The sequence below is a fragment of the uncultured Brachyspira sp. genome (genome assembly GCF_910578695.1).
Taxonomy (GTDB): domain Bacteria; phylum Spirochaetota; class Brachyspiria; order Brachyspirales; family Brachyspiraceae; genus Brachyspira.
This window is the reverse complement of record NZ_CAJTQJ010000003.1, coordinates 57,672-115,342: the sequence shown is the minus strand read 5'-3', so window position 1 is coordinate 115,342 and position 57,671 is coordinate 57,672. Positions and strand designations below refer to the sequence as shown.

At 27.0% G+C, this 57,671-nt stretch carries 69 protein-coding genes (1 of these 69 only partly in view); 18 read left to right on the top strand and 51 right to left on the bottom strand.

Annotated features, from left to right (window positions below; translation table 11 throughout):
* Positions 1-643: 643 nt before the first annotated feature.
* The 24 genes from QZ288_RS01885 to QZ288_RS01770 all read right to left on the bottom strand — a co-directional run bounded on the left by QZ288_RS01885 (position 644) and on the right by QZ288_RS01770 (position 19,792).
* Positions 644-853 carry a hypothetical protein gene (locus tag QZ288_RS01885; RefSeq protein ID WP_295154376.1) on the bottom strand — a complete coding sequence of 70 codons (210 nt, stop codon included), beginning with the start codon at positions 851-853 and terminating at the stop codon, positions 644-646.
* 18 nt (positions 854-871) lie between these two features.
* Positions 872-1,540, bottom strand: coding sequence for a hypothetical protein (locus tag QZ288_RS01880; RefSeq protein WP_295154374.1), 669 nt, complete (start codon positions 1,538-1,540; stop codon positions 872-874).
* A 32-nt stretch (positions 1,541-1,572) separates the two neighbouring features.
* A complete protein-coding gene (locus QZ288_RS01875; protein WP_295154372.1) occupies positions 1,573-2,121 on the bottom strand; it encodes a hypothetical protein in 549 nt (182 codons plus the stop codon).
* Positions 2,122-2,132: 11 nt separating this feature from the next.
* Positions 2,133-2,396, bottom strand: a complete 264-nt coding sequence (locus tag QZ288_RS01870; RefSeq protein ID WP_020063762.1) for a hypothetical protein — start codon at positions 2,394-2,396, stop codon at positions 2,133-2,135.
* Entirely contained in the window at positions 2,397-3,224 is an 828-nt protein-coding gene (locus tag QZ288_RS01865; RefSeq protein WP_295154362.1) for a hypothetical protein, read from the bottom strand.
* On the bottom strand, positions 3,217-3,819 hold the full coding sequence (locus QZ288_RS01860) for a glycoside hydrolase family 19 protein (RefSeq protein ID WP_295154360.1): 603 nt from the start codon (positions 3,817-3,819) through the stop codon (positions 3,217-3,219). Before QZ288_RS01860 ends, QZ288_RS01865 begins: the two co-directional genes overlap by 8 nt.
* Positions 3,820-3,915: 96 nt before the next feature.
* Positions 3,916-4,254: a hypothetical protein gene (locus QZ288_RS01855; RefSeq protein WP_295154358.1), complete on the bottom strand. Its 339-nt coding sequence runs from the start codon at positions 4,252-4,254 to the stop codon at positions 3,916-3,918.
* A gap of 73 nt (positions 4,255-4,327) precedes the next feature.
* Positions 4,328-4,717: an ArsR family transcriptional regulator gene (locus QZ288_RS01850; protein WP_295154356.1), complete on the bottom strand. Its 390-nt coding sequence runs from the start codon at positions 4,715-4,717 to the stop codon at positions 4,328-4,330.
* A 3-nt stretch (positions 4,718-4,720) separates the two neighbouring features.
* Entirely contained in the window at positions 4,721-4,915 is a 195-nt protein-coding gene (locus tag QZ288_RS01845) for a hypothetical protein (protein ID WP_020063767.1), read from the bottom strand.
* 15 nt (positions 4,916-4,930) lie between these two features.
* Complete coding sequence (locus QZ288_RS01840; protein WP_295154350.1) at positions 4,931-6,874, bottom strand: hypothetical protein; 1,944 nt, start codon at positions 6,872-6,874, stop codon at positions 4,931-4,933.
* 12 nt (positions 6,875-6,886) lie between these two features.
* On the bottom strand, positions 6,887-7,996 hold the full coding sequence (locus QZ288_RS01835) for a hypothetical protein (protein ID WP_295154348.1): 1,110 nt from the start codon (positions 7,994-7,996) through the stop codon (positions 6,887-6,889).
* A 111-nt stretch (positions 7,997-8,107) separates the two neighbouring features.
* Positions 8,108-8,566: a hypothetical protein gene (locus QZ288_RS01830; RefSeq protein ID WP_295154346.1), complete on the bottom strand. Its 459-nt coding sequence runs from the start codon at positions 8,564-8,566 to the stop codon at positions 8,108-8,110.
* An 81-nt stretch (positions 8,567-8,647) separates the two neighbouring features.
* Positions 8,648-9,556, bottom strand: coding sequence for a hypothetical protein (locus QZ288_RS01825; RefSeq protein WP_295154344.1), 909 nt, complete (start codon positions 9,554-9,556; stop codon positions 8,648-8,650).
* The gene (locus QZ288_RS01820; RefSeq protein ID WP_295154343.1) at positions 9,553-13,008 is read right to left on the bottom strand and encodes a phage tail tape measure protein; all 3,456 of its coding nucleotides are present in this window, start codon (positions 13,006-13,008) and stop codon (positions 9,553-9,555) included. The genes QZ288_RS01825 and QZ288_RS01820 overlap by 4 nt, the downstream gene beginning before the upstream one ends.
* Before the next feature lie 161 nt (positions 13,009-13,169).
* Positions 13,170-13,400, bottom strand: coding sequence for a hypothetical protein (locus QZ288_RS01815; RefSeq protein ID WP_295154341.1), 231 nt, complete (start codon positions 13,398-13,400; stop codon positions 13,170-13,172).
* A gap of 23 nt (positions 13,401-13,423) precedes the next feature.
* Positions 13,424-13,768, bottom strand: a complete 345-nt coding sequence (locus QZ288_RS01810) for a hypothetical protein (protein ID WP_295154339.1) — start codon at positions 13,766-13,768, stop codon at positions 13,424-13,426.
* A 99-nt stretch (positions 13,769-13,867) separates the two neighbouring features.
* Positions 13,868-14,962, bottom strand: coding sequence for a hypothetical protein (locus QZ288_RS01805; RefSeq protein WP_295154337.1), 1,095 nt, complete (start codon positions 14,960-14,962; stop codon positions 13,868-13,870).
* 32 nt (positions 14,963-14,994) lie between these two features.
* Positions 14,995-15,366, bottom strand: coding sequence for a hypothetical protein (locus tag QZ288_RS01800; RefSeq protein WP_295154335.1), 372 nt, complete (start codon positions 15,364-15,366; stop codon positions 14,995-14,997).
* A 10-nt stretch (positions 15,367-15,376) separates the two neighbouring features.
* Positions 15,377-15,835, bottom strand: coding sequence for a hypothetical protein (locus tag QZ288_RS01795; RefSeq protein WP_295154333.1), 459 nt, complete (start codon positions 15,833-15,835; stop codon positions 15,377-15,379).
* Position 15,836: 1 nt separating this feature from the next.
* Complete coding sequence (locus QZ288_RS01790; RefSeq protein WP_295154331.1) at positions 15,837-16,184, bottom strand: head-tail adaptor protein; 348 nt, start codon at positions 16,182-16,184, stop codon at positions 15,837-15,839.
* Positions 16,181-16,567, bottom strand: a complete 387-nt coding sequence (locus tag QZ288_RS01785; RefSeq protein ID WP_295154330.1) for a head-tail connector protein — start codon at positions 16,565-16,567, stop codon at positions 16,181-16,183. Before QZ288_RS01785 ends, QZ288_RS01790 begins: the two co-directional genes overlap by 4 nt.
* 11 nt (positions 16,568-16,578) lie before the next feature.
* Positions 16,579-17,862, bottom strand: a complete 1,284-nt coding sequence (locus tag QZ288_RS01780) for a phage major capsid protein (protein ID WP_295154328.1) — start codon at positions 17,860-17,862, stop codon at positions 16,579-16,581.
* A 33-nt stretch (positions 17,863-17,895) separates the two neighbouring features.
* On the bottom strand, positions 17,896-18,531 hold the full coding sequence (locus QZ288_RS01775) for an HK97 family phage prohead protease (protein ID WP_295154326.1): 636 nt from the start codon (positions 18,529-18,531) through the stop codon (positions 17,896-17,898).
* Positions 18,515-19,792, bottom strand: a complete 1,278-nt coding sequence (locus tag QZ288_RS01770) for a phage portal protein (RefSeq protein WP_295154324.1) — start codon at positions 19,790-19,792, stop codon at positions 18,515-18,517. The genes QZ288_RS01775 and QZ288_RS01770 overlap by 17 nt, the downstream gene beginning before the upstream one ends.
* A 202-nt stretch (positions 19,793-19,994) precedes the next feature.
* Here QZ288_RS01770 and QZ288_RS01765 point away from each other — a divergent pair, with 202 nt between their 5' ends.
* The 10 genes from QZ288_RS01765 to QZ288_RS01720 all read left to right on the top strand — a co-directional run bounded on the left by QZ288_RS01765 (position 19,995) and on the right by QZ288_RS01720 (position 28,716).
* Complete coding sequence (locus tag QZ288_RS01765) at positions 19,995-20,951, top strand: hypothetical protein (protein ID WP_295154322.1); 957 nt, start codon at positions 19,995-19,997, stop codon at positions 20,949-20,951.
* A complete protein-coding gene (locus tag QZ288_RS01760) occupies positions 20,944-21,474 on the top strand; it encodes a hypothetical protein (RefSeq protein WP_295154320.1) in 531 nt (176 codons plus the stop codon). The genes QZ288_RS01765 and QZ288_RS01760 overlap by 8 nt, the downstream gene beginning before the upstream one ends.
* A 145-nt stretch (positions 21,475-21,619) precedes the next feature.
* Entirely contained in the window at positions 21,620-22,129 is a 510-nt protein-coding gene (locus QZ288_RS01755; protein WP_295154318.1) for a P27 family phage terminase small subunit, read from the top strand.
* Positions 22,130-22,134: 5 nt separating this feature from the next.
* Entirely contained in the window at positions 22,135-23,988 is a 1,854-nt protein-coding gene (locus tag QZ288_RS01750; protein WP_295154316.1) for a terminase large subunit, read from the top strand.
* A gap of 208 nt (positions 23,989-24,196) precedes the next feature.
* The gene (locus QZ288_RS01745) at positions 24,197-24,466 is read left to right on the top strand and encodes a hypothetical protein (RefSeq protein WP_295154314.1); all 270 of its coding nucleotides are present in this window, start codon (positions 24,197-24,199) and stop codon (positions 24,464-24,466) included.
* 441 nt (positions 24,467-24,907) lie between these two features.
* Entirely contained in the window at positions 24,908-25,108 is a 201-nt protein-coding gene (locus QZ288_RS01740; protein ID WP_295154312.1) for a hypothetical protein, read from the top strand.
* A gap of 466 nt (positions 25,109-25,574) precedes the next feature.
* Entirely contained in the window at positions 25,575-25,796 is a 222-nt protein-coding gene (locus QZ288_RS01735; RefSeq protein ID WP_008727272.1) for a DUF6290 family protein, read from the top strand.
* Positions 25,797-25,913: 117 nt separating this feature from the next.
* Positions 25,914-27,251, top strand: a complete 1,338-nt coding sequence (locus tag QZ288_RS01730; protein WP_295154308.1) for an HNH endonuclease — start codon at positions 25,914-25,916, stop codon at positions 27,249-27,251.
* Positions 27,252-27,352: 101 nt separating this feature from the next.
* Positions 27,353-28,237 (top strand): hypothetical protein, encoded by an 885-nt coding sequence (locus QZ288_RS01725; protein ID WP_295154306.1) that lies wholly within the window; start codon positions 27,353-27,355, stop codon positions 28,235-28,237.
* Between the two features lie 2 nt (positions 28,238-28,239).
* On the top strand, positions 28,240-28,716 hold the full coding sequence (locus QZ288_RS01720; protein WP_295154304.1) for a hypothetical protein: 477 nt from the start codon (positions 28,240-28,242) through the stop codon (positions 28,714-28,716).
* A gap of 35 nt (positions 28,717-28,751) precedes the next feature.
* On the opposite strand, the gene QZ288_RS01715 is transcribed toward QZ288_RS01720, so the two are convergent.
* The 18 genes from QZ288_RS01715 to QZ288_RS01630 all read right to left on the bottom strand — a co-directional run bounded on the left by QZ288_RS01715 (position 28,752) and on the right by QZ288_RS01630 (position 40,296).
* On the bottom strand, positions 28,752-29,702 hold the full coding sequence (locus QZ288_RS01715) for a site-specific integrase (protein WP_295154302.1): 951 nt from the start codon (positions 29,700-29,702) through the stop codon (positions 28,752-28,754).
* A gap of 70 nt (positions 29,703-29,772) precedes the next feature.
* Complete coding sequence (locus QZ288_RS01710) at positions 29,773-29,940, bottom strand: hypothetical protein (RefSeq protein WP_047107870.1); 168 nt, start codon at positions 29,938-29,940, stop codon at positions 29,773-29,775.
* The gene (locus QZ288_RS01705) at positions 29,937-30,176 is read right to left on the bottom strand and encodes a hypothetical protein (protein ID WP_047107871.1); all 240 of its coding nucleotides are present in this window, start codon (positions 30,174-30,176) and stop codon (positions 29,937-29,939) included. Before QZ288_RS01705 ends, QZ288_RS01710 begins: the two co-directional genes overlap by 4 nt.
* Positions 30,173-30,406 (bottom strand): hypothetical protein, encoded by a 234-nt coding sequence (locus tag QZ288_RS01700; RefSeq protein ID WP_295154296.1) that lies wholly within the window; start codon positions 30,404-30,406, stop codon positions 30,173-30,175. Before QZ288_RS01700 ends, QZ288_RS01705 begins: the two co-directional genes overlap by 4 nt.
* Positions 30,399-30,611 carry a hypothetical protein gene (locus tag QZ288_RS01695; protein ID WP_295154294.1) on the bottom strand — a complete coding sequence of 71 codons (213 nt, stop codon included), beginning with the start codon at positions 30,609-30,611 and terminating at the stop codon, positions 30,399-30,401. The genes QZ288_RS01700 and QZ288_RS01695 overlap by 8 nt, the downstream gene beginning before the upstream one ends.
* Positions 30,612-30,614: 3 nt before the next feature.
* A complete protein-coding gene (locus tag QZ288_RS01690) occupies positions 30,615-30,803 on the bottom strand; it encodes a hypothetical protein (protein WP_295154292.1) in 189 nt (62 codons plus the stop codon).
* Between the two features lie 10 nt (positions 30,804-30,813).
* Positions 30,814-31,551, bottom strand: a complete 738-nt coding sequence (locus tag QZ288_RS01685; RefSeq protein WP_295154290.1) for an SAM-dependent DNA methyltransferase — start codon at positions 31,549-31,551, stop codon at positions 30,814-30,816.
* Positions 31,552-31,707: 156 nt separating this feature from the next.
* The gene (locus QZ288_RS01680; protein ID WP_295154288.1) at positions 31,708-32,640 is read right to left on the bottom strand and encodes a hypothetical protein; all 933 of its coding nucleotides are present in this window, start codon (positions 32,638-32,640) and stop codon (positions 31,708-31,710) included.
* On the bottom strand, positions 32,637-32,867 hold the full coding sequence (locus QZ288_RS01675) for a hypothetical protein (protein ID WP_295154286.1): 231 nt from the start codon (positions 32,865-32,867) through the stop codon (positions 32,637-32,639). The genes QZ288_RS01680 and QZ288_RS01675 overlap by 4 nt, the downstream gene beginning before the upstream one ends.
* A gap of 11 nt (positions 32,868-32,878) precedes the next feature.
* The gene (locus QZ288_RS01670; RefSeq protein WP_295154284.1) at positions 32,879-33,148 is read right to left on the bottom strand and encodes an HNH endonuclease signature motif containing protein; all 270 of its coding nucleotides are present in this window, start codon (positions 33,146-33,148) and stop codon (positions 32,879-32,881) included.
* A gap of 41 nt (positions 33,149-33,189) precedes the next feature.
* Positions 33,190-33,516, bottom strand: a complete 327-nt coding sequence (locus tag QZ288_RS01665; protein WP_295154282.1) for a nucleotide modification associated domain-containing protein — start codon at positions 33,514-33,516, stop codon at positions 33,190-33,192.
* Positions 33,513-33,917 carry a DUF4406 domain-containing protein gene (locus QZ288_RS01660; RefSeq protein ID WP_295154280.1) on the bottom strand — a complete coding sequence of 135 codons (405 nt, stop codon included), beginning with the start codon at positions 33,915-33,917 and terminating at the stop codon, positions 33,513-33,515. Before QZ288_RS01660 ends, QZ288_RS01665 begins: the two co-directional genes overlap by 4 nt.
* A gap of 14 nt (positions 33,918-33,931) precedes the next feature.
* Entirely contained in the window at positions 33,932-34,186 is a 255-nt protein-coding gene (locus QZ288_RS01655; RefSeq protein WP_295154278.1) for a hypothetical protein, read from the bottom strand.
* A 49-nt stretch (positions 34,187-34,235) separates the two neighbouring features.
* Entirely contained in the window at positions 34,236-34,562 is a 327-nt protein-coding gene (locus QZ288_RS01650) for a hypothetical protein (protein ID WP_295154276.1), read from the bottom strand.
* Between the two features lie 46 nt (positions 34,563-34,608).
* Entirely contained in the window at positions 34,609-35,466 is an 858-nt protein-coding gene (locus QZ288_RS01645; protein WP_295154274.1) for a DnaA/Hda family protein, read from the bottom strand.
* Positions 35,432-36,376 carry a hypothetical protein gene (locus tag QZ288_RS01640; RefSeq protein WP_299245660.1) on the bottom strand — a complete coding sequence of 315 codons (945 nt, stop codon included), beginning with the start codon at positions 36,374-36,376 and terminating at the stop codon, positions 35,432-35,434. Before QZ288_RS01640 ends, QZ288_RS01645 begins: the two co-directional genes overlap by 35 nt.
* Positions 36,377-37,327: 951 nt before the next feature.
* Positions 37,328-38,602 carry a substrate-binding domain-containing protein gene (locus tag QZ288_RS01635; protein ID WP_295154270.1) on the bottom strand — a complete coding sequence of 425 codons (1,275 nt, stop codon included), beginning with the start codon at positions 38,600-38,602 and terminating at the stop codon, positions 37,328-37,330.
* Positions 38,603-39,114: 512 nt separating this feature from the next.
* A complete protein-coding gene (locus QZ288_RS01630) occupies positions 39,115-40,296 on the bottom strand; it encodes a cation:dicarboxylase symporter family transporter (protein WP_295154268.1) in 1,182 nt (393 codons plus the stop codon).
* 252 nt (positions 40,297-40,548) lie between these two features.
* On the opposite strand from QZ288_RS01630, the gene ispF reads away from it, so the two are divergent.
* The 5 genes from ispF to rsmG all read left to right on the top strand — a co-directional run bounded on the left by ispF (position 40,549) and on the right by rsmG (position 45,448).
* Entirely contained in the window at positions 40,549-41,019 is a 471-nt protein-coding gene (gene ispF / locus QZ288_RS01625) for a 2-C-methyl-D-erythritol 2,4-cyclodiphosphate synthase (protein WP_295154266.1), read from the top strand.
* A gap of 18 nt (positions 41,020-41,037) precedes the next feature.
* Positions 41,038-42,018, top strand: coding sequence for a squalene/phytoene synthase family protein (locus QZ288_RS01620; RefSeq protein ID WP_295154264.1), 981 nt, complete (start codon positions 41,038-41,040; stop codon positions 42,016-42,018).
* Between the two features lie 99 nt (positions 42,019-42,117).
* On the top strand, positions 42,118-44,052 hold the full coding sequence (locus tag QZ288_RS01615) for a tetratricopeptide repeat protein (protein WP_295154262.1): 1,935 nt from the start codon (positions 42,118-42,120) through the stop codon (positions 44,050-44,052).
* 48 nt (positions 44,053-44,100) lie between these two features.
* On the top strand, positions 44,101-44,817 hold the full coding sequence (locus QZ288_RS01610) for a hypothetical protein (RefSeq protein WP_295154260.1): 717 nt from the start codon (positions 44,101-44,103) through the stop codon (positions 44,815-44,817).
* Positions 44,818-44,821: 4 nt separating this feature from the next.
* A complete protein-coding gene (gene rsmG, locus QZ288_RS01605) occupies positions 44,822-45,448 on the top strand; it encodes a 16S rRNA (guanine(527)-N(7))-methyltransferase RsmG (protein ID WP_295154258.1) in 627 nt (208 codons plus the stop codon).
* Here rsmG and QZ288_RS01600 read toward each other — a convergent pair.
* From QZ288_RS01600 to QZ288_RS01580, 5 genes are all read right to left on the bottom strand, one after another.
* Positions 45,438-46,469 carry a lysylphosphatidylglycerol synthase transmembrane domain-containing protein gene (locus QZ288_RS01600; protein WP_295154256.1) on the bottom strand — a complete coding sequence of 344 codons (1,032 nt, stop codon included), beginning with the start codon at positions 46,467-46,469 and terminating at the stop codon, positions 45,438-45,440. The two genes, rsmG and QZ288_RS01600, sit on opposite strands and share 11 nt — an antisense overlap.
* Before the next feature lie 29 nt (positions 46,470-46,498).
* A complete protein-coding gene (locus QZ288_RS01595) occupies positions 46,499-48,016 on the bottom strand; it encodes a DUF5312 family protein (protein ID WP_295154254.1) in 1,518 nt (505 codons plus the stop codon).
* Positions 48,017-48,116: 100 nt separating this feature from the next.
* The gene (locus tag QZ288_RS01590; RefSeq protein ID WP_295154252.1) at positions 48,117-48,938 is read right to left on the bottom strand and encodes a tetratricopeptide repeat protein; all 822 of its coding nucleotides are present in this window, start codon (positions 48,936-48,938) and stop codon (positions 48,117-48,119) included.
* Positions 48,939-49,006: 68 nt separating this feature from the next.
* Entirely contained in the window at positions 49,007-50,125 is a 1,119-nt protein-coding gene (gene tgt, locus QZ288_RS01585; protein WP_295154250.1) for a tRNA guanosine(34) transglycosylase Tgt, read from the bottom strand.
* Between the two features lie 263 nt (positions 50,126-50,388).
* Positions 50,389-52,230: a methyl-accepting chemotaxis protein gene (locus QZ288_RS01580; RefSeq protein ID WP_295154248.1), complete on the bottom strand. Its 1,842-nt coding sequence runs from the start codon at positions 52,228-52,230 to the stop codon at positions 50,389-50,391.
* Between the two features lie 586 nt (positions 52,231-52,816).
* Between QZ288_RS01580 and QZ288_RS01575 the strand changes: the two genes are divergently transcribed.
* From QZ288_RS01575 to QZ288_RS01565, 3 genes are all read left to right on the top strand, one after another.
* Positions 52,817-53,656: a DUF4349 domain-containing protein gene (locus QZ288_RS01575; RefSeq protein ID WP_295154246.1), complete on the top strand. Its 840-nt coding sequence runs from the start codon at positions 52,817-52,819 to the stop codon at positions 53,654-53,656.
* A gap of 140 nt (positions 53,657-53,796) precedes the next feature.
* A complete protein-coding gene (locus QZ288_RS01570; protein WP_295154244.1) occupies positions 53,797-54,306 on the top strand; it encodes a periplasmic heavy metal sensor in 510 nt (169 codons plus the stop codon).
* Between the two features lie 115 nt (positions 54,307-54,421).
* On the top strand, positions 54,422-54,889 hold the full coding sequence (locus tag QZ288_RS01565; protein ID WP_295154242.1) for a hypothetical protein: 468 nt from the start codon (positions 54,422-54,424) through the stop codon (positions 54,887-54,889).
* Between the two features lie 45 nt (positions 54,890-54,934).
* Here the strand turns inward: QZ288_RS01565 and QZ288_RS01560 are convergent, their stop codons facing one another.
* The 4 genes from QZ288_RS01560 to QZ288_RS01545 form a co-directional block, all read right to left on the bottom strand.
* On the bottom strand, positions 54,935-55,513 hold the full coding sequence (locus QZ288_RS01560) for a hypothetical protein (RefSeq protein WP_295154240.1): 579 nt from the start codon (positions 55,511-55,513) through the stop codon (positions 54,935-54,937).
* A 257-nt stretch (positions 55,514-55,770) separates the two neighbouring features.
* Positions 55,771-55,947, bottom strand: a complete 177-nt coding sequence (locus tag QZ288_RS01555; protein WP_295154238.1) for a hypothetical protein — start codon at positions 55,945-55,947, stop codon at positions 55,771-55,773.
* Between the two features lie 53 nt (positions 55,948-56,000).
* A complete protein-coding gene (locus QZ288_RS01550) occupies positions 56,001-57,071 on the bottom strand; it encodes a DUF3810 domain-containing protein (RefSeq protein ID WP_295154236.1) in 1,071 nt (356 codons plus the stop codon).
* 46 nt (positions 57,072-57,117) lie between these two features.
* Positions 57,118-57,671: the 3' portion of a hypothetical protein gene (locus QZ288_RS01545; RefSeq protein ID WP_295154234.1), read on the bottom strand. Its footprint extends 250 nt past the window's final position; the window shows 554 of its 804 coding nt (coding positions 251-804); the start codon falls outside the window, past its right edge — the gene reads right to left on this strand; the stop codon is at positions 57,118-57,120.

Here is a 57,671-nt window from a genome sequence, read left to right as displayed (position 1 = left end):
TTAAATATTTTATTGCTTATTTTTATAAAAAAGTTTAAAATTCATTTATATTAATTTCTAAAAACTCATAAATTATATTTCAATTTTTCAAGGGCAGGAGTTTAAGCTCCGCCCTTATTTTTTATATTTCATTTTATCCCTCCATATAAAAAAGTAGGTGAATTATGACTTTTAATTTAGAAAAAGCTATTAGAGCAATATTTGTTATAGCCAATACCGTAATTGCTCTAATAGACATATTTAAAGAATGAACAATATAAAACTTTGTTCTCTATCAGGCATACACTGCAAGTATGCCTGATGCAAAAATTATAATATTAAAATAAATAATATCAAGGAGTTGTATATGACTAATGAATTAGAAAAAAAAGAAGAGTTAAAAAAAAGCACCAAAAAAACTGCACTGGGCTTTTACAGCTTCAGAAGAGTGTATTAATGAAATGAAAGACTATGCAAGAAAGTACAATATGTCTTTAGGCGAATATATAGAGGCTATTCATAAAAGATATTTAGAAAGCATACAAAAAAAATAATTTTATAAAAAATAGGGCGGAACTTTTTAAGCTCCGCCTTAAAACATTTTATTGTTAGTAGAAAATGGCAGATTAGAAGTAATATTGGATTAGCAATTTCAAACTTTGATTTATGAAATAATAGCTATAAAAAACATCAAGCATCCATAAGCTAATTTAATAAAATAATATACTGATGTTTTTTCTTTAATAAGAGCTTTTAATCTATCTCTAAATGTTCCTTCAACCTCATTCATAAACTTGTTATAGTATTTTACTATTCCAATAAAAGTAAAAAACACCATAGCACCTATTAAAAAAATTAATATTAATTTAAACATATTTACTCCTTATAATTTTTAATATACTGTTAAAGAATTATTAACTTCTACATTATCAAATCCGTCTTGATATATAAACTTTATATAACATGATGCAGATACATCGCTAAAATCTTTTTGAGATATATCTATATCTGTAGTTCCGCATAGATTTACAAAAGGATCATTGCTTATATTAAATACACTAAAAAATAAACTATCAATTATATAGCTTCTGTCACTAGATAAATTTTTATTAAAAAATGGTATTGCTGTTATTCCATTATATAAAGCATTTACTTGTATTTTAGGCAAATAAAAAAAACTTGCTAAATCTTTTGGAAATGTAACAAAAGATAAAGTATTGTTGTTTATCTTTTGAATAGGTAAATAAGTAAATAGTTCATAAACAGCTAAAATCATTTCCTGTTCGCTAATGTTTATATTTATTTCAGATATTTTTTTAATTTTATTGAATAATATCGACTTTGATGATGAACTTCCTTCATTTCCTAAACCATCAATTCTTTCTTTTAACTCATTTATACTAGAATGTAAATCTTTGATATTAGAAACAGGAGCTTCATTAGCCTGACCGCCTTTTAATTTTTCTACATTTGTTATTATTTGATTAATATCTTCAGCATATACAGTTTCTTCATTCTGCTGTGCAGATACTTCTTGATATTCTGTAGTTTTTTCAAGCATAATAAAACTCCTATTGTTTTTGTTATTTATTTTTATATAAGTAATAATTTGTGGCTACTTGTGCATTGTACCAAATCTGCCATTCTCCTATTTTTATAATACTTTCCTGATACCTTCTCATTAAATCCTGCCGATTTGTTGCTGACTTTATAATAAATATTTCTGGCGGTGTAGAAAGCGGTACTTTGACATATTTTATTTTTGTACTGCATGAAGTTAATACTATTAAAATACTTATAAAAATTATTAGATATACTATTAAATGTTTCATATTCTGTCCTTGTCAGCTTTTCTTGGTCTATGCTTTTAATCATAGTATCAGAATTACTAAAACTATTTTGGAACTTTTCATTTTCTTTAATAAACAGTATCTCATTTTGAAGTGTTTGAGTTTGAAGCTCTAAACCTTTAATATTCTCCTGATATTGTGCAATCTCTTTTTCCTTTTGCCTTATAGTATTATTTTTATATGCTATAACTGAAAAGCATACAAAAACTACTAAAGCAATAATAACAGCAGCTATTATTCGCTTGCCTAACTTAGTTCTAAAAAAACTAAAAAACATTGTCGATGTAATCATTCTTACTCCTTTTATTCTTTATTATTATTTTTTTTATCATCATCATTATGATTATTGTTTTTTAATATCTTTAGAAAGCCTCTTAAATCGCTTCCCATACTGACACTGCTTAAACCTAAAACTATAATAAGCAATGCAACTCCCCAATCCTGAGCAGGAGTTAATCCTTTTATTACTATTAAATAAAATACAACAACCCATCCTAAAACAAAGCTGATTATGCTTGTATATATGCTTACTTTTTTATTGGCATTATGTTTGTCTATAAAACTCATTTATCTAACTCCATTATATTTTAAATTGTCGTGAAATATGCCTAGAAGAAACTTCTGCAAATATTCAAGATTTTCTAAAACTATTTCACTGTCTTTAATAGTTGTTTCAGTAAAGTTATTATAGATAAATACATAATAACTTTTTAATCTGTCAGCAGCAGGAATATTTTTAAGATTTTTCAAAAAATCCTTACGTTTCTCATATTGTGCTTTATGATTATTGTAAATTGATTTGTAAATATCTTTAACTTTGTCTAATATAATCATATAATAGAAGTTGCAGATATTTTCTAATGCCAATTTTTTTATACTTATAATATCGCTTTTAGATAAAGATGTATTATATATATCTATAATTTCTATTCTTTTTTCTTTTACATATTTTTCAAACTCGGACTTGTTTTTATTAAGTATATGATTATGTGCTATGTAGCTTATGATTTGACTTTGTACTTTTAATGTGCTTTGACTTATTATACTGCTGTATTCTTTATAAACTGTAAGCGATGTAATTTTATCATCATATTTAAACTTATTTTCATCTTTATTATCACCATTATAATAAGCTAATATTTCACTGTTATTTTTAGATTCTAATACAGCTAGTTCTTTTGGGGATTCAAAAGCATTAGATACTATTTTATTTTGATTCTCTATAGGTTTTTCTATATTAGCTTTATTATTTCCAAACTCTATAGTACCATCTTTAAGATTTGCTTTTAAGTTAGCTTGTTTATTATGCATAATAAGTTCTTTAACCCATTTCCCTATAATAAGTATTGTTGTACAAATACCTATTATAGATAAGGCAGTCAATATATCAGCCATTTGAACCCTCTAATATTTTTAATATTCTTTCAAATCTTTTCTGCCTATCCTCAAGTCCGTTGTATCCGCCGTTAATAAGTTTTGTAACTCCTTTAACATCGCCTTGAGAGGCTAAAATACCGCATCCTTTTTCCTGCCAAAATAATAAAGCAATCTCTACAGCATTATTAGACTCTTTTGCCAAATCTGGATTATTAACTAAATCAGCATTTATTTTTTTTCCGTAATTTCTATAATTATTTTTTCCAGTAAGCTGAATAATACCTCTGCCTCTATATTTATAGCCTTCGTCTTCTGTATTACCTAAACGACCGCCGTAAACAAAGTTGCCAATAGCCTCAGCTCCCTGAATACATAACTTTTTAGCATTTTCCAAACTTCCAACCCTTTTTTTGAAAACATCAAAAAGCCTTTGAGGAGTATATCTGAAGCTCTCTTCAAGCCTTTTATAATCATTACTTTCATGCGTAGTTTGTGCTAAAAACATAGCAGCTTCTTTTTTATCCGTAATATTGTATTTTTGAAAAGCATTATTTAATGGCATAAGCCATTTTATATTTATACCGATTTTATTTAATATATTTTCATTAAACATATATCACTCCTCTTTATTTTCTATATTGCTGTCGCTTTGCGTGCCTAAAAATCCCGCTATACTCCAGTATAGCGGCGGCTCATACTCGCTTATTATTTATCTTTCCTCTTTTTTTAATTCGTATACTTTTATATATTCAGTATTTGATTTCGGTTTTGCTATTTGAAGCGTCACTTCTCTTTGCTTTAATACTTTAATTTCTGTTTCTATATTCACTATAGATTCGCTGTATTGATACGATGTATTCGCATGCATTGATATGTTATATCCGTTATGCACAACTTTACCTTCATGTTCTTTTAATATTTTAAGAACATCATCTTTCATAGCCTCAATATTTTCGCTATTCTTTTTCTCATCATTTTTTAGCTTAATATATTTTTCTATTAATGATATTTCTTTTTTATTTAATTCTGTTATACTTTCCTTTGACATGTTTTATCCTTATATTGATATTCATACACTTATATAAAAAAATATAAGGATAATTCATTGCTTATATAAAAAATTATAAAATATATGGCATTATTTGTATCATTGATTCTTGAAGCTCTTTTTTTATATTATTCAGTTTTTGGGAAATATTACTCTGAGACATTTTTAATTCTTTTGCTATTTCTTTTTGTGTATATCCTTTTGACAGCAAAGAAAGCATTTTTCTTTGATCTTTTTTAAGTAATGCTATTATTATTCTTTTGCTGTCTCTATCTTCTAGTTTTGACAGGCCAAAAGTATATATAATATTTGAGAGATCTATTTCAAATGCATTAAATGTAGCATCAGAATAAATATCATTATTATTTTTTTTATTTCTTATTATTTTTTTCATATCATCGCATAACTGTACGCATGTATCTCTCTTACTGCATAAATTACAGGTATTAGCATTTTTTTTCATTTTTTATCTCCATAAATTATTTATGTGCTCTGCAATTTTTATAGCATCATGAGTATTACAAATATTTGTAATATTTAATTCTTTTTTGGCTGAATCTATATCATGTTTCAATTCAATATATTCTGCATAATTATAGCTGTATGCTATATCTTCTACTGACATATTATCTATTGCAATAACTCCTAAACTTGTAATCATAATGCCTCCTAAAAATTATAATTGTCTTAGCTTAATTACATTATCAAATATATTGAGTTTGAGTATTTCACACTTGCAAGGCTTTATATAATAAGTGCCGTTTTCTCTTCTATATTCAAACTCTACTATATCAAATAACTTTAGAAAATCTAAAGTTTCATAATATTCAAATGTATAATACTCTTTTAATAAGTATCTGCTTTTCATTATTTCATTAGATAAACTGATAGTGTCTTCTTTTCTTTTTAGTAATGTTTCAAACTCCTCATGTGCATTTATTCTATGCCTTTTTTTAGCTTCCTCTTCAAAGTCAGTATTTTTGTATGTAGATTTTAATAGATCATATTTAATACTGCAGCTTGATAAATATTCACCTTCTTCTACCGTTTTATCAACTCTTCCCATGCAGTATTGTTTTATTTTATATTTAGCTTCATTACTGCGAAATCTTGTACTAATAAAATCTATTTTATTGTCATATATCTCTAATCTTCCTTGCTCTAAAAATGAAAGTTCTCCTATTAAATCAAGTGTAGTTTTTTTATTATCATTATCAAGCAAAATAGCTATTTCTCTTGAACGTTCTTCTTCAATCTGCCAATTTTCTATATTATAATTTTCTTTAATGTATGCTATGTTCTCATAATCTTCTAAAATCTCTCTAATGAGAGTTAAAGATTTATAAGGCGGTATATCTATTTCTGCATATAACTCATATAAATTATCATTAGTATCTGTTATAGAATGTATTTGTTTATGTCCTCTAAAAATTAACTGACCTTTTTCTTTATCTAATGTCCATACTCTTTGACTTCCTTTTCCATCATTATAATCTTTAAACTCAGGTATAAATATCTCCAATTCTCCGCTTATAACCTTACCATTTTCACGTTCTATTATTTCATTTTCGCTTTCTGGTGTTTCTATAAAATATATATGCGGCTTCAATTTATTACCATCAAGTTTGTCATTTCTATTAACAATACTTTCTATAGCATGTCTTGATGTATCGCATATTTCAAAAACTACTTCTGGTATTAAATCAGGATTTAATATATCAGGAGTATAATATTTTATAGGTTTTAATTTTACTATAATGCCATGTCCAGCTGCTAAAGTTCTGCAGGTGTCAATAGTATCTTCCCCGCTTTGAACATTCTCTGGGAAGTTTTTTAAGTCTGAATATTCTTTTTCACTGAAAACATTTTTAGGAAGTTCAGTAGAAAAAGAAGCTCTTATATCCGATGCTGTTATTGTTACAGTTTCTAAAAAAGCATAGTCAGGCTTTTGAATAAAACCAGAGAATATAATTTTTGAATCAAAAAAATCGCTGCCGTCAAACACCTGCCTGACTAAAAATCTATTGCCGTATAAATTAATAAAATCATCAAAAAGTCCGTCATCATTTCTTAATGTAACAGACATCTCATTTGTTTGAATAGTATCAAATGCAAGCGAATCCCCTTCTATATCCGCTGTATCTATCTCCTCAACTCTAGGTTCTATGTATATATTATTTAATTCAGTAATTAGGCGACTGCCCGCCTGTGGCGAATTATTATTACTATCAAGCCATTCACGTGTGGAGAATAATCTTTTTATATTTATAATAATATTTTTCTTGCTGTAAGGAGTTTCAAAGTTATTAAAATGTATAGCTATATAATTTATTTTATTTTCTGTATATTGATAATAAGATTTATTTTGCTGATAAAGAGCTTCTAAAGAAAATACTTCTATATATCCTCTGTCATTGTCAACACTGATAGAACCTATATTAAATAAATTATATAATTCATTTTCTTCTATATTAAATAATTCATTAAAATAAGAATCTTTGTATAATGAATATATTTCATTAATACTTGCAATCCATACACCTGCAGAAGGTGCGAATATTAATCTAGTATCAGGACTAGAAATATCAAGTTCTATAATGTTTGCAAATGATTTAATCATTTTATAAACTCACTATTTCTGCATATATTCAATAACTGCTGAACCATTTTCTCCATTATTCATTCTTGTTGGATTACCATCCATATATCCGCTAACACCTCCAGCTCCTACAATAATTTTAATTTTATAAGAAACTCCTAACATATCTCTATTTATATCTACTATAGCAGCGGACCCAGAGCCGCCTCCTATAGAACCTTTGTTACCAATGTTATGGGCTATACCATCACCTCCGTTTCCGCCGCTTGCTAAACATTGGCTATTTAAAATACCGCCTCGACCAGGTGTCCCCTTATATCCATCTGAACCTTGATATAATTTACCTTGTCCGCTAGCTTGACCTGCTAATCCTGAACCTGTTGCTAATCCTGTCATTTTTCCGCAACCACCGCCGCCGCATGTTGTTATAGCTGCATCATTTATTAATACCTGAGAATTGCCTCCATTGGTAGCATTATGATACCCATTATCTCCTGTTTCTATTATGGTCATACCAGCACCACCACCGCCTGAAGTTATATGTACAGTTATGCTATTAACATCACTTGGAAAAGTAAACTCATGTGTACCAACGCCAAAGTTTACAGTTTTTCTTTTTAATGTTAATCCTTTCCTTTGAAAGTCATTAATATTCCAATATTTTTTCTCTACATAACCGCCTAAACTAGCATCATATTTCATTGACAATCTTAAATATTTCTCTATTATGATATTATTATCATTTTTTACATAAAATCCTCTATTTTCATAATCATAATTTGGAAAATCTTCATTTCCCTTACTGCTTCCTGATGCTATTTCTACTGTCAAATAATCATTATTACTATCTTCATTATCCCTATGAATAACAAGTTTTATATATCTTAAATCTCTATTGCTATCAGTTATATTATCAATTAATTTTATAATTTGATTTGTTTCAAATAATCTTCCTTCAAACTCACAAATACTACCTGCTAAAATATCTGGAAGTTCTCTGTCTGTATCATTCCAATGATTTAATTTTATGCCGTCGAAGGCCGTGTGAAGCATACGCATTTTTTGCATAATAATATTCTGCAGTCTATAGCTGTTTAGTAAATTGCTTGGATTTTCTTCTGGTTCTTTAATTAACTTAAACATTAATACACCTCATTATTATACATATCAAAATAATTTATTATTGCTATGCTCAAACTCGGCTATAATCATAAAGCAAATAAATTTGCTTTATGCCTCGTTCTCGCTTTATTTTTAATAAACTTCATTATTATACATATCAAAATAATCTATTTCATAATATCCATCGCCGAAGGCGGTTATTACTAATGGAATATATTTGCTTATTCCTTCATTGTTGATCAAATAAAAACCGCCTAATTCTTCATTATAATAACAGTCTAAACTGTTTACTATTTGTGCATCTAGGTTTCTTCCGTTATTAATTAATTTTAATAGAATGTATTTATTGCTGTCATTATTTGTATTGTCTTTTAATACTATATGCTTTTTAGCTTCATATATTGAATAGCAAAACATACATATAGAACCTTTTCTTATAAACGGCATACTGCTTTTATTAGAGAAATCTATTTTTATACCCTCGAATGCAGTATGCAGAAATCTTGTATGTTTTAATAATTCGTTCTGTCTTTTATATCCCTCTTCAATGCTAAGAGGTATGCAGGAAGGTTCATAAACGAGTTCAAACATATTATTTAATCCTTATTATTCATAAAAAATTGTTCGCTATAATATGTATGTCAAGTAAACTTGCCATACGCTCACAATTTTTTATTTTATTTCTCTAAATGTTAATTCTGTAGAATACTGATATAAATCATTTTTTAATTTTTTAAAATCTATTTTGTCATTAGTACATACATAGAGTCCAGATTTCATATAATATTTAGCTTTTGATATAGTATTATCTTTTACAATAGTTTTTGATTTAGCAGCGGTTGTTTTTTCTATTGTTTCTGTAATTATATTTGTTCTGCTTGCATATTTAGATAATCCGTATTTGCTTATATTATATCTTGCTGTTTCTATCTCCGAATTACCATTTTCTATAATCTCATCAGGACTTATTGTTTCTTCTATCCAAACTTGAAGAGCAAAAGGTTCAAAATTACTAATATCAAAAAAGTTTATTATTTTCTCTTTGTCATCATTAGTCAGATATGGAAAAGATACTTTCCAAGTATCATAGCTTTTAGCAGGAAGTTTTCTATGAAAATAATGACCTGTTAAAGAAAAATATTGATTATGAGTATAATTTATAGTATGCGTTTTTTGTTTATCGTGCGGAGGAAAATCTACTCCTTCACCTAGTATTAAATATCCGCATTCAAGTATATTACCATCTTTATTTTCTTTGATAAAAGTTATTTTTACTTTTATAAACTCTACAGCAGCTATATTATGAATAGCCTGTTTATTTATAATATTAATATCATATATTAAAGTATTGTTTTTTATATCAATTATTTCTAATCTTATTTTATCAGCATTAGTATTAAATACAGCTATTTCATTTATAATGCCGTTTCCTGATAGTGTTAAACTTCCTTCAGTTTCACTTGCAAACTTTCCAACTTCAAGAGTTTGATAATTAAACATATTAGAAATAGGAAAAAAATCATCTTCACTAGAGAAAGTATATTCAAAATTATTAAAAATATTATCCCATAATAGCCTCATAATATTCCCCTTTGTGATACTACCTTGACTCCACGTTTGCTTAAATTAAGCATTGTGCTTGCAACTATCTTGCCGTCAAGCATTAAATAAACAGGCTGATTGAAACTTGTTTCTGACTGTGTATTTACTTCATATATTCCATCATTATTTTTTGAAGCTTCAAAAATCTGGCTTCCTATTTTTGAAAGTATTCTGTCTTCAAGAGGTATAACCGCTTCATCGTTTGCTCCCTCTCCGATTACAGCATTAATTCCTCCGTTTCTCCTCTCGACAAGTCCTCCTCTTGCCAAGTATTTAGGTTCTTGCGGTTTAGCTTGGGATAATGTTGACAAGTTAACAGATCCAGCTGCTATAATTCCAAGCAAAGTTGCATAAGCAACTAAGTTGGCAGGGAAAGGAACTGCCATTGCTGAAGCTAAAGCATTTATGCCTGCTTGTGCTATAGATGCTGTTGCCTGAGCCAAAGACATTTTCCAGCTTTCCATTTGAGAATTATATTCAAGCCTCATCTTTTCATTATTGTAGTTTTTTTCTACTTCCATCTGCTTAGCTTTGGCTTCTTCTTCTATTTGTATTTTAGCTAGTTCTTTTTGTTTCTCTTCAAGCTCTGCTTTTATTCTCTCTTGTTCATAAAGTCCTAGAGCAACTTTTTGCCTATTTTGTAATTGCTTTATTTCTTTTAATAAACTCTGCTTTTGAGAGTTTTCCATTATTCCTATAGCTTCAAGTTTTGCTTTTTTTTCTTCTTCTATCGCTTCTAATGCCGCTTCTTTTCTTTCCTCATTTTTTTCTATTTCAAACTCTATAGCCTGTATTTTCATTTCTTGTATAGAAGAATAAAAATCACTTGTATAGCCGATTGTGTCATTAAGCATTTGAAGCCAATTAGCACTAAAATAGCTTGCGAGGCTTTGAGTAGGAGTTTTCCAAAGCTCTCCGAACTTCTCTTTTAATATTTCTACTTGTTCAGTTGTAAGTTCTAATTCATTCGTTATGCTTTCTATTCCGCTTCTTACTATTTCGCTTTTCTGTCCTTGCTGTTCGGCTTCACTTACTTTATCACCAAACTCCTCAGCAACTGCAACGCCTCTTTCATAAGCTGATATACTGTCTTCTATTTCTTTTACTAATTCAGAAAATCTATCAGTTTTTATACTGTCTAATGCGTATCCGTAATTATCACTTAAATACTTTATCTGATTAGTATTCAAGTTTAATGCTGTACTCATTTCTGTGAGTATAGCACCTACTTTATCTTTTTTAGCTTCAAGAGCTTCAGCATCACTGATTTCAGCACCCATATTACGAAGGTTGCCGACTCTTCTGTTTTCTTCTGCCTCTGCTTTTTTTAGTAAAGCTAAATAATCTTCATAACTTTTTGTTTTATCTTTAGTAGATTTAGATAAATTATTATTCGCTTCTATCTCTTTATCTGTTATACTAATGCCGTCTATTGAAAGAGCTTTTCTTTCTCTAATATTTGTATTTAATTTAGTAATCTCAGTATTTAATGCCTCCTGCTTAGACTTCCATTTCTCTACTTCCTTTCTAGCTTCTTCTAATTTATCAGCAGGAACTGCTCCAGCACCATCTAATACATTTAAATCCTGATAGATTCCTTTCTCAAAATATTCTTTTGCCTTATTATACTCTTCAGTTACTTTTTTATAATTTTCTGTTGCTCTAGCTAGTTTTTCAGCTTCATCTGAAGTCATAAAATCTTCATCTTTAGCTTTTCTAGCATCTATGACGCTGTAAGCATCAAGCATTTTTGTTTTTAAGTTTGGAAATAAAGAAGTAAGTTCTTCTGTTAATTCATTTAATCTTTTTGTTTCCTCTGCATCAAGATTTTTTGCTTTTGCTAAATTATTATATTCTCTAAATAGTAAAGCTATATTATCAGCTTCTCTATTTAATCCCATTAAATCAGATGTATCTGCAGTAGAATTATCATAAAGTTCTTTTTTTAATCTTCTTATTTCTTGTCCTGTTTTATAAGCGTTTACTGCTAATGCTGCAAGACCTGCACTAACTGCTGTAACAATTCCGATTGGTGTAGCAACCATTACTGTATTTAATGCTTTCCAAGCTGTGCTTAATCCTTGAATAGAACTTGCTGATGTCTTTAATGTAGATACCGCATTTTTAAAATCTGATATAGTTTTCTTAGCTTCGGTTAATCCTTTTCCAATTCCTACTATACCTTTTAATGCAGGACCGAAACCTGCTGCTAAAGAAACAAATCCTACACTTACAGCCTGCAAAGGTGCAGGCAAGTCGCTGAATGTTTTTATTAAAGATATAATAGTAAGAATCATTTTTTCAGCAATAGGAACTGCTTTATCTCTTATAACAGGAAGTAAATCTTCATTAACAACAGGAAGAAGGCTGTTTCCAAGCTCTATTACTAAAGCACTAAGTTCTGCTTTTATTTTTTCAAACTGTCTTGCTGGACCGTCATCTATTTTTTTGAATGCCTCAGCTGTAGCACCTGCTGAATTATTCATCTTATCCAAAGCATCTTTGAACTTACTAGCATTCTTTCCAGATAAAGCCAAAGCAGCATTTCCTGCCTCAACACTGCTGAACATACTAGAAACATCTTTTCCGCTTTCAGCAGCTTTTTCAGCAAGCATTTGCAGAGCTTCCTGAAGAGTACCGCCTTGTTCGATAAACTCTTTAAAGCTAGTTCCTGCTATTTCTCTAAATGTTTTATCTGTGGTGCTGCCTTCTTTATTAAGCTCTACTAGTGTCTGTCTAATTTGTGTTGTTGCAACAGAGGTAGGAGTACCCTGTGCAGTCATTACAGCGATACCAGCTCCTATTTCTTCAAACTGAACGCCTAACGCTGAAGCGGTAGGTATGACATTAAATAAAGATTTTGATAACTGAGTAAAATCTGTTTTTCCTAATTTTACAGTTTGAAACATTATGTCTGAAGCTCTATTAACATTAAGAACTTCTGTTCCATAAGCATTTGTAACTGAAGTAAGCCCATCAACTGAAGTTTCTAATTCAGCAACACCTGCAACTGAGGCTTCAGCTGCTGTTTTTAAGAACTCAAATACATTTTCACGTGGAACTCCTGCAGAAAGTGATTGATATAAAGCAGGTACTACTTCTTCAGGTACTTTTCCGATTTCTTTAGAAAAAGCCAAAGTTTCCTGCTTTAAAGATTCAAAACCTTCATTGCTTAATTTAGGAAGAAGCGTAAGAACTTCACGCATTCCATTATCAAAAGCAGCAGCTTTGTTAGTTGCTAATGCAAAAGCTGTTGTTCCTGCTGCTATTGGAACAGTTAGACTTTTAGTAGCTAAAGAACCGAACTTATCAAAAGATTTTCCTATCTTATCAAAACCTCTTTCTAAGTCGGTTGTTTTATCTTTAAGTTTTCCGAATGCTTCAATAGCTTGGGAAGCATCTGCATTAATATATACATTTAATTTACTCATTGTTGATATGCTCCTTCCAGCCTATAAATGCAAAGCAAGTGAACTTACTTTGCGGCTGTCAGTCGCTTTCCTTATTGCTAAACTCAAAAAAGTCTTTGAGAAAATCGATAATAAATTATCGATTTGGCTTTTTCTAGTTTTTTATTCCTTTTTTATTATTGCTAATTATTTACAGTAATAGTTTCGATTTCCCATAAGCCTTTCTTTTCTTTTCTTATAGTTTTATTTCCCTGCTTTATTTCAGTTGCATTATTATCTGCCTTTATTTCTTCTTGAACTTCGATTATGTAAGGCAAATTTAACGAAGCTGTATAATAGAGCAAAAGTCTTTGCAAACTCATCTCCATCATACAGTCTTCACTCCAGCCGTAACTATTAGCTAGATGTGCCAATAACTTTATTAGTTCTATTTTTGTTAATTTTCTTTTTTTTTATCCTCATTAGGAGCATCAATTCCTGCTTTGTAAAAGCCGTCCATTATCATTCTAAATATTTTTATAAGCTGATCATAATTAAAATCTTCTAATATATCTTCTCTGCAGGCATCTTTATATTGTCTTTGTATAAGAGGAATTACTATATCTTCTATCACAGTCTGTGCATCAAGAAAACCTTTCTCTGCTATAGACTGGCTATAATCATTTATTTTTAATGCCAAGCCCACAGGTATATCATTAACATTTATCTTGTATTTACCAAGTTTGGCATAAACTGCTTTTTTATTACTAAACTCTTCTAAATCTGTAATTACTATGTCCATTCTTATTATGTTCGCCTTGCCTAATGGAAGTGAACAAGTAAACTTATTCGCTGGCTTCGGCTCACCCCTCCTTTATATATTTCTTATTAATTATATTTTTTAATTAGCTGCTTGTATATTAATAGATATATCTTTAATAATATCTTCAGAACCTGCTTTTTTCGCTGTGATTTTTAATACAGCTGTACCTTCTGCCTTTCCTGTGATAGTGAAAGTTTTAGTTTCGGTTTCATAGCTCACATCAAAAAACTGTTGTTCTGGAGGCTCTACTGCATGTGTTATCTCATCAGCATTTGAAGTTAAAATAATAGTATCATTTCCATCTGCTCTTATATCTACATTTGGTTTGTCACTTTCCAAAGTTAAAGCTTCTGTTTCTGTATTTTCTTCATCATCATTTACAGACTGTTCATCTTCATACCATGCAAGCTGTTCTCCGCTTTGCTGACTGCCTGATGTAGTTGCTGTAAAGCTCAATTTTCCTATTAATACATCCTGTGCTTTATCTGAAGGGAAGCTAAACTCTAAGCCTCCTGCTATTGAAGCCTGAGGTAAGTATATTCTTAATTCTTTACCTTCAGCATTAGTATTAACTAACATAATGCATCTCGGTTTGATGGTCGAACTTTTTCCTCCTGTTGTCATGCGAACCATTTTAGGCATTGTTCTTGTATATGTAATAATTAAAGTATCTGTGCTAGGAGATATTTTATTGTCTGTAATTTTTATTCCGTTAGTTCCTATTTTTTCATAGCTTGTTTCTTCTATGAGAATATTTCCCATAGAGTTTTTCTTTTCTACTTTGATTATTGTTGCTTCGCTTCCGTCTGCATTCTTAAATGGAACTTTTATTTCTTCACCTCTTTTATATGTATCTGATTCTACCACATACTGTTTTGTAACTTCTGTTTTACCATCATATTCGTCTATATTATCAATACCGCCTCTTGCCATAGCATATTTAGCAAAGTTCACTTCCAAACTATCAAGTGAAACCTCCATTTTATGCTCTGTCTGTAGAGTAGCTACAGTTCCTGCATTGTCGCTTTCTATATCTGCTGTAGACATACTTTCTTTTATACTAACATTGCGTCCTGCTCCTATGTCTACAAGTTTATCAAATCTATCTCCAATTAAAACCTTAGAGCTTCCGTATCTTACTGTTTTTTTATTTTGAACGCTTGTTTGACTCATAATATCTCCTTATTATTGTTATCTCTTTTATATTAATATTTATATAATATTTCTATTATTGTTATTGTTTGATATGCATTTTCAATACGATTATGACTTTCATTGCTTATATCACAGCCGCATATCTCAATATTATCTATCTTTCTTTTCAAACTATTAAAAAACTTTCCTATTTTCTTTTGAAGACTTAATGCATGTTCTAAACATGCAGAATAAACACTAACTTGATAAATATCTCTTGAATATTCAAAATCATATTTAGGATTTGAACTTTGAAGAGAATAAACTATATAGCTTTTATCACTATCTATACTGCTGTCTTCAACAAAGTCTAAATAAACGCCTCCTATTTTTTCATCTTCTTTGGTAAGGCTTTTTAATAATTGATAAATTACTCTATGCATACTATAAACTCTATTTATTATTAGCTTTTTGTATTACTATATTCAAAGCACTTTTAACAGCCTCATCTATATTATTTCTATTTGATTCAAACAAAGGTATTAACAAAGGCTCTTCATTTTTATATTTATTTCCGTATTCATTAAAAAAAGCATAATACCTATCGCCTTGCTCTTTATACCATTTTATTTTATTCTTCTGAGGTGCTGTGCCTGTTTTTCCTCTGATTGTAGTAATCTTAACATTGCTTTCAGTATTGCTCTTTTTATTTGCTCTTGTTTCTTTTACTGTAAAATATTTATCAAAAGTCCAGCCCCTTGCTTTTGCTTGTGCATTGGCTTCTTTTGCTATTCTTCTCGCTTCTTTTAACGAGGCTTTTTTTACTTCATTCTTGAAATCAATGCCTAATTCTTCTAAAGTTTTTCTGAACTCATCAAGTCCTTCTATACTTATTTTATTTTTTTCTGACATATTACTCTTTAGTTTTTTTATTATTTACCAATTTTTTTATTGTAAATATGCATTCTGTATTTTTATATGAAACATTCTCTCTATAAATCACTTCATAAATATCAGTTTCACGGTTTATTTTGGCCATCATTCCTTTAGTATCAAACTCTTTGAAATAATGAGTATGTACTTTTAATGTTCTTTCTAAATCTTTTCTTTTGCCTTCCTGTATATCTTTATATGTTATATCTTCAATGGAACATTTAACTTTTCTTAATTCTTTTAATTGAGTTTTTCCTGTTCCGTTTCCATTATCTATGTATTGACTGACATAAAAAGTTATAGTATGAATTAATTTTCCAACTTTCATAAAGTGAACTTTTCCCTAGCAATAGCCAATAATCTATGTACACCTTCCAAAGCTACTTTTTCACTTTGACTGGCTTCTCCTGTTTTGCTTTCAAAATAATGAGCAGCAAGTCCAAGAATTGCATACTTAACTTCAGCAGGGCAATCAATTCTTTTGTATTCTGTTTCATTAACTTTATTACAATAGCCGATTGCACTGTCTAAAGTCAACTGAAGTATATCATCATCATAGTCAATGCCTTCTAAGTTTAGAAACTTTTTGAACTCTGACAAAGTAACTACTCTGTCATCATCTTGCGACAGCATACCTTCGGTACCTGTTTCGACTACATTAGCAACATCAATGTCTATAGTGTTATCAATATCTTCAGTCTTGCTACTCATATATAAAAGCCTTAAGCTGCATACGCTTGATCATTTGGTAATAATCTTACAAAAGCCTCTTTTTTAATAGGTGCACCATCTCCCCAATATCCTACTTGGAATCCCACTTGATTTGTTTTACTATATAGTTCATGCAGAACTTGAAGCTCCATAGATAAACTATCCATTACCCAATAATAATTTAAGTTTGCTAAGAAGCCAAAATATTTTGTAGCTTCCAGCTTATCTTCTATAAAGTCATTTTGTACAACAGGTATTCCAAGAAGAGTGCTAGGCTGTCCTGCCAAAAGACTTTCCTGCCAAATAGGGCGATCTTGTTTGTCTTTTAATTTTCTTAATGCTGCAACAGCTTTTCTATTAATCATCCATACAGCTCCGCTTTGGTATCCGCTTTTTAATAGGCTTACTGCATCTACTAATCCGTCATAAGTTATGGCAGCACTTGCAGTTCCAACCTTTATATCTCTATCAGTTGGAATAGCAGCTGCATTATCTGAAGTCTGGGCGAATATACCCAAAGGTTTTTCTGTACCATTACCATACAAATAATTATATTCTAAAGTAGCAGATAATTTATATGTTATTCTCTCCTTTACAAAAGCCTGAATATCTATATTGCTTTGCATTATTAATCTTTTACTAAGTTTAACTAACTTAGTAAGTTGATTAGATTTCATTTCCCTTTTGCCGAAAGCCATATCTTCATCTTCTTCAACTTCCGCTATTTCAGAAGTCCATACTAGGTTATTTACATCACTATCAAGTGTAGGTATTCCTATGCTTGAATATCCGTTCATAGCAGGAATTATATTTGCTCTTTTTCTTATTTGTACTGCATTATCAAGATCTTTTATAATTTCTTTTACTAGATATTGAGGTGCTATAGTATATCCGCCTTTTTCTGCAACCCCTGCCTGAAGTGTTTCTCTTATCTCCTTATTGTTCCCTGTTCTAAACCATCTAGTAACTTTAGCTCTTAATTCAGCTTCGTTATCATCAGAAGATGCATTATCTAAATTATCAGCTATATTTCTTTTATTCATAGAAGAATTAGTTTGAAGCGATAGAAGTCTGTCATATCTTTCTATCTCTTTGTTTCTATTTTCTACAACCTGCATTAAAGTATCTATATCATTGTCTAACTTTGATATATCATCTTTTTTAATTTCTCTCTCTTCTATACTCATAGAAGAATATGCATTCCTTTTTTGCATAAGTTCATCAAGGTTTGTTAAAGATAAATTATTTTCATTTTTTAGTTTTTCTATTAAAGCTCTTAATTCTTCTGGTGTCATAATTTTATACTCCTTATTATTGTGTTGTTCTTATTATTTATTTTTTATTTTTAGATATTTTATTTTTTGCTCATATTCATTAGTTCTATCTTCAAAATAATCATTTATAACAGATTTTTTAGGCGGTGTAGGTATATATGCATCTTCATTTTTATCTCTAACATTTGTTTCAGGGTAAGCTGGAAATGTTACTAATGAGATTTCATGCAAAGTAATTTCTTCTACTTCACGAATAGGCATTCCGTATTCTTTTAATGTATCTTTATTGTCAATCCAATTTTCTCTTACTACTTTGAAGCCGAAAGACATTTGCTTTATATCGCCTCTGTCCACACTTTCTTTTAAATCTCTTGCCCAAGTAGTGTTTGGCAAAAAAACTTCAAAATATAAACCCTTATCATCTTCTCTTAAAATCAATGTTCCCGCACTTTTTCTGCCAAGTACATATCTTGTATCATGTCCCCAAAGACATACTTGGTCATCTTTTAATAATGATTTAGTGAAAGCACCTCTATTTATACGCTCTCTAAATAAATCACCATAAAGAGGCTCACTTAAAGAATTACATACAATAGCATAGCCTCTTAATTTAAGAGGTTCACCTTCGGTGTCTGTGCTTTTTTGAATATCAATATCTATACTTCTAATTTCATTATTCTTCACTGGCATTTTTATTTTCCTCTTCTAATTTTTTATTTTCATCATTATTATTTATATTAAAGTTTTGATTGTCTTCAGTTTCTTCGTATACAGTTTTTATTGGTCTTATTTGCTGAGAAACGAAATACTCATCTCCGTATTCATCATCTACTTCGTTAAGGTTTTCTTGACTTCTCCATTCATTTCTAGTAAAAACCCCATTATTTAATTTAATTTGATTTGCTTGCTGTCTTGTAAGAGTATCGCCTCTCAAAAGACCATCCAAATTAAACTCTATATTATATTTTTTTCTTTCTAATCCGCTTAATAAATGTCCATTCAGTGCTTTTTCTATACGAACGCACCACGGTCTTATGGTGTGCGTTACAAACTCTATACTTTGATGTTCTATATTATTATTTGTACTTCTGCTTAAATCCCCAATTAGATGAGGAGGTACACGGAACACTCGGCATATTTCTTCTACCGAAAATCTTCTGCTTTCTAAAAACTGAGCATCTGACAAGTTCATTGTTATAGGGTCTATTTTCATTCCTTCTTCAAGGACAACGATGCCTTTTTCCCATGCCTCTCTGAAACTTTCTTTTAAGTTCTTTTTAGCATCTGCACTTAATTTCTCTGGATGTGAAATAATTGGAACTTTTTTTACACCATTAGAAAAGAAATCTAATGCGAAATTGTCCTGATAAAGTCCTGTAGTTATTTGCTTACGCATCATAGCTATCGGACTGTATCCTATTACTCCGTTCCATCCAAGCCCTGCTATATGCATAACTTGTAATTGAGATAAAGTGATTATTTTTCCATCATCAGAATATTCAAACATTTTATTGCCGTTTGAATCTCTATACACTTTAATTTTATTAGAATCTATTAAATAAAGTTCTGTTACTCTATTAAAATTGTCTCTTACTACTTCTACAAAACCATTGCCTTGCAAAAGTATTTGAGTGATTAGACTTTCTATAAATGATACTGATGTGCATTCTTCATTAGGTGAGTCATGTAATAATCTATATAAAGAATGGTCTTTAGCTTTTATTTTATTATTGCCATTTACCTTATATACAAAAAGAGGTAAGGTTGCTATTGTTTCAGCTATAACTCTCACGCATGCAAATACTGTAGAGAAAGTTAAAGCTGTATTCGGATTGACTGCTGATAAAGTTTTATCATTTTGAATAGACAAAAAGTTATTACTATCAATATGACTGAAATCAGGAAACAGCCACTTTTTTATATAATTCCCTATATTTTTTATTACAGACATATAATATATAAAAAAATATAAGGAAATATAAGTTTTATATTGTTATTTTATTACAAGAACTTAAAGTCCCACTGTGTGCCTTTATTTTTACTTATTACGGTATTTATATATACTGTATTTTTAGTTTTTTATTATTGATTTTTTATCTTTTTAAGATAGAATATAATATATGTCGATATTATTATGTAGAGGGAAAAATTTGATGTTATATAAATATTTTGAAGAGAATAAGAATAATATTATTGCCAAAAGAAATAAAATATGGATTAAAAATAGAATATTTCCTAAATGGATAAATCCAGAAGAAATAGATTTGGAGCAATTTTTTACAAAAGAAGATACTGCTAAATATTGCTACAATAATCTATTATCTTTTTTAGACAAAGAAAAAATAGATATATCAAACTATACTTTTGTTGAACCTTCAGCTGGTAATGGTGCTTTTTTTAATTTATTAGATTCAAAAAATAAAATAGGATTGGATTTAATGCCTTTATCTGATGGTATATTAGAACAAGATTTTTTACTATGGTCGCCTGATGATTTAAATAGAAAGTATATATTTATAGGCAATCCTCCATTTGGTTACAGGGCTTGGCTTGCTTTAGCTTTTATGAACTCAGCAGCACAATATGCTGATTATATAGGATTTATATTGCCTATGTCATTTCAGAGTGATGGAAAAGGTTCTCCAAAAAATAGAGTAAACAATATGAAGTTAGTACATTCTGAAATACTTCCAAATGATAGTTTTTATAGATTAGATAATAAAAAAATTACTGTGAATGCTTTATGGCAAATATGGAAAAAAGGGAATAGTGATTTAGAAGAAAAGAAGTCTTGTGATGATTGGGTAGATATATTTACTGTTGATACTAGAAAAGAAAGAACTTGCGGAATAGAAAAGATGAATAATGCTGATTTTTTTCTTCAAAGAACATATTATACACAACAGCCTAAATTAGTAAAAGATTTTTCAGAAGTAAAATATGTATGCGGATATGGTATTATAATAAAAAAATCTAAAAGAAAAGTTGAAAATATATTAAATAGTATAAATTGGAATGATTACAGTAATTTGGCAACGCATAATTGCAGACATATAAGTATGTATCATATAGAAAAAGCCTTAATAGATAGGGGAATTGTTAATGCCTGATAGTATTTATAGTGAATTATTTTTACATATTTTAGAAAAATATCATAATCATTCTAAATGGGATAATGCAGAATTTAAAAAAATAAAAACACTTTCTAATACAGGTGTAGGAAGTGTTGGTCAGGATTTTATTCATGAATTATGTAATAAATTAAATATTAATTCTAAACTTTCTAAAAAGTCTACAGATGTAAGAGATAAAAATGCATATGATATAGAAATAGAAAATATTGATTTTGAGATAAAAACTGCAACTGAAGATACAAATTTTAATTTTCAATTTAACCATATAAGATACCATAGAAAATATGAGGCCATAATTTGTTTAGGTGTCTCTCCAAATGATTTATATTTTAATATATGGTCTAAGTCTGATATTTTAACAGGTAAGGCAGGTAATTTAGTTAGTATGGAAAAAGGAGCAAATGCTTCTTATAAACTTACAAAATCTAAAAAATCATTATATAAAATAAATGAATTTGAAAATATATTATTAAGTTTTATCAATAATTTCAAGAAATAATTTCCAATAACAACTTTCCTAACCAGACGACTGTCTGCCTATATCGAAAAAGCTCCTGAATTATTTTTTTTCTTATAGTTATAAAATATTATATTACTTATTATTAATATATATTTTTAACTAAAATATACTATTAGGAGTATAAATGCCCGATAAAGCTAAAAAAGCCCCTGCCAACGCCAAGGCGGACTTCGTCGGCACACCTGCGGTGAAAAACGCCCACACCAAAGGTGCACCTGCGGTGAATAAGCCAAAAAAAGCCGTTATAATACCAAATCCTGCTAAAAGCATGCCTACGGCACCAGAATATTTTTGTGGGTATTCTTTAAAAAAATGGAAAGAACTTGCTCCTATTTTTGCTGAAAAAAATATGCTTGGAGATGCCGATTTATCAGCATTTGAACTTTTATGTCTGCATTATGGTGATGCTATGAATCTTTATGAAGCTATGATTAATGAAGGCGGTTCTATAGCTGGATATTTAGCAGGTAAAAACTCTCAAACAATGGGCGAATATTTAGCATATCATAAAGCTATAACAGCATATACTAAAATGCTTACCGAGTTCGGTTTAACTCCTGCTTCTAAAAAGAAAGTTCCAACACCTGAAGTTATAGAAGAGGATGATCCGCTTGAAAAAATGATAAATGGTTAAATATAATGTATAACTATGAAGAATATATTAATAAGGTTATAAATAAAGAATTACCAGTCTGTCAAGCTGCTTTTTTATCTGTGAAAAGGCATTTGGACGATATAGAAAAATCAAAAAATAATGATTATCCTTTTTATTTTGATGATAACGAAGCTAAACGTCCTATTACTTTTATTCAATCTTTAGTACATACAAAAGGAGAATGGGCAAATCATAATATTATATTAGAGGCTTGGGAACAGTTTATAATAGCAAGCATATTCGGATGGAGGAGAAAGGAAAATAAACTCAGACGTTACAAAAAAGCATACGTTCAAGTGAGCAGGAAAAATGGAAAAACTACTTTTGCATCTGGCATTGGTAATTATTGTTTTTTCTGCGACAGTCCTGCAGAGGCTGGTGTCGAAATATATTATATAGCTACTAAAAAAGATCAAGCGAAAATTGCGTGGAGTGAAAGCGAAAGGCAGATAAGAAAAGCAAAAGCTCTTAATAAAGAAGCGATTACATATAAACAAACTTCTACAATTACAAAGAAAAAAGATACTGCCTCAAAATCAAAACCATTAGGACAGGACAGCAACACTGAAGACGGATTAAATCCGCATTTGGTTATAGTAGATGAGTACCATGCACATCCTGATAATGAATTATTAAATGTTCTTGAGTCAGGAATGGGAGCTAGAAGGCAGCCTCTTATATTTATAATTACTACTGCTGGATTTGATAAATCTTCAGTATGTTTTTCTGAATATGAATATGCAAAGCAAGTATTACAAGGTTCATTAAATAATGATGAGTATTTTACTATAATATATGAGCCTGATGACATCAATGATATTTGGGTATTTATGTCTGAATATAAAGAAAAATTAAATAAATTAAATAAAGCGGAAAGCCGAGTGCCTGCCGATTCAAAAGAATCGGCAGGAGCTTATAACGAGGCTGTACGCTTGAAACTAATGGAAGCTATTTCAAAGCAGGAAGAATTAATAAATAAAATTATTTTTCAAGCTAATCCTAATATAAATATTTCTGTAAAAGATAGTTACCTAAAATCTAGGCTTTTGGAAGGACTGGATAAGCCTATTCAGCGAACTGATATACTTACAAAGAACTTGAATGTTTGGACACAGGCGAGTGAAGTTTGGATTTCTTCTGACAGGTGGCTTAAATCTTATTTACATCAAAATATAAATATAAATGAATTAAAAGGCAGAAAAGCCTGCATAGGTTTGGATTTAGCAACAACAAGAGATATAGCGGCCTATGTTTTATGTTTTGATTCTATTGATAATGGTCCATATATACTTCTGCCTCGCTTCTTTATGCCTAAAGAAAATATAAGGCAGCGTTCTAAAGAGGACAGAGTACCTTATGAATTATGGGCTTCTCAAGGTTTAATTACTTTAACAAGCGGTGATATAATAGATTTTGATGTTATAGAATCTTCAATATTGCAAGATGCCAAAGACTTTGAAATTATAGAAATAGCTTATGACCCTTGGAAAGCTATTGAAATAGTTACACATCTAAAAAATGAAGGATTTAAAATGACCGAGGTAAGACAATCTTTTGCTGTCGGTGGCTTATCTGAAGGTACTTCTTTATTTGAAAAAACAATAGATGAACACAAACTTCTGCATGGTAATAATCCTGCTCTTAATTGGATGATAAGCTGCTGTGAAGTAAAAACTGACGGTAGAGATAATTATCTTCCTACTAAGCCTGACAGAAGAAGATCATATAAAAGAATAGATGGTGTTGTAGCTTCTATTATGGCTCTTCATAGAGTGATTAAAAATCATTTTGAAGATACGAAAAGTATTTATGAAAGTGAAGGTGTATTTACTTTATAATCTGGATACTTTATATATACTGTTGCATTATATTCTATTATATCTGCATATAGATTATCATTATTTAATAATTTCCTTATTTCTTTTGTAGTATCTTCATTATTGTTTTTTATTATTGTTAATTCTTTTTAAATTGCCAAATTGTTAAATTGGTTATTTTTATAATTTTTTATCAATAAAATAATATAATTCAAAAAAGGAGATTTTAATGGATTCTAGAAATGGTATTACTATTAATTTTAATCAAGATATATATAGATGGATTGTAAAAATGGTTGAAAAAGCTAAAGCAGATCCTCTAAATTATTCTAATTCTACATTTGGAGGTTTTGTGCAGGCTTGTGTTGCAAAAGCTAAAAAAGAGTACGAGGAAAAAGAAAGCGAAATACAAAAATTAAATAAAAGAGTATTGGAATTAGAAAATAAAATTAAAAGAATTGACGAATTAGAAAATAAAATTAAAGAATTAGAAAAATGAGATTGATACCCCCTAATAAAAAAGTTATCGCCATGTATAAAAGACTCCCCACTCGTTGCACCGATTGAAAGCCTGTAGAGATTTTACCCACCCCCACCAAGCAAATATAAATCAGTTATAATTCACATAAGAAAAAATTAAAATAAATTATTTTTTTTATTAAATTACTATTGACTTTTTGATTAAATATGTATATAATATGTATATATTCAACGAAAGGAGGATATAAAAATATGGAAGCTATAACTTTCATAACTGCAGTGATATACTTGTTAGCGGCAATTATATCATTAGTTAATAGCATAAGAAAATAAGCTATTAATAAGCAGTAGAAAGCGGTTGGGGTTCCGATAAGCTCCAACCGTAGCTTCCATATAAATATTATTATATACAAATATAATAATAAATCAATAACTATTTTTATTTTATGGAGAAATTAACATGGAAAAAAAAGAAAATAGAGGCGGTAAAAGAGAAGGTGCTGGAAGACCTATCAGAGATATTAATAAAGGTAAAATGAATAGACATAATATAACTATGCATGATGATATATGGGAAAGTATAGTAGAAAAGGCTGCAGAACTTAATTTATCAGCTAGCCAGTATATAGCTATGATACATAAAGAATATATAAATAAGTAGAGCCACTGCGTAAGCCTTTGCGGCAGTAGAATTAGTGTTGCGATAATTTGTGTTATCGCAACAATTTCTATTTTAAAAAATAAATTAATCTATATTAAATCTTTAATTAAATATATTTATTTTTGTAGAAAAAGTATTGACAAAATCATCAAGTGTGATATAATATAATTAATCCTAAAGAAATGAAGGAGGTAATTATGGAAGTCTTAACTTTCATAGCTACAATTATTGATATCCTGACACTTATCGTAATTGTGGTTAAGCTAATAAAAATTAAAAAATAATTTTTATTAGTTATGAAAGGGAGCTAAGTTAGCCGACTTGGCTCCTGACTTCCATAGTTAATATTATATACATTATAAAGGAGTTGTCAAGATGTTAACAACTGTAAATGCAATATTATCTGTAGTATCATTATCACTCAATATAGTAGTATTAGTTCTTTTATTAAAAAGAGGTCATAACAATGGATAATAAAAAAAATAGTTGGGGTGGTGCTAGAGCAAACACAGGTGGAGCTCGTGAAGGTTCTGGTAGAAAAAGAATAACAGAAGATAGGCTTGACATTAAATTATATATGCGTGTTAGTGAAAAAGAACAACTCCTAATAAAAGAAAAAGCAGAGCAGAATAATGTCAGTGTATCTCAATATATTAGAGATGCTGTATTAAAAGAATTAAATATATAATTTATTGATTATAGGTGTTGCGATAATAAAGGTTATCGTAATATAAATTAATAATAAAGATTATTAGTGAAGTTTTTAACTTTATCAAAAATATAATTTATAACAAGGAGTTTTTATATGGAACAATTATATATACATATTTTTTCATCTAATGTTCGGACATTAGGTATACCTTTTGCACTACCTGTGTTTAAGGAACAATTATTTAATTTTTTTAAAATTTGTGGATTCGATATAAAAGAAGTAGAAAATAATAATATAGAATATCAAAACGTAAAAAAAATTACAAAAACTGATATTTTTACAACTTCATTAACTAACTTTATATCTAAATATTATTCTAATTATAAGAGATTTTATCAATTAGTTAATGTATTTATAAATTTTAAGAATGATGAAGATTTTTTTATGTATCTATTCATTTCAGAAAATAAGCAATTAGGAGAAGATAAACTAAGTCAAATTTCTACAGAAATGATATCAATCATTAATAATTCATTAGGAATAGATGACAAATATTTTAAAGAAAAAACATATAATATTACTAATGATTATGATTGTACAACAAGTAAAATATACGAATATACTAATAAACATACTTATGAAATTGAAAATAAGGGAAAAAAATGTAAATATTGTGATAAATCTGGAAATGAATATTTTAATAAAAAAGCACACATTGTTCCAGAAAGTTTAAATGGACATTTATTAGATTCAAGAGAATGTGATATATGTAATGGTTTTTTTGGTAGTAGTATAGAACTAGATTTAATACGTTTTTTAGATCCATTAAGAGCCTTACTTGGAATATCTGGTAAAAATGGAATACCTGAAGTGATAGATATATACGGTAATAAAATAATATCAGAATTTAATAACGAAACAAAAATAAGAGAAGTAAAAATGATACCTTCAAATGATATTACCGAAAAAAATTTTATATTTAAAGTAAATGTTAATTTTCATAATTTGTATAAATCTTTAGTAAAAATAGCGTTAGGTATAATTAAAGAAGAAAGTACACATATTTTTTCAAAAACTATAAATTGGATAAAATTACCTGAAAGCACCAAAAAGATTCCTCCATTAATATATTATTATCACAATAGATATATTCACAGACCTTGTATAGATATTTATATTAGTAAAAAAACAGATAATATTGATATACCATATTCATTTGCTATGTTACATATACAAGGATTAAGTTTTATATATTTAATTCCAACATTTAATGAAAAAAAAGATTTTTCAAGTAAAATAAATATTGAATGTTTTATTAAAAATTATTTGTCATTCTTACCTGAAAATAAATATTTATTTATAAATTGTAATGAAAATAAAGAAAGAATAACAGAATACGAATTTTATGATAATAAGAATAAAAATATGAAAATAAAAATTAATAAATTAATACCTGTTTTTGATAAAGATGGGAATATTTATGAAAAATAAAATTCATATATTTTATAAAATTTATAACTTGTTATATTGAATTGATAATTTATATATGAATCAAATAATATAAAATATGATAATAAATATTTGGGGTGAATATGGCTAAAAAAGAAATTAGGTTAAAAGCATATTCTATAGAATTATTAAATAATATATCAGATATTTCAACATTAAAATCTGATTTAGAAGAGTATTTAATAAATATAGGTAATACATTAGAAAAAAGGATGATGCCTATAGGTAAAATAGATTCCACAGATGATGTAGATTTTATAAGTTGGTATAAAATAGATGCTAATAATATATTTGGATGTATATTAAGAATGAAAAAAGGTATAGCAAAGAGTATTCTTAAAGAACAGTTACAAGAAAATATGATTTCTTATGAAACTATAGAATCAAAAGAAAATGAAAAAAATAATATAGAGGGTTTTGTAGTAAATAGATATTATTTTTGTCTTAATAATAGATATTTAATATTAGCGTTAAAACATAATATAGAAATTTTTGAAACATATATTAATTATTTAATAGAAAAAACTAATAATAAAGAATATAGTATGGAAAGTTTAATAAAAGAATTAAGTTTAAAAAAAGAAGAAGATTTTATAAAAAAAGTTGTTTTAGGAAAAAAATCTAATATTACAAAAGATATAGCTAAAAAAATAACAAAGGGAAAATTTTTAAAAGATATTCTTAAAACATTTAATACTTTTGAAGATTATCAACTTGATGATATATTAGAGGCAACTATTATTTTAACAGTAAAAAAGCCAGATGATGCTAAATTAATTTTGAAATCAATTCCAAGTAAGTATACAAAAGTTATTACTTCTAGTGGAGAGGTTATAGATGGAGGAAAATATAAAGCTAATCAATTAGTTAAAGTATCAAATAATAATAATATTTTAGTTGAGGAAGAATTAAGACAATATATGGTATCTTTTTTATATAAAATAACTAAAAATAATGGAAATATATAAAAATGAAAAAAATATTAATAAGACTTTTTATCACATTATTTATATCATTTATAATATCTATTTTATTGTATATGATAAATATTTTTATAATAAAATATAGTAATGTTGATATAGCTACAAACAATATTTTAGATGTATTATTTACAGTAATAGGTATATTATTTTCCGTTGGATATAGTATAATAATTGGATTTAGTCTAAGAGATATAAAAAATGAAAAATATATAAATAGATTTAAAACTAACTTAAATAACATATCAATTACATTATCTGTTTATTTTACAACATCAATAATAATATATATGATTTCTAAACTGGAAATATTAAAAGATTTTGATAATATATACTTTTTTATAAAAATATATTCCACATTAATTCTATCTTATATTATTTTATTTTTAACATATAATTTTTATATAATACAGAAAACTAAACTTCAGATAGAAGAACAAATAACAAAAGAAATCAATATAAAATGAATATTTCGATAACAGTAATTATCGCAACTTAAATATTATTCTGCCTCCAAACTTTTTAAATATATTCCTGTTATAGCTATAGAGCTATGATTTAATGCCTGTCTAATAAGTTCTATATCTTTGGTTTGTTTGTATAGGGTAACAGCGAAATAATGCCTTATATCATGTATAGAGTAGGCGGCTTTTATTTTACCTTGATTATATAAACGCTTTGAACTTCTATAAAATATGTTCCTTATTACTTCAGAGCTTTTATTTTTGAAAGGATTATTAAAAGAAAGATTATTCTGTTTTAATAATTTAATAACTTTGTCAGTAACTTTCCAGCTTATTTCTTTTCCTTTTGAATAAGAATAATATTTGAACGAACGTTCCCCTGCGGGATTATTTCTTATTTCTAAATTAGGTAAAGCACCAACACGCACACCGCATTCCATTATAAAAATGATGGCCACTTTTATAATCGGATCTGATATATCTTTAATTATTAATTCAATTTCTTTTTTAGTTGGTACTTCCAAACGTTTTTTATTTTTCACAGGAGGACGAGTTTTTGTCCCTCGAAAAGGATTTTTCATAAATGGATATCTTCTTTCTAAAAATGAAAAGAAAGAAGAACAGGAAGAAACTAATGCACGTACACTTAAATTAGAAAGCTCACTAGAATTAACTTCTGTTATAAAATCATCAGCTTCTCTGGCTTTAATAAATAAAATATTTTTATTATTCATTTTACAGTATTCCTCTAGTTTATTAAGTCCATTTTTATACTGTCTTTTTGTGTGATTGCTTTTTGTTTTTGAACATTGCTTAAAAAAGTTTTCTTTCTCTGTTTCATAATCTATCTGCTTAATAAGCTGCTCTTCTTTCATATAGTCAAGTATATTTAAATAGTTAGCTTGCTTTACTAAAATCGCAGCCTGCTGTTCAGTTATTATATTATTATTGCTTTGTAATATTAGTTTATTGTTTTTTTTAGAAGCCATGTTTATACCTTTACATAAATTAAAGACAAAAGCCCTTATATATAGAAAAGAATATAAACTTTTATAACTCCTAATTTAATTTTATTACTATATCACAAAGTAAAGCTGTTATATTCGATAAAAAGAAACAAAGTAAATAGAATGCCTTAGCAATGTCATTTTTAGATGTTATACTAATAAAAATACATATAACACTGAATATTCCAAAACTTATAGAACCAATTTGATAAACAATCATTTATATATCTCTACCTTACTATAATAATTTTCATAAGCTAATTTTCTAGGAAGTTTTGACACTCTCTTAAATAATAAGCATTGATATTTTTTACCAACTTTTATGAATATTTTTAATCTTGCTATAACATCTTCTTCCTTTTTATAAATTATCTTTTTATGCCAATCATATCTAACACGCCTTTTTATTCGTTTATAAATAGCTTTATATTTATTAGCTTTATTTTTTAAAGTCATACTCTTACATCCTTATTCAATATATTTTCTACTGTCTGCATATAAAACTCTAAACTATGATTACACTCTAATCTTTCATTATTAATAGTTACAAACAGTTCATTTTTCTTTCTTACTTTTTTATAACTAACATTAATATTTTTATATTTATATTTTAATATTCCTAAAATATCATTCATTCTTCTGAACTCATCATTTACATCATTATAATAAATAATAGCTTTAACCATTTTCTATATCGTTTACTAAATCAAATAATGATATTAAAATATTATAATATTTATCATATTCATTTTCAGTTTCACATTCTATTGTAGTAGGCAATCCGCTGTCTAAAGTAAATATTTTTATAGTCTTTTTATTTTCATCAAAATAAATGTTTGATATACAATTTATATTAATTAAATATTTTTGAATAAAAATGCCTTTAATCATAAATTATTCCTCATCTTCAAAAATTATCGTTGTTGGTAATCCTGACTGTGCAATTCTTAAAATACAATCTTCACATAGATTTAATTTCTTTTCTTTCGATTTTATTTCTTTACCTTCTTTATTTTTACCTTCAATAGTTATTGTTGTTTCTGGTAAATAATCAAAATTATTTTTGCATATATAGCAAATCATTTTATAACCTCTAGTTATTAGATAAAAACTGCATATCTTTTATCGCTGTTAACATCTTATTACAATGTTCTTCTATTTGAAGTCTTTGACTGCATCTATTTAAAATATATCCGAGTGTATAAAACCTATCAAAAACTTCCATACTTAATGTATTGCAATGCTGTATTAAAGCAGAAGCTCCTATTAAGTTTAATTGTATGAATGACATGTATACGCACATCAAATCCACATCATTAATACTCCAGATTAATTTTTCTGAATAATTATAGCCTAGTTCTTCTGCTATCTGACATGAAGCTATAACAATTCCTCCGCTTCCTGCTGCTGGTTCATTGCAGTGAATAAAATCTTTATTTTCCAATAATGATTTATCAAAATTAATTTTATTCATACAGTATGATAATTCATAAGGTGTAAAAAATTGACCTTTGAAATCATTTTTTAATTCAAGTTCTTGAAATAAAACTCCTAATACATCTTGATATCTATTATTCTGATATTCATTTGCTAATCCTAATTTAAATGCATTAAAAAGTTCCATTTCATTTTTATCATAATTCACAGTTATTTTTTTTAATTGTTCTATTCTTTTTTTCTTATCTTCTATATTAAAACTTATACCTACAGCAATATTTAATGCTGTCATAGCTATAAAATCATAAAACACTTTAGCTATAGTGTGTTTATAAGAAACATCTTTTAATATGTCATATAGATTTTTATATTTAGATGATTTTAATTTTTTCATTTTTTATTCCTTTCATTCTTTTTTATATATATGTTGTTTTCATTACTATTATTAAGTTCTTCTATAATTAAATGTATTTTTTCTCTATCTTCTTCAGATTGTTTAAACTCCCATGAATAAGGCTCTTCTAAATCGATAAGTTTAATAAAATGCTTTTTAATAATCAAAAAGCATTTTATTGCCTTCACTATCCACTTTATCACCATCTGCATCAAAGTCCCATCTATTTAGATTACCTTCATCTATAGCTGAACTTAATGGATCTTCTTCATTCTCCTCATCTATTCTATAATTTGAATCATCTTCATCTTCTCCGAAAGAGATTATTTCATTGTTTTCTTTTAATGTGTCTTCAAAAGATTTATTTTTTCTTTTATTAATTTCTTCTTGTATATCTTCTTTATAATTATTAAGCATTGTTACTTTTTTTAATTCTTCTAATTCTTCAAGAGTAAGTTCTGATAACCTTCTTCCTTTTGTTATTTTATTTTCAAGTTCACGGCTACGATTAAACTTTCTGCCTTGTAAAATATGCTTTGCAGTTTCTGAATATCCGCATATAGAAGCTAATTCACTTTCCAATAAAACTATTTTTTCCAATTCCTCATCAGAAAGCTGTGTCATATCTCTTCCATTTGTTATATTTTCTATTTTATTATTAAGTTCATGTTCTTTTATATTTTCTATTATTGTTTTAGATTTTTCTTTATTTTTAGTGTTGTTATTATTACTGCTTTTCTTTTTTGATTTAGTCATACTTAAATCAAAAATACCTCTTCTGTTTAATTCATTTTTTATATAATCTTTATATCCTTGCTCTAGCTCATCATTATTGTACAACTCAATTAATTTGTCATCGCTAAATAAATTTAAATATACATCTTTACTAGGACCATCTATAGGGCATCTTGAATAGTCTTTTTCAGAAGATTTACAGTTATTATCAATATTTTCCTTTGTTTCTTTTTTACTAACTGTTGATATAAATCTCTGTATAGCATTCATAACAGTATTGGCTTCTTTTATATCATCAGACATAAAACTTATACCAAAACGCCCTTTTTTTTCTATAAAGTTTAGCTCTCTCATTCTTTATTTCCTCTTTTATTTTCTAATTCTCTTTTTTTCATTATTGCTTTATCTATCATAATTAAAAATACATTTGCTGGTATATTTTCTTTTTTACTTACAAAGTCTATAAACTCAGATAATAAATATAAAATATCTTCACCATTCACATTTTTTACATCAATTAATACTTTTCCTTCTGATGCATCTTTTTCCAAATGTATATATTCTTTATTATCTGTTTCCATAACTAACCTCATCAATAATCTTTCTTTTTATTTCCAAAAGCTCCGTCTTCCTTTGCTGTTTTTCTGCTATGACATCTTTTGCATAAAGCCTGCAAGTTGCTCTCATCATAAAACAGCGGATCATCTTCACTTTCTATTCTTTTTATATGGTCCACATGTTCAGCAAAGTTATGGCACTCAGGAAAGTTTTTACAAAGCGGATTTTTATTTAAAAAACTTTCTCTCAATGCACGCCATTTTTTGCTTTGGTATCTTTTATATGCTTTTTTATCACTTCTCATTGCTGCCGCTCCTGCGTGCCGTAGGCAATGTTCGCCTCGACTTATAATTCCCCAGATAATAAATTATCTGGGCGGCTCGGCTCACTCCTCTTATTACTGCCTTGTTCTTTCAAATAAATACTAAAAAGAACCGCATAGCCTGCTATATCAAGTACGGTGTCAATAATACTTTCTTCTGTTCTTATTTCCTCTTTTAATAAAAGAAGATTTTTTAATCTGTTTAATTTATCTTCTATTCGTATTAATCCTATATTTCTGCCGTACTCATTTAATGTTTTATCATAGCTGTTTCCATAATCTTTATTTTTAGCTGTCAATAATTTTTTAAGCTCTTCGCATTCATTAATAATTAAATCCTCTTTATTCATTTTTTTTTCTCCTTTTCGCTATCTTCTATATATTTATTATAAAGAAGAGTATCATACATTAATTTAAATTCGCTTAGTTCTATCATATTAATATTTAAAGCTGTGCAAATCATTTTCTCCAGCATAACTCCTTTACTTTTTTCACTTCCGTTTTCTATATCTACAAGCCAATCACAGTCTGCAAGAAGTTTTATATCTGTTTTAAGATAATCTTCCCATTTTCCTGTTTCATTCAAATGATCATAGTCGCAGGGTACTATTACCTCGACAGGTATATCTTTATTTTCTGTCCACTTCAATATTTTTTCTTTAGCATCATAAAACTCCTTTTGATATTCTGTTTTTTCCTTACCGCTAATAGCTCCTGATAAATATATTTTTAATTTTTCTTTTTGACTCATTTTATTAACTCCTATTATTCAAAAGTATTTAAATCTATAGATATTTTTTCATTTCCGATTTTATAGCCGTCTTCTATTTCATCAGCTATATAATTAAATACTTTCATCACTTCTTCCTTATTTTCATTTTTATAAATATAAAATCCTGTATTCTTTGTATCTATATATAAAGAGTAAACATTATCATCTTTGCTAGGCTCTTTTATATACATACCTTCAAAATCAGTTATATAATTTATTTCATCTTTAGTTCTTATAAGAATAGTCATATATTATCTCCTAATTTCTCAACATCTTATTTACAAGTTATCAACATTGTTAACAGTTTATTAACATACCTTTGTCTTTTAATTGTGTTATATACTTTTCTTTTAATTCATTCATAGTTTTATAATCTGTTATCCAGCCGTCATACATACATAAATAATCTCCTGTCTGCAAACTTTTTAACCAATTAGAAAAATGTATATCCCAATCATCTCTTTTATAATCTGGCTCGTAAGTATTTAATAACTCTTTTAATTCATCTGTTATTAAATTAGCATAAGCAGGTTCTCCTAGATGTTTAATGAACTTTTCTAATTCCAAACAGCCTAATTCAAAATACTTGCTAGTGTTAATACTGAATACCATCATTTTTAGCATTTTAATTCTCCTATATTTTTAATAATCAAAATAATATTTTGAATATTTAAACTGTTATCAATTCTTTAGACTTTTGCATTTCAAGTTCTATAATATTCAAGTTCTTTAATCTGCTTGTAAGTCTGCCTTTAATTTCTTCAATATTATCTTTCCTTGTTTTTATATTTAAGCTGTTCATTAAACTGCTATAATTTTTATTTGATGTAAGGATAGCAGTTTTTTCTAATGATCTTATTTTATCAAATAAGTTATAATATCCTTCTGCAGCATAATGAAACCCCACGCTGTCAATATCATCAATCATTATAATATCCGCATATTTAACATTATCTATTTTATTATTTATACTTAATTTCAAGTCTCTGTCCTGAGCATTTTTATTGAATAAGTTTTTATGCATATCTTCAAAACTAGATGCTCTCATATACAATGCCTTGATATCATTAATAGCATATATCTGCCATAACATTTTAAGCATTGTGGTTTTACCTGTTCCGCTTTCTCCTTCCAGATACAGCGAGTTCATACTTCCTAATGCTAAATATTTTTTTATACTGCTTACCAACTTTTGATTATTAAATCTGTCTGAAAAAATATCTAATGTCATATCACTATCTAAAGTATCAAATATCATCTTATACTTTTTTATTATTTTTTCTAAGTCTTCTAGTTTTCCTTTTATCCTGCTTTTTTCATCACTCACACAATGACACATAATAGGAATTAGATTTTCTTTAGAAGATGTTTTAGAATCAGTACCTATAACAAATCCAAACTCATCACATCTTGTGCAGAGAGGATCTTTGCCGTCTCTTGCTGTTTCATATAATTTCTGCAAATGCTTTTTATAACTTAGCAGGCAATAGCCGCTATCCGCAATTTGCAATTTTAGCATACGCTTCATGAATATTTCCTCCTTTTTCTAATTCATTTAATAAAGCATTTAATTTATCAAGTCCTCGAGGTATTGAATATTTTTTATTTTCTTCTTGTGTTTTATTTTCTTTGTATGTATTATTTTTTTGATTTTCATTTTTTTGACATAAAGCCATTCTTAATAAGTCTTGAAGTTTTAGAGAGTATCTTTTATTCAGTGATAATTTTAAGAAATTAAACTTTACTATAGACAAAGCTTCGTCAAAATTGTCATGCACACGTTTATTGAATATATCAATTAAAAAGCTAGTGTATATTTTATGGTATTTATGATTTATTTTAACGCCTATTAATTCTTTATGAAGCTCATTATATTTTTCTAAAAACTCTTCTCTCTTTTTATCCTCTTCTTTTTCTTCTGGAGTTTTTTCTTCTTCGCTTTTTTCTTTTTCCTCTTTGATTAATTTCGGAGGCTGTAAAGGTTCTGTGTTTATGTCTTCATTAAACAAGCTAGGCTCATCATATTTCTGGTCTACAGGTGCATCCATATTTCGTATTGCTCTGTCTTCTTCAACAAGCATCTCTATAGCTTTTTTTAATCCTGCGAAATTATATACCGTTCCTGTTCCTGCAAATCTATCACCTATGTAAACATTCCTGCTTGAGAAAGTTAAATAGCCTTTTGAAAACAGACTTTGTCGTTGTCTTGTATAAATGGTAGATGCAGGGTTGATTTCTTTATCTCTGATTTCTTTATCTCTTTTCCAGCTCAAACTCATTACAGCGATTATAAACTCAAACTCGCTTGCAGTAAGTCCTAATCTTTTTCTGTAATAAATTAATGTATTCGGTATAGAGGTAAAACCTCTATCAAGCATAGCATCGCCATACGTTGCTATTAAGTATTCGCTTTTTACTTCTGGTGTTTCTGTCATCATACTGCTCCGCATAAATATTTTTTTGATTTGTTTTCAAATGATTTAAATAAATTTCTGATGCCGCCAAAGGCGTACCTTCGGTATTGATTTGTTATTTTTTTAACTGATGGATAGTTAAAAGATATGCTCAGATTTATATTAAAAAAGTTGTAAAAAAACTTTTTATTTGCTTTTATTTTCGATATTTTTAAAAATTGATTTTGTTTTAAATCTAGTATGTTTTTTACGCATACTAGATTTTTTATTATGTCGGTTAGTGGAAATTTTGAAACTCGTACCGCTTTCCATATTCTTTTGAAATTCGTTAAAATAATAATTTTTTATTATTGTTATCGATAAACTCGCTTTAAAATAGCTAATAACCTTCTTATTGTCGGTTATTAGCTGCTCGTTTATCTCTTTATTTACTAATAAAAAACTTGTTCGTTAATTATTCCCTGACATTCTATGAATGTCAGGCACTCACAAGTTTTTTATTTTATTGTTATCGATAAACTCGCTTTAAATTAGCTTATAACTTCCTTCGTCAGTTATAAGCTGCTCGTTTATCTCTTTATTTACTAATAAAAAAACTTGTTCGTTAATTATTCCCTGACATTCTATGAATGTCAGGTACGCACAAGTTTTTTATTTTATTGTTATCGATAAACTTTTTTATTACTGCTAATAAAAATTATAAGCGTCTGGAAAGTTCGCCGAAGACGGATAAAGCTTTTTGCTGAAAGCACGCAGAGTAGCGAACAATTTTTATTAGTAATAATAAAAATAAACTCGCTTGATAATATCTAACAATTAATATTATAAAAATTGCTGATATTAGAGATTTGCAAAAATAATAGGGCTTATTTTATTAACAATCAGTTTATAATTACTAATAAAAATTGGGTATATATATCTGATAATTTTTTATAATATCAGTTATAATCTAGTTAATAAAACAATCATAAAACTTTATTTAATAGGAGTATATCCTGTTTCTTCAACTAAATACTGCCCTTGTTCTGAAAGTATAAAGTCTATTAATTTTTTAATATTGTGATTTTTATTTAAAGCCTCTTTGGTTGTTACAGCATAAAAATCATTGGCTAAAGGATAAGAGGAGTTTTGTATATTTTCTCTGCTAGGCTTAATATTATCAATAGATAGAATTTTTATCTCATTGTTTTTTACCATATCGGATGCAAAAAATAAAAATGAATATCCCAAAGCATTTTTTCTATTTCTGTATTCGCTTACTTTATTTATTATATCAAGCATTCCGCCGACTGCTACTGATGTATCAGGATTCATTATATCATTTTCTGCATTCATTGAAGACATAAAATTTATAAAAGCAGTCTGACTTCCGCTGTTTGCATTCCTTTGATAGGCTTTTATTTTCATATTATATCCGCCTACTTCTTTCCAATTATTTATTTTTCCTGTGTATATATTTTTTAGATTCTCTTTTGAAAGATTATCTATTTTATTTTCAGAGTTTACAAAAAATATAAATGCCTCTTTTCCTATAGGAGTTAATATTAATTCTCTGTTATTATCCTCAGCCTCTTCAATTTCATCTTCTGAAGGTGCAGCACAAAATATTAAATCAGCTTTATCATAAATAAGATTAATATAAGCATTATGAGTTTTTGAGCATAATACATAAACTGTATCATAACTGCTGTCTGATGCTACATCATAAACAGTTTCTATTTTTCCGTCATCATTAGTTACTATATAATTTTTATATGGTATCCACTCCAAAAACATATTATTTGTATCTGTGATTTTATAAACAGCATTTGCAAATGATGAATAAAGCGGAAATAATGCTGTAGCTCCGTCAAGTCTTGGAAAATTATTTGTTATTATTAAATCTGACTCATTTGTAAGTTTTGCTATTTTTGAATTGGCATCACTTCTAATATAGTCAAAAGGATAGTATAAATCAAGTCTGATATAATTATCAACTCTTTTTAAATTTTTTTCATAATTATTATAAAGAACAATAGAAAATATACTTATAAGTAATAATATTGCTGCAGATGAAAATATTATGATAAATAGTTTATAGTTCTTTTTTACAAATAATATTATAGAATTTATTATAAAAACTAAAGAAACTGTAATTATAATAAAAGCCGTATTTTGTCTAAAAATCATAGCTATTATAACAGAAATAAAAATAGATATAATAGAAATCGGTATTAAAATAACTGCTAATATATTTATTAATGTTTTCATATTTCTTACTATATTTATTATTTGATTATTTTAATATATAAACTTTTAAATAATAATATCATAATATAAATTAGAAATCAATATTTATTAATTAAAATAAATTGATGAAATAATAAATTAAAAAAAGTAATTATAAAATTTATTTTTTACAATATTTGCAATACTGCCCTATATATTTACTGCTTATTTCAGAATTGATAATCATTATATTTTTTATAATATTTTCTGTAATTATAGATTTTATTAAACTTTATAATCACATAACCGCATCCAGAACGAAACTTTTTAATTAATAATAGATTAAGCGTGCATTCAATAAATTAAAAAAATTAATAAAAATTTGTGCGTATATGCTTTTTATGTTTGAGTATCATATTAAATAAAGCATTTATTATAAAACTATATTTTTAATTATAAATTACGGGATTAAAAAATATAATATATATAAAATAAAAGGATAGCCTTATAGTGAGAACTATCCTTTTATAATTATTTTTATTTAATTAAATAATTTATGCAGCTTCTTTTTTAATCTTAGTTTGATAGAACCAATCAACAAATACAGCTATAGCATTATCTCCTGATACATTAGCAGCAGTACCGAATGAGTCCTGAGTTAAATATAATGCTATCATCAAGCCTTGTAATTCTTCTCCTGTTATTCCAATCATATAAAGAAAAGGCAAAGCACTCATAACAGCACCTCCGGGAGCACCGGGAGCTGCAACCATAGCTATGCCTAACATAAGTATGAAAGGAAGTATTGAACTGTAAGTAGGAGTTTGTCCTAAAATTAATATAACAGCAGTAGAACAGCAAGTTAATGTTATCATAGAGCCTGCCAAATGTATAGTAGCACAAAGAGGTATAACAAATTTTCTAATCTGTTCTGATACTCCGTTTTTTTCTGCTGCTATTAAACTTACAGGTATAGTTGCTGCACTGCTTTGAGTACCTACAGCGGTAAAGTATGGAGGAATCTGATTTTTAATAAGCATTATAGGTGATTTTTTTCCTATAATACCAGCTATTATAAATAAAGCTGTAATATAAAGTATATGAATAGTAATAACAACAGCAAATACTTTACCGAATATCACAAGTATATGCTGTATGCTTCCTGCATAAGCTAAATTAGCAAAAGTTCCTAAAATATGCAAAGGAAGTATAGGTATTATTATATTTTTTAAAATTGCCTGTATAACTTCTTCTGAATCTCTTACTATAGAAAATAATTCCTCTCCTTGTTTTTTAGGTCTCAGCATTGTTATCCCAATACCCAAAATAAATGCAAATACTACAGCAGATGTAACATCAAATAAAGGCTTAAGAGGTATAGTAAAATAACTGCTTAATCCAGATTCAATTTTCACACTGCTTAAAGCTGAAGCACCTAAAAGAGAAGGAAAAAGACTTGAAGCTACTAAAAATGCTATGCTTCCTGCTAGTAATGTGGAGCTATAAGATATAACAACTGTAATTCCTATTAATTTACTAGCCCCTTCTGTAAGGTTTGCAATACCATATCCTATAAAAGCCACTATCATAAGCGGTATAATGAAATTCAAGAATAAACTGAATATACTGCTTATAGTTACAAAAATTCTAACCACAGGTGCAGGAAGAAATATACCTGCTAATATACCAAGAATTATACCTATAATAATTCTTGGTAAAAGACCTATTTTGTTCATTTATTTTCTCCGTTTTTTTATTTTATATTTTCTACTAGTATTGTATATTTTTTTCAAGCATTCAACTAACATATATGAATTTTAGATTTTTTTACTATTAATAATAATATATTATAATTTTTTATAATACAAATAATACTTATTTTTTAATTCCATATTGTTATGATTTAATTAATTAAACATCTATGCAATGTATTTGACAAAATAGTTTATTTTAGTATAATTTAAACATACAATTAAGGATATCAGTAAATGAGAATAGGATACGGATATGATTCGCATATATTTGCAGAAAACCGCAAACTAATATTGGCAGGCATAGAAATTCCTTATGAATTAGGATTAAAAGGACATTCTGATGCTGATGCAGTTATTCATGCCCTTATAGATTCTATATTGGGTGCATTAGCACTTGGGGATATAGGAAGCCATTTTCCTGATAATGATGAGCGGTATAAAAATATCTCTTCTATGGAGCTTTTAAAAGAAGCAGTATGCATAATGGAAGAAAAAAAATATTCTATATCTAATACTGATATAACAATTATATTAGAAAAGCCAAAATTGAGAAATCATATAGATACTATGAGAGAAAATCTATCCAAAGTTTTGAAAACTGATATAGAAAATATTTCAATAAAAGCTAAAACTAATGAAAAAATGGATTCTATAGGCAGAGGAGAAGGCATTGCAGTTCATTGTGCATCATTATTAAAAAAATAAAAATTTAGGAAAAAATATATGGCATCTAAAATTAATACGAAATATTTACTTGATTTAGTTTCAAGAAGCTTTGCTTTAACTATACCATTACTGGATAAAAATAAAAAAAATAAAGTAGAAGTGCAGTATTTACTTGCAAGAATAATAGATACTATTGAAGATTCTATGCATAGTCATCAAGATAAAGAAACATTAATAACAGGCTTCATTAATATATTAAAAACAGAAAATATTGATAATCTTGAAAATTTCAAGAAGGTGCTTATAGAAAACAGCATAAATGAAAATGATAAAGTTTTAATAGAAAATGCAGATACAGTTCTTAAACCATTTTTCACTTTCAGACAAGACATAAAAAATATATCTATTTCATATTTAAGGGAAATGGGTTATGGTATGATTTATTATCAGGATCATACTATATCAACATTTGAAGATTTAGATGATTATTGCTATTATGTTGCAGGTACTGTGGGACTTTATCTTACAGAACTTGTAAAAATACTGGATAATTTAGAGTTAGATAAAGAAAAAGCTAAAAATTTAGGAAGATTTTTACAGAAAGTTAATATTATAAAAGATGCCAAACTGGATTATAAAGAAAAAAGAGTATTCTGGCCCCTAAGTTTATTTGACAATGAAAATCCTGCACCTTATTTTGAAGATGGTGCTTATATGGATAAATCTATGGAAATTTTAGTAAAAATGATAGAATCTGCTATGAATGAATTTAAATACTCTGTAGAATATATTATGTCTATAGATAAAAAAGCTTTAGGATACAGACATTTTTGTTTGGTGGCAGTGCTTATGGGATATGAAACAATAAAACTTATGAAAAGTAATTATAATATATTTATGGGCGAAACTGTAAAAATACCTAGAAAAAACACATTGGAAATAGTTACAAAAGTTAAAGCAGATTTTTATACCAATAAAAAATTAGAAGATTTGCTTGAAAAAGCATTTGATAAAGAATCTGAAATTCCTATTAATTAATATATATCAATTCTTTCATAAAGCATTATTTTTTTATTGATATAAATACGAACATATATTAAAATTATGTAAACTTTAAATTACGGAGTTATAATAAATATGTTAATTAGAAAGTATGCTGTCATATTGATAGTTTTTATTATTAGTATATCTAATGTATTTTCTCAAACCAATAAAAATGAAGAAGATATATATAAAGATTCAAAATATATAAAAAATGAAGAAGAGGCGAAAGCTGCTTATAGTTTAGCTTTATTTTATAAAGAAAGAGCATTAGCTAATAAAGTTTACAATGAACAAAATATAAAAGATTTAGAAAGTGCTAAAATACTGCTTCAGGAAGTTTTAAAATATATTCAAAATAAGGATATATATATAACATTATCCGAAACCTATGAAGCTTTGGGAGAATATTATGAAAGCTCAAAGATTTATGATAAATTAGTTATTGATAATAATGAAGATATTGATATACTATTAAAAGCTGCTGAAAGAAATATATTTATTCTTAATAATATAGATAAGGCAAGATATTATTTAGAATCTGCTTATGAAATAGACAGCTCCAATAATGATGTTTTAATATTATTAGGCTTTACATTCTATGATAAAAGAGAGCTTGAAAGGGCTGTATATTATTTTTCTAAAGCAGATGAAAGTAAAAAAGCGAATAATAATAATTATCTTAGTTATTATAATTTTTATTATGGTATGAGTGAATTTTATTTAAGCAGATTTTCTAATGCTATTAACAGATTAAATAAACTTAAAGATGTTGAATTATCACCTGCCGACAGATACAGTGCAGCTTATGGAATGGTAAAAAGCTATCAGGCTTTAGAGAAATATAATGAAGCTTATTCAAACAGCATACTTATAAATGATGCTTTATTTTTAAGTGCATATTTAAGTTTTATGTCAGATAAAAATGATGAAAGATTATTTGATATGATTGATCCTTCAGATCCTAATACCCCTAAAATATTATCTATAATTACAGAGGCTAAAACTTCAGGATACAGCAATGCTCTTAATATGATAGAAACTGATTTGGAAAGAAAAGAAATAGATTTAGATATTATACAAGCATATTATAAAATGGTATCCAAAATAGGAAATAATGAAAATAAAATAAATTCAGAAATGGATATAGTATCATTTTACTTTATGATTAATAATATAGATGCTCTTCCTAAACATATTGATAATTTGATTAGCTATGATAAAAGCGGAAAATTTAATAATTTATATCTGCAGGCTGCTTTAGAGTTTAAAAATCAAAATAATTTTCAGTCATCAAAAGAAATGCTTAATAAATATTTAGCTTTAGATAATAAAAATATAAAAGAAAATGAATTGGTATCATTAGTATTAACTGCAGCAGATATAGGAGAAAGCTATTTAGCCATAAAGGCAATTGAAAAATATGAAAAAGAAAAATATTCTTACAGCTATTTGAAAGCATATTCATCATTACTTAATAATGATAATGAAAATGCTTATAAATATCTAAATGAAGATTATGAATATTTCAGCAATAATAAATCGAATACTAATGATTATAGAATAAATATACCTTATATGACAGCATTATCATTAAATAATACAAATTCAGCTTTATTATATGCCAATTATAAATATTCTCAAAATACAAACTCAGCCGAAAATATAAATAGTTTATCTTGGGCATTAGTGTCATTAGGAGAAGACTTGGATAAGGCTATAGAACTTTCTAAATATGCAGTTAAATTAGAGCCTAATTCTCCGCATTATATAGATACTTTAGGTTTTGCCTATTATAAGAAAGGCGATTATGATAATGCTTTGAAAACATTATTAAAAGCTGTTTTATATATAGATGAAAATTCTAAAGCTGAAATATACAGCCATATTGCAGATGCATATTATGCTAAAAATGATTATAAAAATGCTCTTAAATATTATAGAAAATCAATATCTTCATATAAAAAAGAATTTGATTATGATGAAAATAGAATAAAAGATAAAATAGAAAGTTTAACAGATAAACAATAAATAGGTTTTATATTCTATACTTGACTTATTTTAAGAGGCTAATTAATAATGATAAAAAAGAATATATTTATTATAATATTTTTAATAATTTATAATTTTGCATTTGCTCAAAATGAAAAAGAAATAATAGAGGAGGCTTTCAGCAGATTTTCAAAATCTCCGTTTACTTCTGTATATTCATCAGGCGGAGCTTTTTACAGCGGCGATGATTTAGACCAGCTTCCTATGCTTGTTAACTATTATAAAAACAGCAATAATAAATATATAAATGTTGTTGATGGACTTTTAGGAAGTATGATAATGTATGCTAATGTTAATAATAATAATCTTACATTAGATTTGCCTGAACTTGAAGCACCTTTAAAAAGAAATTTCAATGAATTTGCATTAGAGGCTCCTATTATGCGTTTTCCTAAAGTTTATGCAGATATATTAGATTATAAATTTATAGACTTATCTAAAAAAATAATTAGCAGCAATATCACTTTAGGAAAGAATTGGCATACATTAAAAATAGGATATAATGACAGAGTAGATACTATAATTTTCTCGGCATCTACATATAGAGTAAGAAATTTCTCATCTGCTTTTTTGGATAATGTCGTTGATATAGAATTGGGCTCTTATACTACTGTTAATAATATACCATACCCTAAAGAGTTTATAATAAAAAGCAAAACAGATAAAAGAGAACTTCGTTATAATATTACAAATGTATCTGCAGGAGATAAGGCTAAGCAGGATGCTAAAAAATTAGGCTGGTAATTTTATGAATTATTATTCAGAATTAGAAAATATCAGCAATTTTTCTCATATAAATATCGATGATAATAAAAAAGAAAAATTAATTGAATATTCATCTCTTGTAATTGAGTATAATAAAAATATTAATATTACAGGGGCTAAAAATACTGAAGATTTTTTTTATTTTCATATAATAGACTGTCTTCTTGCTTTGGAAATATTTTCATCTTATGATAATATAATAGATATAGGCTCAGGTGCAGGGCTTCCTTCAATACCTCTTGCTATTGTATTTAATGATAAGAAATTTACTTTATGCGAATCCAAAAATAAAAAGGCAGAATTTTTAAGATTGGCAAAAGATAAACTTCAATTAAATAATATAGAAATAAAATGCATTAATGCTTATGAGATAAAAGAAAAATATGACACTATCACATCAAGGGCATTTTCTGATATATCATCGCTTTTAAAAATATTTAATAAGATTAAAAATAAAGACTCTAAATTAATAGCCTATAAAGGAAAAATAAAAAAAATAGAAGAAGAACTTAAAAATGCAAATATTCAAAAAAGTAAATATAATATAGAAATAAAAAAATTACAGATAGAAGATAAAGAAAGGCATATAGTTATAATATCTAATTTATAGGATTTTCTTCTTTTATTTTTGTTTGTGTTTGTGCATTTGCAGATGCAGCAGATTTTAAGTCTATGCCGAGCATAAATAAAAATATAAATCCTATTATTACTATAGGAACAATACCCATAATATGATATACAAGAGCATAAGGAGCAGCTATAGTTTTATCTACACCTATAAGCGAAAGTCCGAAAATTATAGCCCATTCAAAAGGTCCTATTCCAGAAGGTGCAGAAGGCACTGCAAAACCAAATCCGCCTATAGCAAAAATAAATAATGCTGTTATTGGGTCAGCTTTTATATTAAAAGCAGTTAATAAAAATCCTATTGTTAATATCTGCCCTATAAGATATAAAGCTGTATAGAAAAATATTAGAAATATATGTTTAGAATCATTTTTAAATCCTATTCCGTCTATAAAATTGCATGAAAACTCTATTAATTTGCTTCCAATATTTTTAGGCAGTATTGAAAAAACTTTATGAAAAACCTTATGAGCAAATTCTCTCTGCCATACTAAAAAAATCAATACTAAAAAACCAATTATAGATAAAATAAATAAAGCAATAGCAGCATAAGTAACTGTTTTAGGTAAATTAGGTATAAATATTACAGATACTGTTAATATAATTCCTCCTGTTATGACATCGAAAAGTCTTTCAGTAACAACAGAAGCTATCAATGCAGACTTACTTACATTTTCTTTAACACCTAATATATAAGCCCTTGCCACCTCTCCAAGTTTAGCAGGAAGTATATTATTTCCCATATATCCTATATAAGCAGCCATAACTATAGTTCTTTTTTTAATATTCTTTTCTAAAGGAATAAAACATTCCCATCTTAATCCCCTCAATGCTATTATTAATACGCTTAATATTAAAGAAATTATGAAATATGGAATATGGATATTTTTTACTATCTCAATAGATTCTTTTATATTAATTCCTCTGAAAGCAAAATATAAACAAATTATGCTTACGGCTATGCCTAATACTATTTGTATGATAGTTTTATAATTTTTATTCATTAATAATTTTCCTAATTAAAAAATGTTTTCTATCTTACAAAATTTTTCATAAGGGCAATAAAGTTATCAAAATCATCAAGCATATTATTTGCTATATCAAGATTAAATTTCTGCAGATATTGAACTTTATTTGAATTGCTGATTTCTAATTTAGTATTATTTTTGCAGTCTTCAATAATATTTTTTACTATAGTAGTTAAATCTATAACAGAATTATATACATTCAGAATAATTTTGCTTCCCTCAGAATCAATTTTACTAACCATAGTTTCTATCAAGTCTTTATTTGCATTTGCTTTATTTTTAGATATAATCCAAGTTTTCAGACGCTTAAAATTTTCAGATTCAGGACTTAAAGTAGCATCAAATTTTTGTATAGCTTCTCTTGTATCATTTAAAATATAAAAAGCATCTAATCCTTGAGAATTTCTATTTTTATCTATGAATTCAGCCCCTAAAAACATATCATTAAGAGCATCTTTATAATTTACATCAAAAATTTCTATAATAAATGTTTTTATATACTGAAGAGGTTCTACGCATGTAAATAAAGGACAGTCAAATTTTTCCAGCTGTTCATTTTTTTCTTCATTTACATTCTGCATTTTTATAATTTCTATGCCGTTAAACATTTTATTTCTCATACCTGCAATTTTACTGCTTTTTATATCAGAAACTATACTATCCATATCTTTTTTAAGATTATTTGTAAAGTCTGTTATATAATTTACAAATATATTAACATTAGAAGGACTGATAGTACATTTATAAGTAAAGTCTTTAAGCAGATAAACTATAATATCATGCATCATACTAGGAGACTGCAGATATTTTACCCTAGCTAAAAATGATTTAATATTCTTTTCAGGTATAGCAGGCATTCCTAAATACTGCTGAAAAATATTTAAAGCAGATAATAATTCTTTTCTTATAACAATAGAACTGACAGCATAATCCAGCTTTACTAAATCATCAACTATCTGCATATTAGAACTAGGCTTAAACTGAGGATTAGAGCTATATGCTCCGTCTACAAATGAAGGACAAAATGCCCTTAAAAAAAGAAAAAAATCAAAATTAGATAGCTGAGCAAAATCTTTAAGGAGATTAAAAGTTAAATTTATTTCTTTTCCGCTTTCTCCGCTTATGAATTTTTTAAACTTTACAAAATTATTTTTTATCTCATTAAATACATTATTAGGATTCTTACCCTCCTGTATTTGAGATAACATATAATCTCTATTTAAAGTAGAATATAATTCTTTTATTTCATCGCTAAAAGAAACTTCTATTAAATAATATGAAAATTGCTTTCCGTCTTTTACTATAAACTCTTCTTTTAACGGACCAAGTAAAGGACCTATAACTTTATACATTTCAAATATAAATTTAGCACAAGTAGTTGTTATAGCTTTAGTTTTCAAATCTACAAAATTATATTTATGCTTAGATATTCTGTCAGAATATTCTTCCATACGCATCTTTTCTACTAGTTCAGGAGTTCTTATATTAAACAAATTGTATTTTATATAATCAAAAAAATTCACCGTTGCAATCCTATATCTATTTTATAAATATTGTTTAATATATAATATACTAAATTAATTAATATTGAAAGTTTTTTATTCATTTTTTTATAATAAAATATCAGTCTTTAATAGATTCCAATGCTTTTTTAGCTTCTTCATAATTATTATCTATTTTTAAAGCCTGTTCAAAGTTTTCTATAGCTAATTTTCTATTTCCAATTGAAGCATATATAGAACCCATATTATAGTATATTAATTTATCATTACTATTAACTTCCAATGCTTTTTCTAAATATCTTATAGCCATTTTATTACTGTTTTTATTTCTATAACAAGAAGATATATTGCATAAAATATATGAGTTTTTCCCTTCATAATTGGCATTAGCCTCGTGAAAAAGAGAAAGAGCCTTATCATAATCTGCATTATTATGATAAAGACATCCTAATAAATTTATTATATCATTGGTAGGTTTAGCATCATAAGCAAAATTAGCATATTCCAAAGATATATCATATTCCTTCCAAGCATAAGACTGAAAAGCAATATAAGCACATCTTTTATAATCTTTAGGTATTATTTTTATATTTCTTGAAATTTCTAATGCCTTTTCTAAATACTTTCTTCTATTCTCTTTGTCCATTACAGATAAATATTCATATATAAAAGCATTTTCTTTGCCGTTATTTAATAGTTTTGTAAAATATGGTAAAGCATCATTATATTTATTTTTTTTCATATAAAGAAATCCTATCATATACAACGCTTCAGGATAATCAGGATTATTTGATAGAATAACATTATAATAATGCTCAGCATCATCAATTCTGCCTTCTTTAAGAGCTATTCTAGCTAAAATTGATAAAGTATTCGGGTCTTGCGGATTTTTAGACAGAATAGAATTATATTTAGCCAATTGCTTATCATATTTACCAGCCATAAATAAACTCACTTAATTATTTTTTATGTATTATAATTCTTAATAAAAATATAAAGAATAAATAATCATTAATAAAATTTTAACATCATATCTTTTCTATAATCGGAAAATATATCATTTTCAATAGAATTTCTCAATTCTTTCATAAATCTCTGCATAAATCTTACATTATGTATAGTCATAAGAGTAGAAAATAGTATCTCATGCGTCTTATCCAAATGATTTAAATATGCTTTAGAGAAATTCCTGCAGGTATAACAATCGCATACATCTTCAAGCACAGTATCGTCCATTCTATATTTAGAGTTTCTTATTCTCACAACTCCGTTCATAGTAAAAGCCTCTCCGTTTCTGGCATTTCTAGTAGGCATAACACAGTCAAACATATCTATGCCCTCCATAACAGCATTAAGTATATCACGAGGCTCGCTTACTCCCATTAAATATCTTGGCTTTTGCTTATTAGTATAAGGCATTACTTTAAAAAGTACTTCATGCATCTTCTCAGGAGTCTCCCCTACAGAAAGTCCCCCTATAGAATAAAAAGGAAAATCCATATTTACTAAAGTTTCAGCACTTTCTTTTCTCAAATCATCAAACATTCCGCCTTGTATAATGCCTCCGAGATATTGATATTCTCTGTTTTGAGTACTGTCATGATATTTTTTACATTCTTCAGCCCATTTATGAGTTCTAAACATTGCCTCTTTAACATAATCATAAGATGCATCATGTTTGGAGCATTCATCAAGACACATTATAAAATCAGCCCCTATAATATGCTCAGCCTCCATTACATTTTTAGGAGTAAAAAAGTATTTAGAACCGTCTATATGCGAACTGAATTCTACCCCCTCATTATTAATTTTTCTTAATTTTGCAAGTGAAAATACCTGAAAGCCTCCTGAATCCGTAAGCATAGCACCTTTCCAGCCCATAAACTTTTTAACGCCCCCGAATTTTTTTAATACCTCAAGTCCCGGCTTCAATACTAAATGATAAGTATTTGCTAGTATTATTTTACTTTCAGTTTCTTCTATCATAAGAGGAGTTAATGCCTTTACGGTTGCTTTTGTACCTACAGGCATAAAAACAGGGGTATCTATTTCTATTCCATTAATATTTATTTTTCCAAGCCTTGCTGAAGTCTGAGTACTGTTTTTTAGTACATTAAAAGTAAATGACATATTATACCTTACTTAAATATTTTATAATATTTTATATGAAAAATGATAAATATCAAATTTTATAAGCAAAAAATATTGTATTTTCATATTGCTTATATTATCATAAAAACAATTATAATCTAAATATATTTGATTTTTTATATATGAATTAGTTAAATATAATGCAGTTTATTTAAATAATAACTATAATAAGAATAATATATAAAATTAAATATTAAAAAACCCTATACTATTTTATTGTATAGGGTTTAACGCTTTTTTAATCATCTGCTTCCATCTGGAAGTTTGAATAAATGTATAGCATTCATCAATTCTTTTGACTGATCAAACAGAAGTTCAGCAGAAGCTGTAGCCTCTTCTACTAATGCCGCATTTTTCTGAGTTGTGGAATCCATTTCAGCAATTGCAACTTTTACCTGATCTATTCCGTTTTGCTGCTCTATAGACTTATTGCTTATTCCTTCCATAATTTTAGAAGCATCATCGATTTTATTCTGTATTTCTATAAATATTTCCTGAGATTCTCTAGCTGTACCTGTAGCTTTATCTATCTTTTCATAAACATTTTCAATCAAATCAGTAATACTTTTTACAGAAGTCTGAGTAGTTTGTGCCAGATTTCTAACTTCAGCAGCAACAACAGCAAATCCTTTACCCTGCTCGCCTGCTCTTGCCGCCTCTACTGAAGCATTAAGAGCAAGTATATTTGTCTGAAATGCAATATCTTCAATTATTTTTGTAATATCTTTAATTTTTGAGCTTGCATCATGCACTTCTTCTATATTCAAAGTAGTTTCTGATATTATATTTCCTGCATTTTCCACAGATGATTTTGAATCTAATATCATTCTGCTTCCGTCTATAGAATGTTCAGCAGAATCTCTTATTGTAGATGAAATTTCTGTCATAGAAGCTGATGTTTGTTCTATGCTTGCCGCCTGACTTTCTGTTCTATGTGCCAAATCATTATTTTGTTCTGACAGCTCTTTTGCAGCCATTGTAATATTATTAGCAGTTTCTTCAACAGTTTTTATAGTATTTACTAATTTCTTTCTCATAGCAACAAAAGCATCTGATAATTCTCCAAGTTCATCTTTTCTTTTAATTTTCTGTTTTGTAGTTCTTAAATCCCCGTCAGCTATTTCCTTAGCAACGCCTACTAATAAATGAAGCGGTTTTGTTATAGAAACAATAAATATTGATATAAATATTGATAATGAAATAATAGATATAACAGATATAATTATCATCATAGTAGTCATTCTATTATTAGCTTCATATATTTCAGATTCTGTAGCAGATACTCCAAGCACCCAAGGCTGAGATTTTAATGTAATTACAGATGATACTCTTTTTTCGCCGCCGAATGTATAAGTTAATATGCCTTGTCCTAAATTAAAAGCATCTTTAAATTGCTCCGGTGCTGTTTCATTTATATTTTCAATTTCGCTATGAATTTTTATTATTCTATTTTTATCAACTGCATACATATTTCCTGTTTTTCCTATAACAAGAGGCTCAATATGATCTTTATTTAAAGTAGTCCAATCAAGCATCATATACATATATCCAATCAGCTGATTATTATTATTCATTACTTTTTCAAGTAAAACCAAAGACCAGTCGCCTGTTGTAAGCGAATGCGTAATATTTTCTCCAAATACGCCTTTGGCACTGCCGTTTATTTTTTCCCTTAAATCAGGATGTATATTAAAAACATTTTGTCCTACTAAATTAATATTATCAGAATCTATTAAAATATTTCCTTCTAAATCTGATAAGCCTATATTAATTATATATTTATTCAGCAATTTCAATTCTTTAAGACTATTTAAGGCTGTAAGCTCTTCATTTCTTAACTGTAAATATTGTATTATATTATAAGAAGTAGAATATGTACTTGCAATGATTAATTGATCGTCAAACCAAGTATCAATAAGCGAAGCATATCCTAATACAGTATTATTATATCCTGAATATGTAGCATTTTTAATACCGTCAGATGCTATTATTTCCGTTATTACTATTAGTATTACTATAAATATGGCTACCATAGATACAATAATAAGCGGCATTTTTAACCTTAAACTTTGAAACTTTCTCATACAAAATATACTCCTAAATTATTATAAAACAACCTACTTTCATAATATACTTTATTTTTTAAAAAAAACTACAATTTTTTTTAATATTTTCATAAATTTATGATTTTATTTATTTTTTTATATTTTTATAATTCGGCATATATAATAAAATTTTTATATAATATACCATTTTTTTAATTAGAACTAAGCGTATCATTTTTCTTAATTTATTTTTAAATGATATTTTAATTTTTATTTTAAAGTTTTTATTATAAATTATAAATAACTATAAACATATATTTTTAGAACATTATTTTATAATTATTTAAAATAATTTATAATCATTAAAAATATATTTATACAGTACTTAATATAACAAATTTATACTGTGTTTTTTATATAATAAATATACCAAAAAAATAATTATGCAAATAAAAAACTAGTTAAATAATTAATAGTAATATTATAAAGTGCAAATTTTTTTAATATTTTTTAATAATTTAAAGTATACAAATAACAATTGATAAATGAATTTTTTATATAGTATAGAGCTTGAAAAAAATAATTAATATAGTTATCATATTACTTATTTTTTGGATTTACTATTATGAAAAAATTTATAACTATAATTATTATATTTTTATTATTATTATCATGCGGCAATGGAGGAGCTTCATCTATAGGATTAGTTCCAGCACCTAATACTAGAATGTCATCAGATTATGCAGAAGCAGAAAGTATTGTTAATGATGCATATAATGCTGTTAATAATGATGCTAATATAGAAAGAAAATTAATAGTTTCTGCTGATATAAGAGTAAATTCAAAAGATGCAGAAAAAAGCTATAAATCAATAGAAGAAAAATTAAAAGAATATAATGGATATTTTGATAATGTTGAGTCTTCAAAAAATAGGTATTATCTTACTATAAGAATACCTAAAGAAAATCTTTACAATTTTATAGACTTTATAGAGAAAAATGAAAAAGTTGAAAATAAAAGTATAAATACTCAGGATGTTACAGAAACTTATTATGACACAGAAAACAGAATAAAAAATAGAGAAGTGCTTTTAGAAAAATTGAGAAATTATTTAAGAGAAGCTAAAAATATAGATGAAATACTAAAAGTAGAAGACAGAATCAATACTTTAACTTATGAAATAGAAAGTATGAAAGGAAATTTAAAGAATCTGCTGTCATCTGTTGATTATTCAAAAGTAACTTTGAATATATCAAATACTGAAGCAATAAAAAGTAATACAAATATATATAATAAATATTTAAATTTAATTTCATTTTTGAAAGAATTTTTCTCAGGTATAATATTCTTTTTAATAGGCTTTACAGCTGCTGCTATTCCTATAATATTAATATTGGCATTATTCTATTATATATGCTTTGGAAAAATAGGATTAATAAAGAAATTATATAAAAAAATCAAGTAAATTTCATATACATACTGCTGGTATATACAAAAATTCATTTTTTTTAATAAATTTATATCTTTTATGGAACTTTTTAATTTTATAATCGTCTAATAAAGCATAATAAAATGAAATGATAAAAATAAAAAAGGAGAAAATATATGAGAAAAAATATTATAATTTTTATTTCAGCATTAATAATGATTTTTGCTTCAATGTCTTTATTCGGACAATACGGCAGAAATTATGATGCAGGTTATGGAAGGGAATACGGAAGATGTTATGGATACAATGATGTATATGGCAGAGGATATCACAGAGAGGGATATAGAGAAGGACATAGAGGAGGATATAGAGAAGGACATAGAGGTTATCATAGAGAAAGATATAGAGGATATAACAGAGGATACAGCTATCATAATAATACACTCACTCAAGAGCAAATTGATGAGGTAAGAAGCATAGAGGATAAATATTTTCCTCAAATGGATACTTTAAGAAGAGAGATATATAATCAGACACAAAATATAAATGCTGAAATGAGAAAAGAAACTCCTAATCAGGATGCAATTAATAATGCAATAGATTTGAGAAGTAAAGCTCAGGCAGATTTACAAAAATTGAAAACTCAATGCTTTTTAGAAATAGATAAAATATATAAAAATAAATAATTTTTTAATCGCTAGGTTAAAATCCCTGTACAATTATTAATTATACGGGGATTTTATTTTTTATATTTATATTATATAATAGTTATATAATATAAAACAATTAGGAGGGTATATTATGAAAATATTATTAATGTTTTTAAGTATTGTAAGTATAGCTTTTTCGCAATATTATTATTCTCCAGCTCCAAGAGTTGGGAATATAAAGCCTTTTATTCCTCCAAGTACAAAAACTACGATACCGCTTTATCCTTATAAAAATGATTTAACTGCCCCAAGATATTCAAATCCAGGGTACACTAAAAGCTATTATAGAAACGGCAGATTTCATTATTTTGGAAACGGATATATGAGTTATAGAGAAAGACAGAAGCTAAAGGCAATAGACGGAAGATATTCTCCTAGATACAGAATGCTTGAAAATCAAATAAGAATAAATAATTCTGCTATTAAACCTGAAATGAATCAAAAAAATCCGAATGATAATATTATAAATAATGCTGTTAATGATAATTTCAGAATAGAGATGGAAATGCAGATGATTAGAACATTAAGAGAATTAGATATAAATAGACATTTCAGATAATAACAAATAAAAAGTGTATTTATGATAAATGCACTTTATTTTTTATTAATAATAATCTCTGTAGTATTTTTTATAATCATCTTCATCATTATTATCTTTATAGTTTTCAATGTATTTATAATTATCATCAAAAAATTTAAACATACTGATAATAAATTTACTGCTTATATCTAAATCGCCTAAATATATGTATAATGGATCTTCTGATATTATTCTTCCTTTAAATTTTTTCAAATAATAAGTCTGAGGATCTTTCAAATATATAAAAAGATAATTCTCTATAATATCTAAATCTTCTATCTCCTGCCAAAGAACATATATATAGCTTTTTACAAGTAAGTTATTATAGTATATTCCCTTATCATCTAATATAAAGCTAGCTTTTTTAAAAATTACGCTTCTTATTAATATAATAGAAAGTATAATTATACCGAATATAAAAAAAGATACTACAAATATAATAGCAGCCTTCATATCTTTATCAGGATTTTTTGTAAACAGCACATCTATTAAAAGCACAGCAATAATTAATCCTATCATCATTATGGCAAAGAATCTTATATTATTTATATAAATTTTAATAGAGAATTTACTGTCTGAAAATAATTCATTTATATCTTTCATAATTAAACCTCATCATTATCATTTATTATGTTGTTTATATTATTATAAAAATAATATTATATATTGATAATTTTATTTATATGCATATCAATTTTTAGGAAACTGCTTTCTTCATAATTTATTGATATTTCATCTTTATTTGATTCGCTGTACATAATTTATTTATATATTAAATATTATAATAATTCAATAGGGCAATTATATTATATAAAGAATTTTTAATAATAAGGCAGTAATAAATATACGGAAAATATAAATTATATGGCTTTTACAATTTCATCAATATTTTTTGTTCTTGAACTTTTACAATAAGGACATTTCTGATTATTAATTTTTATTATAAGTAAATTTATAGTATGTTTTTTTCTTCTTACGGTAAATCTTCTTTTGCAGCTTTTACATTGATAAAAATACGGAGGTTCATTTAAACGCATATAAATATCCTTTAAATAATATTATTTTTATTATCGTAAAGATTTAAATTTTATTAAGAATTAATATTATGGTATAATACTAACAGTTTAACAACCCTAGAATAGCTTTTAATTCCGTCTTTCTGACTATTTGCTTTTAAATATGCATCATTAACTTTTAGGCTTACTTTTGATAGATTTCCAATATAGTTTTGCCAAAACTCATAATATTTTTTTATTTCTTCTTTGGTATCATTATTTAAATTTGACATTAAATATGCATAGCTTTCATCTCTTTTAATCTCATTCAATACATAAAGAAGTGCCTCAAAATTACCTGAATATCTTACAAAAATATCCGTATGTTTAGAGCAGGCTATATATGATATAAAATTAGCCTCATCTTCATAAGCAATTCCTATTTGATGAGCCATTTCATGAGCTATTGTGAAAGGCATTGATATGCTTGGAATTAATGTATTTACATTTGCCTCAGAAGTAAAAGGGGAATATATACCTGTTATTTGCATATAAAGAAATATTTTAGATATCATTATAGGCTTTGTTCTGAAGTAATGCATATTCAAAAAAGAAAACTCTTCAAATACTTTATTATATTCAGATTCTATCATTCTATTTAAAGCCTGATAATTAGTATTGATTTCTTTATACTTCATTTCATCTTTAATATTATTAATATTTTTTATCAATGCATCAGCCAATAAATATATATCATTATCGTTTATATCTTTAGGAGGATAATTTTCTATTAGAGGAAGTCTATGATAATTTAATCCCCATACCAAAAGAAATATTATATATATAATAACCATAGAACATGCAAATACATATATAAAATTTAATGCCGTTTTAATTTTATCTGTTAATGAAGCTGCATTTGAATTAAAGAAAGATTTTTTAACTGCTATTATAATAAAAATAAATACTGCTGTAAAAAACAAAAAAAGCAGTAATTCGCCTACAGAAAAACTAAAATTTGAAGAGATTCTATTTATAGAGCCTGATATTTTTTTATATAATAATCTGGAATAAAAATTTTCTATAAAGTTCTTTGATAATGCCGCTATTTTTAGTAAAACAGCAATAAAAATAAGAGACAATATTAATGTTATTTTACTTTTCATCTTGATAATATTATAGCAAAAAAACAAAAATTGTAAATATATAATATTATTTCATCTTTTTAATATCAGCATCCAATTTTTTCTTCCAAAGATCATACATTTTCTTTTTTTCTTCGGATTCTTCTACTTCATTTAAATATATATGTATTCTTCTAAGACAAGCTACAATATTTAAAGCCATTTTCATATCATCTATTCTTTTATCCTGAAGTTCATATTTAGTTCTATACTCTTCAGCGGATTCTTCTAAAAGTTTTTTTACTAATTCCATCAATTTTACTCTGAATTTATATCCTGCCACTTCAGGACTTAATTCTTTAATATAGCTTTTAAAGTCTATAATATTTTTAGCTATAACAGCAAATCGAGCCTCTATTTCAATGAAATTCTGAAGCCATTTAGAGTTTTCTCCATAGCAGTATTTCAAATAATCTATAATATAGCCGAATGAACAAATGAATTTATATCTCCATTCATCAGATAATTTATCTTTAAAATATTCATGCATTTCTTCATTCATAGAAAGAGAATCATCGGTATAATTTCCAAATACCTCTTCTAAAAGCATAATAGCTTTATTTATATATCTTCTTCCATCAT

Bases quoted from the DNA above. Each gene is read 5' to 3' on its own strand.
- QZ288_RS01650 (WP_295154276.1), bottom strand. From the start codon at position 34,562: ATGCTAAAAATGATGGTATTCAGTATTAACACTAGCAAGTATTTTGAA.
- QZ288_RS01845 (WP_020063767.1), bottom strand. From the start codon at position 4,915: ATGATTACAAGTTTAGGAGTTATTGCAATAGATAATATGTCAGTAGAA.
- QZ288_RS01700 (WP_295154296.1), bottom strand. From the start codon at position 30,406: ATGGTTAAAGCTATTATTTATTATAATGATGTAAATGATGAGTTCAGA.
- QZ288_RS01695 (WP_295154294.1), bottom strand. From the start codon at position 30,611: ATGATTAAAGGCATTTTTATTCAAAAATATTTAATTAATATAAATTGT.
- QZ288_RS01550 (WP_295154236.1), bottom strand. From the start codon at position 57,071: ATGAAAAGTAAAATAACATTAATATTGTCTCTTATTTTTATTGCTGTT.
- QZ288_RS01775 (WP_295154326.1), bottom strand. From the start codon at position 18,531: ATGCCAGTGAAGAATAATGAAATTAGAAGTATAGATATTGATATTCAA.
- QZ288_RS01735 (WP_008727272.1), top strand. From the start codon at position 25,575: ATGGATAATAAAAAAAATAGTTGGGGTGGTGCTAGAGCAAACACAGGT.
- QZ288_RS01680 (WP_295154288.1), bottom strand. From the start codon at position 32,640: ATGAGAGAGCTAAACTTTATAGAAAAAAAAGGGCGTTTTGGTATAAGT.
- QZ288_RS01555 (WP_295154238.1), bottom strand. From the start codon at position 55,947: ATGCGTTTAAATGAACCTCCGTATTTTTATCAATGTAAAAGCTGCAAA.
- QZ288_RS01795 (WP_295154333.1), bottom strand. From the start codon at position 15,835: ATGTCAGAAAAAAATAAAATAAGTATAGAAGGACTTGATGAGTTCAGA.
- QZ288_RS01590 (WP_295154252.1), bottom strand. From the start codon at position 48,938: ATGGCTGGTAAATATGATAAGCAATTGGCTAAATATAATTCTATTCTG.
- QZ288_RS01600 (WP_295154256.1), bottom strand. From the start codon at position 46,469: ATGAATAAAAATTATAAAACTATCATACAAATAGTATTAGGCATAGCC.
- QZ288_RS01720 (WP_295154304.1), top strand. From the start codon at position 28,240: ATGAAAAAAATATTAATAAGACTTTTTATCACATTATTTATATCATTT.
- QZ288_RS01765 (WP_295154322.1), top strand. From the start codon at position 19,995: ATGTTATATAAATATTTTGAAGAGAATAAGAATAATATTATTGCCAAA.
- QZ288_RS01885 (WP_295154376.1), bottom strand. From the start codon at position 853: ATGTTTAAATTAATATTAATTTTTTTAATAGGTGCTATGGTGTTTTTT.
- QZ288_RS01875 (WP_295154372.1), bottom strand. From the start codon at position 2,121: ATGATTACATCGACAATGTTTTTTAGTTTTTTTAGAACTAAGTTAGGC.
- QZ288_RS01835 (WP_295154348.1), bottom strand. From the start codon at position 7,996: ATGTTTAAGTTAATTAAAGAACCAGAAGAAAATCCAAGCAATTTACTA.
- QZ288_RS01800 (WP_295154335.1), bottom strand. From the start codon at position 15,366: ATGCATAGAGTAATTTATCAATTATTAAAAAGCCTTACCAAAGAAGAT.
- QZ288_RS01580 (WP_295154248.1), bottom strand. From the start codon at position 52,230: ATGAGAAAGTTTCAAAGTTTAAGGTTAAAAATGCCGCTTATTATTGTA.
- QZ288_RS01615 (WP_295154262.1), top strand. From the start codon at position 42,118: ATGTTAATTAGAAAGTATGCTGTCATATTGATAGTTTTTATTATTAGT.
- QZ288_RS01830 (WP_295154346.1), bottom strand. From the start codon at position 8,566: ATGTTTGAACTCGTTTATGAACCTTCCTGCATACCTCTTAGCATTGAA.
- QZ288_RS01690 (WP_295154292.1), bottom strand. From the start codon at position 30,803: ATGATTTGCTATATATGCAAAAATAATTTTGATTATTTACCAGAAACA.
- QZ288_RS01630 (WP_295154268.1), bottom strand. From the start codon at position 40,296: ATGAACAAAATAGGTCTTTTACCAAGAATTATTATAGGTATAATTCTT.
- QZ288_RS01785 (WP_295154330.1), bottom strand. From the start codon at position 16,567: ATGAGTAGCAAGACTGAAGATATTGATAACACTATAGACATTGATGTT.
- QZ288_RS01705 (WP_047107871.1), bottom strand. From the start codon at position 30,176: ATGACTTTAAAAAATAAAGCTAATAAATATAAAGCTATTTATAAACGA.
- QZ288_RS01770 (WP_295154324.1), bottom strand. From the start codon at position 19,792: ATGTCTGTAATAAAAAATATAGGGAATTATATAAAAAAGTGGCTGTTT.
- QZ288_RS01760 (WP_295154320.1), top strand. From the start codon at position 20,944: ATGCCTGATAGTATTTATAGTGAATTATTTTTACATATTTTAGAAAAA.
- ispF (WP_295154266.1), top strand. From the start codon at position 40,549: ATGAGAATAGGATACGGATATGATTCGCATATATTTGCAGAAAACCGC.
- QZ288_RS01745 (WP_295154314.1), top strand. From the start codon at position 24,197: ATGGATTCTAGAAATGGTATTACTATTAATTTTAATCAAGATATATAT.
- QZ288_RS01840 (WP_295154350.1), bottom strand. From the start codon at position 6,874: ATGATTAAATCATTTGCAAACATTATAGAACTTGATATTTCTAGTCCT.
- QZ288_RS01670 (WP_295154284.1), bottom strand. From the start codon at position 33,148: ATGAGAAGTGATAAAAAAGCATATAAAAGATACCAAAGCAAAAAATGG.
- QZ288_RS01740 (WP_295154312.1), top strand. From the start codon at position 24,908: ATGGAAAAAAAAGAAAATAGAGGCGGTAAAAGAGAAGGTGCTGGAAGA.
- QZ288_RS01870 (WP_020063762.1), bottom strand. From the start codon at position 2,396: ATGAGTTTTATAGACAAACATAATGCCAATAAAAAAGTAAGCATATAT.
- QZ288_RS01635 (WP_295154270.1), bottom strand. From the start codon at position 38,602: ATGAAAACATTAATAAATATATTAGCAGTTATTTTAATACCGATTTCT.
- rsmG (WP_295154258.1), top strand. From the start codon at position 44,822: ATGAATTATTATTCAGAATTAGAAAATATCAGCAATTTTTCTCATATA.
- QZ288_RS01645 (WP_295154274.1), bottom strand. From the start codon at position 35,466: ATGAAGCGTATGCTAAAATTGCAAATTGCGGATAGCGGCTATTGCCTG.
- QZ288_RS01780 (WP_295154328.1), bottom strand. From the start codon at position 17,862: ATGACACCAGAAGAATTAAGAGCTTTAATAGAAAAACTAAAAAATGAA.
- QZ288_RS01750 (WP_295154316.1), top strand. From the start codon at position 22,135: ATGTATAACTATGAAGAATATATTAATAAGGTTATAAATAAAGAATTA.
- QZ288_RS01685 (WP_295154290.1), bottom strand. From the start codon at position 31,551: ATGAAAAAATTAAAATCATCTAAATATAAAAATCTATATGACATATTA.
- QZ288_RS01715 (WP_295154302.1), bottom strand. From the start codon at position 29,702: ATGGCTTCTAAAAAAAACAATAAACTAATATTACAAAGCAATAATAAT.
- QZ288_RS01850 (WP_295154356.1), bottom strand. From the start codon at position 4,717: ATGAAAAAAAATGCTAATACCTGTAATTTATGCAGTAAGAGAGATACA.
- QZ288_RS01860 (WP_295154360.1), bottom strand. From the start codon at position 3,819: ATGTTTAATGAAAATATATTAAATAAAATCGGTATAAATATAAAATGG.
- QZ288_RS01855 (WP_295154358.1), bottom strand. From the start codon at position 4,254: ATGTCAAAGGAAAGTATAACAGAATTAAATAAAAAAGAAATATCATTA.
- QZ288_RS01575 (WP_295154246.1), top strand. From the start codon at position 52,817: ATGAAAAAATTTATAACTATAATTATTATATTTTTATTATTATTATCA.
- QZ288_RS01655 (WP_295154278.1), bottom strand. From the start codon at position 34,186: ATGACTATTCTTATAAGAACTAAAGATGAAATAAATTATATAACTGAT.
- QZ288_RS01675 (WP_295154286.1), bottom strand. From the start codon at position 32,867: ATGGAAACAGATAATAAAGAATATATACATTTGGAAAAAGATGCATCA.
- QZ288_RS01570 (WP_295154244.1), top strand. From the start codon at position 53,797: ATGAGAAAAAATATTATAATTTTTATTTCAGCATTAATAATGATTTTT.
- QZ288_RS01660 (WP_295154280.1), bottom strand. From the start codon at position 33,917: ATGAGTCAAAAAGAAAAATTAAAAATATATTTATCAGGAGCTATTAGC.
- QZ288_RS01565 (WP_295154242.1), top strand. From the start codon at position 54,422: ATGAAAATATTATTAATGTTTTTAAGTATTGTAAGTATAGCTTTTTCG.
- QZ288_RS01865 (WP_295154362.1), bottom strand. From the start codon at position 3,224: ATGGCTGATATATTGACTGCCTTATCTATAATAGGTATTTGTACAACA.
- QZ288_RS01880 (WP_295154374.1), bottom strand. From the start codon at position 1,540: ATGCTTGAAAAAACTACAGAATATCAAGAAGTATCTGCACAGCAGAAT.
- QZ288_RS01640 (WP_299245660.1), bottom strand. From the start codon at position 36,376: ATGATGACAGAAACACCAGAAGTAAAAAGCGAATACTTAATAGCAACG.
- QZ288_RS01825 (WP_295154344.1), bottom strand. From the start codon at position 9,556: ATGAGGCTATTATGGGATAATATTTTTAATAATTTTGAATATACTTTC.
- tgt (WP_295154250.1), bottom strand. From the start codon at position 50,125: ATGTCATTTACTTTTAATGTACTAAAAAACAGTACTCAGACTTCAGCA.
- QZ288_RS01560 (WP_295154240.1), bottom strand. From the start codon at position 55,513: ATGAAAGATATAAATGAATTATTTTCAGACAGTAAATTCTCTATTAAA.
- QZ288_RS01610 (WP_295154260.1), top strand. From the start codon at position 44,101: ATGATAAAAAAGAATATATTTATTATAATATTTTTAATAATTTATAAT.
- QZ288_RS01810 (WP_295154339.1), bottom strand. From the start codon at position 13,768: ATGGACATAGTAATTACAGATTTAGAAGAGTTTAGTAATAAAAAAGCA.
- QZ288_RS01620 (WP_295154264.1), top strand. From the start codon at position 41,038: ATGGCATCTAAAATTAATACGAAATATTTACTTGATTTAGTTTCAAGA.
- QZ288_RS01665 (WP_295154282.1), bottom strand. From the start codon at position 33,516: ATGAATAAAGAGGATTTAATTATTAATGAATGCGAAGAGCTTAAAAAA.
- QZ288_RS01790 (WP_295154331.1), bottom strand. From the start codon at position 16,184: ATGAAAGTTGGAAAATTAATTCATACTATAACTTTTTATGTCAGTCAA.
- QZ288_RS01820 (WP_295154343.1), bottom strand. From the start codon at position 13,008: ATGAGTAAATTAAATGTATATATTAATGCAGATGCTTCCCAAGCTATT.
- QZ288_RS01725 (WP_295154306.1), top strand. From the start codon at position 27,353: ATGGCTAAAAAAGAAATTAGGTTAAAAGCATATTCTATAGAATTATTA.
- QZ288_RS01710 (WP_047107870.1), bottom strand. From the start codon at position 29,940: ATGATTGTTTATCAAATTGGTTCTATAAGTTTTGGAATATTCAGTGTT.
- QZ288_RS01755 (WP_295154318.1), top strand. From the start codon at position 21,620: ATGCCCGATAAAGCTAAAAAAGCCCCTGCCAACGCCAAGGCGGACTTC.
- QZ288_RS01730 (WP_295154308.1), top strand. From the start codon at position 25,914: ATGGAACAATTATATATACATATTTTTTCATCTAATGTTCGGACATTA.
- QZ288_RS01805 (WP_295154337.1), bottom strand. From the start codon at position 14,962: ATGAGTCAAACAAGCGTTCAAAATAAAAAAACAGTAAGATACGGAAGC.